This window comes from Pseudomonas sp. 10B238 (assembly GCF_000970615.1).
GTDB lineage: Bacteria > Pseudomonadota > Gammaproteobacteria > Pseudomonadales > Pseudomonadaceae > Stutzerimonas.
Genome location: NZ_KQ033930.1, coordinates 114383 through 169962 on the forward strand (window position 1 = coordinate 114383; position 55580 = coordinate 169962).

General features: G+C 58.7%; 58 protein-coding genes and 4 tRNA genes (2 of these 62 running past the window's edge). 15 read left to right on the forward strand and 47 right to left on the reverse strand.

The window, feature by feature from the left end; genetic code table 11:
• On the forward strand, positions 1 to 2439 hold the 3' portion of the coding sequence (locus RT21_RS07240) for an EAL domain-containing protein (RefSeq protein WP_046162202.1). 453 nt of this gene lie to the left of the window's left edge; only the last 2439 of its 2892 coding nucleotides appear in the window; its start codon lies beyond the left edge, outside the window; the stop codon is at positions 2437 to 2439.
• A gap of 82 nt (positions 2440 to 2521) precedes the next feature.
• On the opposite strand, the gene RT21_RS07245 is transcribed toward RT21_RS07240, so the two are convergent.
• Complete coding sequence (locus RT21_RS07245; protein WP_046162203.1) at positions 2522 to 2965, reverse strand: Hsp20 family protein; 444 nt, start codon at positions 2963 to 2965, stop codon at positions 2522 to 2524.
• Positions 2966 to 3081: 116 nt separating this feature from the next.
• Here RT21_RS07245 and RT21_RS07250 point away from each other — a divergent pair, with 116 nt between their 5' ends.
• On the forward strand, positions 3082 to 3828 hold the full coding sequence (locus RT21_RS07250; protein ID WP_046162204.1) for an SDR family oxidoreductase: 747 nt from the start codon (positions 3082 to 3084) through the stop codon (positions 3826 to 3828).
• On the opposite strand, the gene RT21_RS07255 is transcribed toward RT21_RS07250, so the two are convergent.
• The 19 genes from RT21_RS07255 to RT21_RS07345 form a co-directional block, all read right to left on the reverse strand.
• Positions 3825 to 4799, reverse strand: coding sequence for a tRNA dihydrouridine synthase (locus RT21_RS07255; protein ID WP_046162205.1), 975 nt, complete (start codon positions 4797 to 4799; stop codon positions 3825 to 3827). The genes RT21_RS07250 and RT21_RS07255 overlap by 4 nt on opposite strands.
• A gap of 165 nt (positions 4800 to 4964) precedes the next feature.
• Positions 4965 to 5432, reverse strand: coding sequence for a tetratricopeptide repeat protein (locus RT21_RS07260; RefSeq protein WP_046162206.1), 468 nt, complete (start codon positions 5430 to 5432; stop codon positions 4965 to 4967).
• Positions 5432 to 5827 carry a hypothetical protein gene (locus tag RT21_RS24100; RefSeq protein WP_046162207.1) on the reverse strand — a complete coding sequence of 132 codons (396 nt, stop codon included), beginning with the start codon at positions 5825 to 5827 and terminating at the stop codon, positions 5432 to 5434. Before RT21_RS24100 ends, RT21_RS07260 begins: the two co-directional genes overlap by 1 nt.
• Positions 5809 to 6141, reverse strand: coding sequence for a helix-turn-helix domain-containing protein (locus RT21_RS07270; RefSeq protein WP_045426060.1), 333 nt, complete (start codon positions 6139 to 6141; stop codon positions 5809 to 5811). The genes RT21_RS24100 and RT21_RS07270 overlap by 19 nt, the downstream gene beginning before the upstream one ends.
• Positions 6142 to 6283: 142 nt before the next feature.
• Entirely contained in the window at positions 6284 to 6751 is a 468-nt protein-coding gene (locus RT21_RS07275; protein WP_046162208.1) for a YkvA family protein, read from the reverse strand.
• A gap of 473 nt (positions 6752 to 7224) precedes the next feature.
• The gene (locus RT21_RS07280) at positions 7225 to 7542 is read right to left on the reverse strand and encodes a ComEA family DNA-binding protein (RefSeq protein ID WP_045426055.1); all 318 of its coding nucleotides are present in this window, start codon (positions 7540 to 7542) and stop codon (positions 7225 to 7227) included.
• 126 nt (positions 7543 to 7668) lie between these two features.
• Complete coding sequence (flgL, locus tag RT21_RS07285) at positions 7669 to 8994, reverse strand: flagellar hook-associated protein FlgL (protein WP_046162209.1); 1326 nt, start codon at positions 8992 to 8994, stop codon at positions 7669 to 7671.
• Positions 8995 to 9005: 11 nt separating this feature from the next.
• Entirely contained in the window at positions 9006 to 11111 is a 2106-nt protein-coding gene (gene flgK, locus RT21_RS07290) for a flagellar hook-associated protein FlgK (RefSeq protein WP_046162210.1), read from the reverse strand.
• A 2-nt stretch (positions 11112 to 11113) separates the two neighbouring features.
• Positions 11114 to 12313 (reverse strand): flagellar assembly peptidoglycan hydrolase FlgJ, encoded by a 1200-nt coding sequence (gene flgJ, locus RT21_RS07295; RefSeq protein WP_046162211.1) that lies wholly within the window; start codon positions 12311 to 12313, stop codon positions 11114 to 11116.
• A 10-nt stretch (positions 12314 to 12323) separates the two neighbouring features.
• Positions 12324 to 13427, reverse strand: a complete 1104-nt coding sequence (locus tag RT21_RS07300; protein WP_046162212.1) for a flagellar basal body P-ring protein FlgI — start codon at positions 13425 to 13427, stop codon at positions 12324 to 12326.
• A gap of 13 nt (positions 13428 to 13440) precedes the next feature.
• Positions 13441 to 14136: a flagellar basal body L-ring protein FlgH gene (gene flgH / locus RT21_RS07305; RefSeq protein ID WP_046162213.1), complete on the reverse strand. Its 696-nt coding sequence runs from the start codon at positions 14134 to 14136 to the stop codon at positions 13441 to 13443.
• A gap of 29 nt (positions 14137 to 14165) precedes the next feature.
• Positions 14166 to 14951, reverse strand: a complete 786-nt coding sequence (gene flgG, locus RT21_RS07310; RefSeq protein ID WP_046162214.1) for a flagellar basal-body rod protein FlgG — start codon at positions 14949 to 14951, stop codon at positions 14166 to 14168.
• 46 nt (positions 14952 to 14997) lie between these two features.
• Entirely contained in the window at positions 14998 to 15738 is a 741-nt protein-coding gene (flgF, locus tag RT21_RS07315; protein ID WP_045426036.1) for a flagellar basal-body rod protein FlgF, read from the reverse strand.
• A 192-nt stretch (positions 15739 to 15930) separates the two neighbouring features.
• Positions 15931 to 17274 carry a flagellar hook protein FlgE gene (gene flgE, locus RT21_RS07320; protein ID WP_046162215.1) on the reverse strand — a complete coding sequence of 448 codons (1344 nt, stop codon included), beginning with the start codon at positions 17272 to 17274 and terminating at the stop codon, positions 15931 to 15933.
• A 31-nt stretch (positions 17275 to 17305) separates the two neighbouring features.
• Positions 17306 to 17986 carry a flagellar hook assembly protein FlgD gene (gene flgD, locus RT21_RS07325; protein ID WP_045426030.1) on the reverse strand — a complete coding sequence of 227 codons (681 nt, stop codon included), beginning with the start codon at positions 17984 to 17986 and terminating at the stop codon, positions 17306 to 17308.
• Positions 17987 to 18004: 18 nt separating this feature from the next.
• Positions 18005 to 18448 carry a flagellar basal body rod protein FlgC gene (gene flgC, locus RT21_RS07330; protein WP_046162216.1) on the reverse strand — a complete coding sequence of 148 codons (444 nt, stop codon included), beginning with the start codon at positions 18446 to 18448 and terminating at the stop codon, positions 18005 to 18007.
• 14 nt (positions 18449 to 18462) lie between these two features.
• Positions 18463 to 18867 (reverse strand): flagellar basal body rod protein FlgB, encoded by a 405-nt coding sequence (gene flgB / locus RT21_RS07335; protein ID WP_045426025.1) that lies wholly within the window; start codon positions 18865 to 18867, stop codon positions 18463 to 18465.
• 199 nt (positions 18868 to 19066) lie between these two features.
• The gene (gene cheR / locus RT21_RS07340) at positions 19067 to 19891 is read right to left on the reverse strand and encodes a protein-glutamate O-methyltransferase CheR (RefSeq protein ID WP_046162217.1); all 825 of its coding nucleotides are present in this window, start codon (positions 19889 to 19891) and stop codon (positions 19067 to 19069) included.
• Positions 19892 to 19928: 37 nt separating this feature from the next.
• The gene (locus RT21_RS07345) at positions 19929 to 20861 is read right to left on the reverse strand and encodes a chemotaxis protein CheV (RefSeq protein WP_046162218.1); all 933 of its coding nucleotides are present in this window, start codon (positions 20859 to 20861) and stop codon (positions 19929 to 19931) included.
• Positions 20862 to 21030: 169 nt separating this feature from the next.
• On the opposite strand from RT21_RS07345, the gene flgA reads away from it, so the two are divergent.
• The 4 genes from flgA to RT21_RS07365 all read left to right on the forward strand — a co-directional run bounded on the left by flgA (position 21031) and on the right by RT21_RS07365 (position 23555).
• The gene (flgA, locus tag RT21_RS07350; RefSeq protein WP_046162219.1) at positions 21031 to 21783 is read left to right on the forward strand and encodes a flagellar basal body P-ring formation chaperone FlgA; all 753 of its coding nucleotides are present in this window, start codon (positions 21031 to 21033) and stop codon (positions 21781 to 21783) included.
• 104 nt (positions 21784 to 21887) lie between these two features.
• Positions 21888 to 22217 carry a flagellar biosynthesis anti-sigma factor FlgM gene (gene flgM / locus RT21_RS07355; protein WP_045426013.1) on the forward strand — a complete coding sequence of 110 codons (330 nt, stop codon included), beginning with the start codon at positions 21888 to 21890 and terminating at the stop codon, positions 22215 to 22217.
• Positions 22218 to 22261: 44 nt separating this feature from the next.
• Positions 22262 to 22732, forward strand: a complete 471-nt coding sequence (locus tag RT21_RS07360; protein ID WP_046162220.1) for a flagella synthesis protein FlgN — start codon at positions 22262 to 22264, stop codon at positions 22730 to 22732.
• A gap of 73 nt (positions 22733 to 22805) precedes the next feature.
• A complete protein-coding gene (locus RT21_RS07365; RefSeq protein ID WP_046162221.1) occupies positions 22806 to 23555 on the forward strand; it encodes a flagellar brake protein in 750 nt (249 codons plus the stop codon).
• Between the two features lie 624 nt (positions 23556 to 24179).
• Here the strand turns inward: RT21_RS07365 and RT21_RS07370 are convergent.
• A tRNA-Arg gene (locus RT21_RS07370) sits at positions 24180 to 24256 on the reverse strand.
• A 502-nt stretch (positions 24257 to 24758) separates the two neighbouring features.
• On the opposite strand from RT21_RS07370, the gene RT21_RS07380 reads away from it, so the two are divergent.
• The gene (locus RT21_RS07380; protein WP_231107993.1) at positions 24759 to 24941 is read left to right on the forward strand and encodes a PA3371 family protein; all 183 of its coding nucleotides are present in this window, start codon (positions 24759 to 24761) and stop codon (positions 24939 to 24941) included.
• A 208-nt stretch (positions 24942 to 25149) separates the two neighbouring features.
• Positions 25150 to 25476: an Arc family DNA-binding protein gene (locus RT21_RS07385; protein ID WP_045425999.1), complete on the forward strand. Its 327-nt coding sequence runs from the start codon at positions 25150 to 25152 to the stop codon at positions 25474 to 25476.
• Between the two features lie 193 nt (positions 25477 to 25669).
• Here RT21_RS07385 and RT21_RS07390 read toward each other — a convergent pair whose 3' ends face one another.
• From RT21_RS07390 to mgtE, 4 genes are all read right to left on the reverse strand, one after another.
• Entirely contained in the window at positions 25670 to 26806 is a 1137-nt protein-coding gene (locus RT21_RS07390) for a sodium ion-translocating decarboxylase subunit beta (RefSeq protein WP_045425996.1), read from the reverse strand.
• Positions 26807 to 26816: 10 nt separating this feature from the next.
• Entirely contained in the window at positions 26817 to 28598 is a 1782-nt protein-coding gene (oadA, locus tag RT21_RS07395) for a sodium-extruding oxaloacetate decarboxylase subunit alpha (RefSeq protein ID WP_046162223.1), read from the reverse strand.
• 22 nt (positions 28599 to 28620) lie between these two features.
• The gene (locus RT21_RS07400; protein WP_045425989.1) at positions 28621 to 28863 is read right to left on the reverse strand and encodes an OadG family protein; all 243 of its coding nucleotides are present in this window, start codon (positions 28861 to 28863) and stop codon (positions 28621 to 28623) included.
• Positions 28864 to 29000: 137 nt separating this feature from the next.
• On the reverse strand, positions 29001 to 30449 hold the full coding sequence (mgtE, locus tag RT21_RS07405) for a magnesium transporter (RefSeq protein ID WP_045425986.1): 1449 nt from the start codon (positions 30447 to 30449) through the stop codon (positions 29001 to 29003).
• A gap of 313 nt (positions 30450 to 30762) precedes the next feature.
• Between mgtE and RT21_RS07410 the strand changes: the two genes are divergently transcribed.
• On the forward strand, positions 30763 to 31254 hold the full coding sequence (locus tag RT21_RS07410) for a DUF4124 domain-containing protein (protein WP_046162224.1): 492 nt from the start codon (positions 30763 to 30765) through the stop codon (positions 31252 to 31254).
• A gap of 49 nt (positions 31255 to 31303) precedes the next feature.
• Here the strand turns inward: RT21_RS07410 and RT21_RS07415 are convergent.
• The 12 genes from RT21_RS07415 to rnd form a co-directional block, all read right to left on the reverse strand.
• Positions 31304 to 31380 (reverse strand) — tRNA-Arg (locus RT21_RS07415).
• Positions 31381 to 31447: 67 nt separating this feature from the next.
• Positions 31448 to 31524: transfer RNA gene (locus RT21_RS07420), tRNA-Arg, on the reverse strand.
• A 109-nt stretch (positions 31525 to 31633) separates the two neighbouring features.
• Positions 31634 to 31724: transfer RNA gene (locus tag RT21_RS07425), tRNA-Ser, on the reverse strand.
• A 62-nt stretch (positions 31725 to 31786) separates the two neighbouring features.
• Complete coding sequence (csrA, locus tag RT21_RS07430; protein WP_003283978.1) at positions 31787 to 31972, reverse strand: carbon storage regulator CsrA; 186 nt, start codon at positions 31970 to 31972, stop codon at positions 31787 to 31789.
• Positions 31973 to 32152: 180 nt separating this feature from the next.
• Positions 32153 to 33388, reverse strand: a complete 1236-nt coding sequence (locus RT21_RS07435) for an aspartate kinase (protein WP_046162225.1) — start codon at positions 33386 to 33388, stop codon at positions 32153 to 32155.
• Positions 33389 to 33538: 150 nt separating this feature from the next.
• Positions 33539 to 36163, reverse strand: coding sequence for an alanine--tRNA ligase (alaS, locus tag RT21_RS07440; protein WP_046162226.1), 2625 nt, complete (start codon positions 36161 to 36163; stop codon positions 33539 to 33541).
• 179 nt (positions 36164 to 36342) lie between these two features.
• Complete coding sequence (gene ltaE / locus RT21_RS07445; protein ID WP_046162227.1) at positions 36343 to 37347, reverse strand: low-specificity L-threonine aldolase; 1005 nt, start codon at positions 37345 to 37347, stop codon at positions 36343 to 36345.
• Between the two features lie 62 nt (positions 37348 to 37409).
• Complete coding sequence (locus tag RT21_RS07450; RefSeq protein WP_046162228.1) at positions 37410 to 38636, reverse strand: hypothetical protein; 1227 nt, start codon at positions 38634 to 38636, stop codon at positions 37410 to 37412.
• 52 nt (positions 38637 to 38688) lie between these two features.
• The gene (locus RT21_RS07455; protein ID WP_045425970.1) at positions 38689 to 39138 is read right to left on the reverse strand and encodes a YcgN family cysteine cluster protein; all 450 of its coding nucleotides are present in this window, start codon (positions 39136 to 39138) and stop codon (positions 38689 to 38691) included.
• 124 nt (positions 39139 to 39262) lie between these two features.
• A complete protein-coding gene (locus RT21_RS07460; protein WP_045425967.1) occupies positions 39263 to 39673 on the reverse strand; it encodes a hypothetical protein in 411 nt (136 codons plus the stop codon).
• An 85-nt stretch (positions 39674 to 39758) separates the two neighbouring features.
• On the reverse strand, positions 39759 to 40052 hold the full coding sequence (locus RT21_RS07465; RefSeq protein WP_045425964.1) for a YcgL domain-containing protein: 294 nt from the start codon (positions 40050 to 40052) through the stop codon (positions 39759 to 39761).
• Complete coding sequence (rnd, locus tag RT21_RS07470; RefSeq protein ID WP_046162229.1) at positions 40049 to 41173, reverse strand: ribonuclease D; 1125 nt, start codon at positions 41171 to 41173, stop codon at positions 40049 to 40051. Before rnd ends, RT21_RS07465 begins: the two co-directional genes overlap by 4 nt.
• 144 nt (positions 41174 to 41317) lie before the next feature.
• Here rnd and RT21_RS07475 point away from each other — a divergent pair, with 144 nt between their 5' ends.
• Positions 41318 to 42163, forward strand: a complete 846-nt coding sequence (locus RT21_RS07475; RefSeq protein WP_046162230.1) for a sulfurtransferase — start codon at positions 41318 to 41320, stop codon at positions 42161 to 42163.
• A gap of 174 nt (positions 42164 to 42337) precedes the next feature.
• Positions 42338 to 43603 (forward strand): OmpP1/FadL family transporter, encoded by a 1266-nt coding sequence (locus RT21_RS07480; RefSeq protein WP_046162231.1) that lies wholly within the window; start codon positions 42338 to 42340, stop codon positions 43601 to 43603.
• Positions 43604 to 43643: 40 nt separating this feature from the next.
• Here RT21_RS07480 and RT21_RS07485 read toward each other — a convergent pair whose 3' ends face one another.
• Positions 43644 to 44192, reverse strand: coding sequence for a glutathione peroxidase (locus RT21_RS07485; RefSeq protein ID WP_046162232.1), 549 nt, complete (start codon positions 44190 to 44192; stop codon positions 43644 to 43646).
• 156 nt (positions 44193 to 44348) lie between these two features.
• On the opposite strand from RT21_RS07485, the gene RT21_RS07490 reads away from it, so the two are divergent.
• Genes RT21_RS07490 through modC form a run of 4 tightly spaced genes read left to right on the forward strand, consistent with a single transcriptional unit; the run spans position 44349 to position 47703 of the window.
• Positions 44349 to 45161, forward strand: coding sequence for a TOBE domain-containing protein (locus RT21_RS07490; protein WP_046162233.1), 813 nt, complete (start codon positions 44349 to 44351; stop codon positions 45159 to 45161).
• A 5-nt stretch (positions 45162 to 45166) separates the two neighbouring features.
• Positions 45167 to 45922: a molybdate ABC transporter substrate-binding protein gene (gene modA, locus RT21_RS07495; RefSeq protein WP_046162390.1), complete on the forward strand. Its 756-nt coding sequence runs from the start codon at positions 45167 to 45169 to the stop codon at positions 45920 to 45922.
• A gap of 3 nt (positions 45923 to 45925) precedes the next feature.
• Complete coding sequence (modB, locus tag RT21_RS07500) at positions 45926 to 46615, forward strand: molybdate ABC transporter permease subunit (protein WP_046162234.1); 690 nt, start codon at positions 45926 to 45928, stop codon at positions 46613 to 46615.
• A complete protein-coding gene (gene modC, locus RT21_RS07505) occupies positions 46612 to 47703 on the forward strand; it encodes a molybdenum ABC transporter ATP-binding protein (protein WP_046162235.1) in 1092 nt (363 codons plus the stop codon). The genes modB and modC overlap by 4 nt, the downstream gene beginning before the upstream one ends.
• 9 nt (positions 47704 to 47712) lie before the next feature.
• Here modC and RT21_RS07510 read toward each other — a convergent pair whose 3' ends face one another.
• The 9 genes in view from RT21_RS07510 to RT21_RS07550 are tightly spaced (each overlapping or abutting the next) and all read right to left on the reverse strand, a layout consistent with a single transcriptional unit that may run on beyond the window.
• The gene (locus RT21_RS07510) at positions 47713 to 48444 is read right to left on the reverse strand and encodes an adenosylcobinamide-GDP ribazoletransferase (RefSeq protein WP_046162236.1); all 732 of its coding nucleotides are present in this window, start codon (positions 48442 to 48444) and stop codon (positions 47713 to 47715) included.
• Positions 48429 to 49022: an alpha-ribazole phosphatase family protein gene (cobC, locus tag RT21_RS07515; protein ID WP_046162237.1), complete on the reverse strand. Its 594-nt coding sequence runs from the start codon at positions 49020 to 49022 to the stop codon at positions 48429 to 48431. Before cobC ends, RT21_RS07510 begins: the two co-directional genes overlap by 16 nt.
• Complete coding sequence (cobT, locus tag RT21_RS07520) at positions 49019 to 50068, reverse strand: nicotinate-nucleotide--dimethylbenzimidazole phosphoribosyltransferase (protein ID WP_046162238.1); 1050 nt, start codon at positions 50066 to 50068, stop codon at positions 49019 to 49021. Before cobT ends, cobC begins: the two co-directional genes overlap by 4 nt.
• A complete protein-coding gene (cobU, locus tag RT21_RS07525; RefSeq protein WP_046162239.1) occupies positions 50065 to 50586 on the reverse strand; it encodes a bifunctional adenosylcobinamide kinase/adenosylcobinamide-phosphate guanylyltransferase in 522 nt (173 codons plus the stop codon). Before cobU ends, cobT begins: the two co-directional genes overlap by 4 nt.
• On the reverse strand, positions 50583 to 52052 hold the full coding sequence (locus RT21_RS07530) for a cobyric acid synthase (RefSeq protein ID WP_046162240.1): 1470 nt from the start codon (positions 52050 to 52052) through the stop codon (positions 50583 to 50585). Before RT21_RS07530 ends, cobU begins: the two co-directional genes overlap by 4 nt.
• Positions 52049 to 53041, reverse strand: coding sequence for a threonine-phosphate decarboxylase CobD (gene cobD, locus RT21_RS07535; protein ID WP_046162241.1), 993 nt, complete (start codon positions 53039 to 53041; stop codon positions 52049 to 52051). The genes RT21_RS07530 and cobD overlap by 4 nt, the downstream gene beginning before the upstream one ends.
• The gene (gene cbiB / locus RT21_RS07540; protein ID WP_046162242.1) at positions 53034 to 53945 is read right to left on the reverse strand and encodes an adenosylcobinamide-phosphate synthase CbiB; all 912 of its coding nucleotides are present in this window, start codon (positions 53943 to 53945) and stop codon (positions 53034 to 53036) included. The genes cobD and cbiB overlap by 8 nt, the downstream gene beginning before the upstream one ends.
• Positions 53942 to 54592, reverse strand: coding sequence for a 5,6-dimethylbenzimidazole synthase (bluB, locus tag RT21_RS07545; RefSeq protein WP_046162243.1), 651 nt, complete (start codon positions 54590 to 54592; stop codon positions 53942 to 53944). Before bluB ends, cbiB begins: the two co-directional genes overlap by 4 nt.
• On the reverse strand, positions 54589 to 55580 hold the 3' portion of the coding sequence (locus RT21_RS07550) for a cobyrinic acid a,c-diamide synthase CobB (protein ID WP_046162244.1). 304 nt of this gene lie beyond the right edge of the window; the window shows 992 of its 1296 coding nt (coding positions 305–1296); its start codon lies beyond the right edge, outside the window; it ends in the stop codon at positions 54589 to 54591. Before RT21_RS07550 ends, bluB begins: the two co-directional genes overlap by 4 nt.

Genomic DNA, 55580 nt, shown 5'->3' on the forward strand with positions numbered 1-55580 from the left:
CTTGAGCTTGCACTCGCCTCCGCAGAGCTGGGCAACTGGGAATGGCACATTCCAAGCGACCGGCTCTATGCCTCGTCCAGGGCCTCCGAGCTGCAAGGTCTGGTAGAAGGCCCATTCGACGGATCGTTTCGTGAGTTTTTCCGCAGCGTCGCTGCGAACGACCGCAAGACCATGCGGGCGGCATACAGCGACCTCCTCGCCGGGCGTCGACAAACCTATCAGGCCACCTACCAGGCCAACCATCCAGACGGCACGATTCGGCACCTCGAAAGCACCGCCAAGCTCTACCGGGACGAGCGTGGCGCGCCCTTGCGCATGGCCGGAATTATCATCGACGCCACCGAACGGGTCCTACGTACACAGCACCTGGCGGCGTCGGAAGCGAAGTTCTCAGCTTTGTTTCAAGGCAGTCCAGACCCGATCTCCCTGTCCCGCATCCGCGACGGGGTTTTCATGGAGATCAACCCGAGCTTTGGCGTGGTGTTCGGTTGGGAGAGCGCCGATATCGTCGGGCGATCTGCTCCGGAAATCGGCATCTGGCAGGACGAACGGCAGCGAAAATCACTGTTCGAGCAACTGATGCGTGATCAACGGCTGGAGAACGCCGAGGCACAGTTCCGCACCAGGACAGGACAGATCGTCACTTGCGTGGTTTCCAGCCGGTTCATCCGCGTCGACCGCCGCCTGTGCATCGTCACCACTTTTCGTGACATTACCAAACGACAACAGGCCGAGGCGGCGCTGAAGGCCAGCGAGGTTAAATTCGCCAAGGCTTTTCATTCGAGCCCTGACGCCATCATCATCAGCGAGCGCGGCACGGGACGATTCATCGAGGTTAACGAAGGCTTCCAACGCCTCTCAGGCTACAGTCCCGAAGAAGCCATCGGCAGAACCTCTTATGAATTGGGCGTCTGGCCCAGCACGCAGCGCCAGGAGATTCTCGAACGGCTCGAACGTGACGGCCGGGTGACGAACTGGGAGATGGTCGGGCAGGATCGTCACGGTCGTTTAAAGCACATTGAAGTGTCGGTAGAACCCATCGTGCTGAACAACACAGATTGTCTGCTGTTATCCGCACGGGACATCAGCCAACTCAAGGCCGCCCACGCGCAAATTCACCACCTGGCCTATCACGACCCGTTGACTAACCTGCCTAACCGAACGCTGTTAATGGATCGCCTGACTCAGCAGACGGCGCTGCATAAACGCCACAAGCTGCGTGGGGCCCTACTGTTTCTCGACCTTGACCACTTCAAACACATCAACGACTCGCTTGGACATCCTGTCGGTGACGCGGTATTGAAAATGATCACTGCCCGCCTCGAGGCCAGCATCCGACAGGAGGACACCGTAGCCCGCTTGGGTGGCGATGAATTCGTTGTGCTACTCACCGGTTTGACGGGCAAGCGCTCGGAGGTGACCCGCCATGTCCGCCAGGTCGCCGAAAAACTTCGCACCCTCCTCGCCGAGCCTATGGTGTTCGAAGGCAACAGGCTGCAGGTAACGCCCAGTATCGGCATCGCCTTGATGCCTGATCACGGCGAGACGCCTGCCGATCTGCTGAAGCGCGCCGACATTGCGCTCTATCGGGCAAAGGACGCCGGACGTAATGCGATTCAGCTGTTCCGCACCACAATGCAACAAGCCGCCAGTGCACGCCTGCAGCTTGAGAGCGAACTGCGTCTTGCCCTGCAGCGCAACGAATTCGAGTTGTACCTTCAACCACAGGTCGACGCGCGCTCCGCCAGGGTGATCGGCGCCGAGGTCCTGTTGCGCTGGCATCACCCGGTGGATGGCGTGCGTTCCCCTGCCCAGTTCATCGACGTGCTCGAAGAAAGCGGCCTGATTGTCGAAGTGGGCAATTGGGTCATCAGGGAGGCCTGTCGCATCGCCGCATCGCTGTTGGCCAATGGCGTCGTTGATTCGGACAGCTTCAGCCTCTGCGTCAACATCAGCCCACGACAGTTCCGCCAAAGTGATTTCGTCGAGCGGGTTCTCGAAGCGCTCAAAGCCGTCAGCCTTCCGCACACGATGATCAAACTGGAAATCACCGAAGGCATCGTTATCCAAAACCTGGACGACACCATCGCCAAGATGCGCCGCCTCTGCCGACAGGGCGTGAGCTTCGCCATGGACGATTTCGGCACCGGCTATTCTTCCCTCACCTACCTGAAGCGGCTACCAGTCGATGTCCTTAAGATCGACCAGTCCTTCGTTCGCGATGCACTGGATGATCCAAACGACGCCGAGATCATTCGCGCCATTGTCGCAATGGCGCGAAGTCTAAGGCTGGAAGTGATTGCCGAAGGGGTCGAACAACAGGCGCAGCTTGACCTGCTCCAAGCGCAAGGCTGCTACCTGTATCAGGGATATCTCTTCAGCCGCCCTCTTCCGCCGGCAGATTTCGGAGAACTGCTCAAAACTCACTCACTCAGCTGAAAGGCGTTGCCAGAAAACGAAAACCCCGCCGTGCGAACTGCGCAGGCGGGGTTACTGTTCAAGCTACGTGCTGGCGGCTCGCTCAGCCCTCCAACGCCAAACGCTCACCGTTAATTGGGATGCGCTTGGGTTTGGCCTCCTCTGGCACGACACGCTCGAGCTCGATGCTGAGAAGCCCATTTCTCAGCTCTGCGCCCTTCACTTCAATATGGTCGGCGAGGCGGAACGAGAGCTTGAAAGCACGCTGGGCGATTCCCTGATGCAGGTAGGTAACGTTTTCGCCACTGTTCTCACGCTTGCCACCGCTCACAGTCAGCACGCCTCGCTCGACCTGCAAATCCAGGTCGGACTCATGGAACCCAGCGGCAGCTACGATGATGCGGTACTGATCATCGCCGTGCTTTTCCACGTTGTAGGGCGGGAACGAGCCGTTTGCATCATTGCGCAGCGCGGACTCGAACAGATCGTTGAAGCGATCGAAACCAATGGACTGACGAAACAGTGGGGCCATCGAAAAACTAGTCATTTTGCTGTCTCCTGATATTCAGCGAGTGGTTCATACAGGACCCGAATTCGGCATCCTGTGATGCCCAAAATAGGAACTGCTCGCCTGTTTTCAAGACCGGTCGTCGAGGATTTTTTATGTCGAAAGTAATGTTGATAACGGGGGCCAGCCATGGCATCGGCGCTGCCACAGCCAGGCTCGCAGCGGCTGAAGGCTACGCGTTGTGCTTGAACTTTCGATCGCGCCAGGACGCAGCCGACGAGCTATTGAACGAGCTGCACAGCCGGGGCGCGCGCGCAATTGCGGTCGAGGCGGACGTAGCGGAGGAGTCGCAAGTCATACGCTTGTTCGAAGCGCTTGATGCCGAATTCGGCAGGCTCGACGTACTCGTCAATAACGCCGGCATGCTCGAACGCCAGACGCGCCTCGAAGACATGGACAAAGCACGCCTGGAACGCGTATTCGCGGTAAATGTATTCGGTAGCTTTCTCTGCGCCCGCGAGGCGGTCAAGCGCATGTCCACTCGCAACGGTGGTACCGGCGGTGCCATCGTCAACGTCTCCTCAATTGCAGCCAAACTCGGCGCGCCCAACGAGTACATCGACTACGCGGCCGCCAAGGGCGCGATAGATAGCATGACCCTCGGGCTGGCCAAGGAAGTCGCTGCAGAGGGCGTCCGGGTCAATGCCGTACGGCCCGGCGTGATCCATACAGAAATTCACGCCAGCGGTGGTGAGCCTGATCGCATCGAGCGTGTAAGGAGCAGCGTGCCCATGGGCCGGGGTGGTGAAGCGAAAGAGGTCGCTGAAGCGATTCTCTGGTTGGCCAGCGACAAGGCCAGCTACACCAGCGGCGCTCTACTCGATGTGAGCGGAGGACGCTAGACAGCCGTCTTGAGCCCCTGCGCGTTTACGTCTAGACCCAGCAGTGCGTCGAGCCGATCGCAGTCGTTTTCCCGCCGAACCTGAGCGAACAGCGTAACGGCTTGCGGATAGTTACGGGTAAGCAGGGATAACCATTGTTTGAAACGACCAGGCGCATAGCGCGGAGACATCTTGCGTCGCGCCTGCATCCAGAAATCGGCCAAAAGCGGTTGCAGATCTTCCCAACTCAGCGGCTCGAGCAGCGCACCGGCCTTTGCCGCCGCGATCTGCCGAGCCAGATCCGGCCGACAAACCAGTCCGCGGCCTAGCATGATGTCCTCAACTCCGCTGACCTCACGGCAACGTCGCCAGTCCTCGACCGACCAAATATCGCCATTGGCAAACACCGGCACATTGACGACGTCCCTAACCTTAGCCACCCACTCCCAATGCGCTGGAGGTTTGTATCCCTCGACCTTGGTCCGCGCATGCACAACCAGCTGCGCAGCACCGCCATCAACCAGTGCACGGGCACAGTCGAGCGCGCCGTCCTTGTGGTCAAAACCCAAACGCATCTTCGCGGTAACCGGTATCTGCGCCGGAACCGCCTTGCGTACTTCGTGAAGGATGGAATGAAGCAGATCCGGCTCCCTGAGCAGAACGGCGCCACCGCGGGATTTGTTGACCGTTTTGGCCGGGCAGCCGAAATTTAGATCGATTGCAGGGGCACCGAGGCTACACGCGAACGCCGCGTTGTCAGCCAGGCAGAGCGGATCCGAGCCCAGCAACTGCACACGCAACGGCGTACCTGCGCGGGTTGCAGCGCCGTGTTCAAGCTCGGAAGCAAGCTTAAGAAAACTAGATGCCGGTAACAGACGATCCGACACACGGATGAATTCGGTCACGCACCAGTCAACAGCGCCAACACGGGTGAGAACGTCGCGGAGAATGTCATCAACGAGCCCTTCCATAGGCGCCAAGGCGATCTGCATTAGAAACGACCCAACCGAGAAAGCGCTGCATTGTACGGACGCCAGCCATGGTAAGAAATGTCCGCGTCACGCCAATCGGCAGACTGCATCCGACACCAGGCACTAAGCCAAAAGGTACTAGGGTTGAGCCTGCAAACGCGGACGCTTTATCTCAGTCACAAGTAATCAAAGTCCGAGTCTGGCTGCACTGGCCTTGTAATGCTCCGCCTGCTGCACGTCTCGTGCGAGGCCATGGCCTCCCGCCGTGTACAGCTGAGCCAACCTGGTTGCCGCTAAGGGGTGCCCTGCCTCGACGGCAAGCTTCCACCAATGCGCGGCCTTGGCGCCGTCTGGGCCGTGAGTAGCGTCTTCGCCCAGGCTGATGACACCCATCTGGTAAGCGGCCTTGGCATCGCCCTTTTCGGCAGCCAGACGCAGCAGACGTATACCCTCTTGCCTAGCACCAAATCCCTGTCCTCGAAACAGCAGGATATGGCCATAAAAGCTTTGCGCCTTCGAATCGCCAATCGCAGCCATGCGCGAAAATTGGCCCTCCATCCAGCGCCACAGTTTCGGTTGCTGAACGGCCCAACGTAAGCTCATCAATTTGCGAGCAAACAGATAACCGACTCGCGCACGGATGTTGTTCAGCATTACGGAATCCCTGGATAATCAAACTCGAACACTCGCGCAACCTCACCTGCGTGCCAGGATGCGGCCGCAGAACCGTCTGCCGGACCAGAAAAGCGCCCTAGGCGAGTAGCACATTCGAAAAAACCGGTTCTTGGCAGACGACTTGCCCCTTGGCTCACCACCAACGCACTACGTAGCGGCCGATCCGCACGGGCATCCAGCGCAGCCAGATGTTCCAGCGCGGCTGTCAAGGTTTGCATGGCAGGCACTGGTAACTGGAGCCGTTCGACCAACGCCCGGTAAGTGACCAGATGGCGCTGTCGCCGCACCTCAGCCAACTCGTCCAACAATGCCTGCCAATGTGGACGGCTGATGCGAATTGACGCTGCGGTGCCTGTCACGCCTCCTGCTGCCATCCTTCGATCTCCAATGCGCGGGCGAGTGCGCGACGTATCGCATTATCGGGATCGCGTTCACCGCTTTCGATGAGGGCGAGATAAGCAGGGCTGATACCCACCGAGCGCGCCAGCGCTTCTTGGCTCAACCCCTTAGCCTCTCGCAACATCGGCAACGTTCCGAAAGTTGGCAATGCGCCTGGAGCAGTATCACTTGCCTCCACTGGCTTTGCGGCGCTTACGTCACGCCCGTTCGTCAGCAGAGCCTGATACTCCTCCCACGGCAGCACGGCATACTCTGGCTTACCGTCCCGCATGATGACCTGAACACTCATCCGCTACCCCGACCGTAGTCTCAAATTGGAAAGTCGGGATCTTACCAGTCCGCGCGTCGATTTTTTCGACACCAGCCGGTCGCACCAAAGAATGAGCAAAGGGGCTGCACGAGCCATTCGAAAGAACTAATCCAGGGCCTTTTTAGCGCCCGACATTCCGCCCGTTGCTAACGTCGCTATCCATTGGCTCGTCCAAGGAGGGTAACCGGTCGATACTTGCTCGTATATCCGCTGACTGGCTGTCTCTCCAGGCCCGAAACGCCTGCAACTCGCCAGACCACTTGCGGATTATCCAACCCAGTACTGCCAGATCATCAACGAAGCCAAGACCTGGAATCCAGTCGGGGATAGCGTCCAAGGGGGACAGGAAATACAACAAACCAGCTACCGCAGCCACCAGCGCTGGTCTGCTGACCTGCCGATATTCGCCTCGCCACCACGCCACACACAGTTGCTGCAGCAAACCAAGATCTTCACGCAGACCTTTCATCAACCCACCCTGAGCCGAGCGTTTGCGCGCGACCGCAAGTAGCACGATGGGCAACCGGCCCCGAGCGAGCACACGTTGCGCCATCGGTAGGTATTTAAAGAGATTCCAAGGTGTTTTCATCAGATACCTCCGACTAGAGCTGCTTTGCTCGTTCTCTGAAAATATCCACAGAACCTGTGGATAAGCTTGTGAACAGCGGCTGGATGACTGGCTGGAACGCCCGAGTGACGTGGCCTCTAAACAGATCGGCAGCTTTTTACTCAGCGCAAATAAATCTTTACAATCAGTAAGTTAGCAAACCCCAGCGATCTGCTGCGCCGCGTACAGGTGTCTTCCCAGACAAGACGGTATCAATGTGAATAACCGTAACATGTCAACGCCTTTTTAAGGCTAATTCGGCCTCAAAGGCGGTAGACAAAGTTAGCTGAGCGTTCTAACAAGGACAGCGCGCGTAGGCCCGCGTTCCTACCTACCGGACCGGGATAGCCAACGCAGCAGAGCCGGCCCGATTTGAGAGCGGGTCTGCGCAGCACCGTTACAGGCATAAAAAAGCCGGTCGAATGACCGGCTTCGTTTATTCAAAAATAGGCTGGTCAGTTAACGCCCAGTTTGGTTCGATTTTTTTCTAAAGTGGCCGCACCGATTCCTTTAACTTCGAGGAGCTCATCGACGGCGGTGAATGGGCCATGCGCTTCGCGATAAGCAACGATCGCCTTGGCCTTTGTTGCGCCAATACCCTTGAGTTCGCGGGTCAGGGTTTCGGCGTCGGCCGAATTGATGTTGATCGGCGCAGCTTGCTGGGCCGTTGCAACCACTACTGGGTCAGCAGACTTGGTCGGGCCAGCGAAACTGCTGAGCGAGACGCCAGCGAGCAGTGCGAATATTGAAGCGGATATAAATGACTTAAGCATTGTTCATGTCCTTATGAGTGTCGGATTAGCGACGCGGTACTCCATGCGCCGCAATGACACTCTAAGTCGCACCAATAGCAAGTCAAATCGGGCTGCTTATTCTGTGAACCGTGCCCTCCGGGCGACTCAACGCATCACGTTGAACAGACTCAATCCCGCGATCTTCACATAACTCTGCTGGGCTGCTTCAAGCACCACCGTCTGCATCGATAGCCGAGACAGCGCTTCAGCGTAGTCGAGCTCACGCAGCTCGGCCTGCACACCTTTGTTGACCAGCGCAACATCTTCGTTATCGGTTTGGCTGGTTTCGATGACGTTCAGACGGGCACCGATATTGCCGCGGGCTTGGTCAACGCTGACCATGCCGTGATCGAGGTTGGTCAGGGCAACGGCAACGGCGTCGCGGACGCCGGTGTTGCCGGTAGACGGATCTTCCAGAGCAGAGCGAAGATTGGCGATGGTGTCGAGGATGCCTTGCTTGTTCTGGACTGACTCGGCAGTAATTGTGCCATCTGACGCCACGTTAGTGATTGTTCCGGGCATCACCACTACTCGTTCACCGCCAACCGCCTCGCCATCGAAATGTAACGTTACTCCCCGGAAAACGAGCTGGTCTGAATTTTTAGCGTCGTCATCTAGCTTTAAGTTGATGCCATCTGGCAACGGATCATCGGTGAAATCTCCGCTCACCGGATCCGTCTGCCGTGGCAAGGCGTATATAGAAAACGCGCCATCCGCCTCAAAACGAATCTCAACTCCGTCGGCCGGAAACGACGGGGCCCCTGTGAGCGCCACTTCATCGCTTACGAGCGGCTTCGACACACTCAGTGTCGTCTCAACACCTGCCGGGATGCTCGAAACATCCAGAGCGCTATCTAGTCGACCCGCGTTCGTCACGCTCTGAAAAATCGACTTGCCGTTATCGCTAATGGGAATATCTAGGGAGCTAGCAATTTGCAGCTTCCGCTGCCCCTCGTCCCCGACATAGCTGTAGCTCCCTTCCGGACCGCGGACGAAGGGCTGAGTCTTGCCTTGGAACCCTGCAAACAAGTATTCGCCACGTGCGTTGCGGGTGTTCATGAGCGACAGAAGCTCGTCCTCGCGCTCACCCAGCTCCGCCGCGATGGACTTGCGATCCTGCGGATCAAGCGCACCATTACCGGCCTGGACAGCCAGCTCGCGAACACGCTGAAGCACCGTGTTGACGGAATTCAGCGTCACCTCTTCTTGGGTAAGGCTGTTCTTGGCCGCCGTCAGATTGGAGTTGTACTGGCTCAGCACATTCTGTTGCTGCTCAAGCTGCAACAAACGCACCGACGCAACCGGATCGTCCGCCGGCGTCAGGATGCGATTACCCGTGCTGATCTGCTCCTGCGTGCGGGTTGCATTGGAGTAGTTGCGCTGAATGCCGGCTACGCCGTTATTGAATGCTTGCAAGGTCGAGATGCGCATGAGCGGGCCTGTTACCTGAAGGTACTGATCAATGTATCGAACATGGAGCGAGCAACTTGAATGATCTGAGCGGACGCATTGTAGTACTGCTCAAATTTGATCAGATTGGCCGCTTCTTCATCGAGGTTCACGGCTGACAGCGAGTCGCGGTTGTCGGTGGCCTGCTTGAGAATCGCCCCTGTCGCTTCGCTATCCATTCGCGCTTGGGCTGTCAGCGTACCGACCCGTTCGACCAATTCGCCGTAGCCATCGGTGAAACTAGCGCCTGATAGGGTTTTTCCATCAGCGTCTACGGATACCCCGACGGTCTGTTTGCTCTGAAGGTCGACCAGCTTCAACGCGTTGCGGTTATCAGAGACGCCGCCTTGGTTGTAGGTCAGCGAAAAACTATCGCTCGTTTGGGGTCTCCCGCTGACATTGAAGTCGAACTGATAAGTGCCTCCTGGCGTAGCCGTATACGCCAAGCGAACAGTGTTGGTCGTACCGGACTGGAGTGTTGGGGCGAGCGGATCTCCACTACCGTCAACCAGAGGATCGCCCTTCGCATCCACGTAGGCCCAACCGCTAGGCAGAGAGTCAGCGTCGGTCAAGGTGAAAGTACCGTCGGAGTTGGCGGTTGCAGTCAGGCTCAGCCCGCTGCCAAATGCCGTTTTGAGGACGTTGAGGTCAATCGGCGATGGTGCCGATGCCATATCCGGTTGACTGATAGCTCCAGTACCGGCGTTTTGAAGTTTACTCTGTCCGCTCGCTACCGCAGCGAAAGCTAACTGATCCGCCTGGTCCAAGGACACCCTGATGTCCGCAGCACCGCGCCGAGTAGGCTGAAGGCTAAACTTGTCGCCTGCTTCCGGGGCAGCACCGAGGACCAGTTCAAATCCTTGGCCCCTTGGAAGCGCCGGTGCGACGTTCGGATCGGTAAAAGTCAGAGTCGCGGGATAGCTCCCTGGAGATGACGGTGACACTGTCATCGCCTTACCGTCGCTCAACCGGCGCGCCGTATAGTCAGCACCATCGAATTCCAGCCGATAGTCACTGTTAGTGAGCAAGTTGGTCTCTGTTATTACCAGTTCCGGCTGAATGTTGCTTTTATTGCCGGAGAAAGCGCTGACACGCAGTTTTGCTAAAGCCTCGGTGTTGTAGTTAGCAAACAATCCCTCGCCGACATTTCCCTTCAGATCCAACCCCTGCCCCAGCTGACTATTGACCTGGTCACTCACCGCCAGCGCCAGCCGTCCCAACGAATTCATCGTCGAATCCAGTACTTCCTCGCGATAGCGGATCAAGCCACCCAGCTCACCGCCGGTGATCTGCGAGGTAATGCCCTGCTCCGAGCCACCGCTGACAAATCGAATCTCATGACGATTGGGGTCGCTCTGGCCCGGCACCACCTTGAGCTGGCTCACCGTCTTGCCTACAACCAGCGGCTGACCACTGCCGACCGAAATGTTGAAGCTATTGTCATCCTGGGGCGTAACGCTGATGCCGATATACGTCGACAATTGCCGCACGGCCTCGTCGCGCGCATCGAGCAAATCATTGGGCTGTTTGCCATTGGCCGAAGCGGTCGCGATGGCGTCGTTCAAGCTGCCAATACTGCCCGCGAGCCGATTGACCTGATCGGTAACTGCAGCCATCTGCTTATTGGTGAAGTTGTTCTGCTCAGTCAGACGGTCAGACACGGTATTGAAACGGCGTGCCAAGCCTTCGGCTTCAGCCAACACCAGCTGACGTGCCGGAATATTGGCTGGGTCTTCCGCCGCCGTTTGCAGCGCTGAAAAGAACTTCTGCAACGATGGGGTGATACCTGTCGTGCTGCCAGCTAGCAACGAATCAAGCTGGTCAATCTGGCTTTTGTACGCTTCAACGTCACTGCTCAGGGACGTGCTGCTGCGCAGCTGACTGGTGAGGAATTCGCTGTAGCTACGGCGGATCTCGACCAGCGTCGTACCTGAACCGACGTACCCAGCACCACTAAACTGCGGCGTGCGGGTCGCTTGGGAGGCATCCTGCCGGCTGAAGCCTGGCGTGTTGACGTTGCTGATGTTGTGGCCAGTAATGGACAACTGGCTCTTGCTGGCACTCAGGCCAGACAGGCCAATATTCAGTAAGTCAGCCATGTTTAACCCCTAGTCCGCATCGCGGGCGACGTGCTGGCGTCGGCAATTGTCTGATAGGTCTGCACTTTACGAGCGATCTGATTGATCTTATTCGCGTACTGCGGATCGGTGGCGTAACCGGCCCGCTGCAATTCGTTGACGAAACGCTCGGAATCACCAGAGACGCTGGCGACCTGGATCGCGGGCTTATAGCGCTCGTTGTTCTCCAACAGCCGGACATAATCGTTGAAGCTCTGCTCGAACGAGTCGTAAGCCCGGAACCCGGCTACCTGCTTGGTCGCTTTGCCGTTTACGTATTCGGTCGTGGTGACTTTCGCCGACTCCCCGCTCCAGCCGTTAGCCTTGATACCAAACAGGTTGTGGCTGTTGCTGCCGTCTTTCTGCTTGATCATCGACTTGCCCCAACCTGTCTCGAGCGCAGCCTGGGCCACGAGGAAACGCGGTTCTACGCCGAGACGCTTGGCTGCTTTTTCTGCCATGGGCAACATGGTCGCAATGAATTCAGCCGGAGAGCTGAAGCGCGTCTTGCTCGGGGCGCTCGGGGCGCTCGCTTCGACGCCATTGATGGTCAAAGCTGCTTCTTTGGGCGCCGCGAAAGCGGTGGCTGGCTTCCAGTCAAGGTTGACCAACGGCTGAGTCACTCCCGCTTGGTTTGCTTGCTCGGCCTGGGGAATCGCGGCAGCGACATCCGCCTGCGCCCGCTCGGCCAGACGGCCCGGCAGGGCCAGACGACGCTGGTTGAGCATCTGGGTATCGTTACGGGCCGGGTCAACCTTAGCGAGCGTCGTGTTGGCGTTAGGGTTGCTCGACCATTTGGCACCTTCAGTCTGTGCAACCTGCGCGAACGGATTAGGCTTCTCGACAGGTTTCTGATCCTTGCTCAACTGGCGAATCAGTACATCGGCCAGCCCTATGCCACCGCCTTCCTTGGACAGCGTGACTGAGAGCTGCTGGTCATGCATATCTTGGTACTGCTTGCTGGCCTGGCTGTTGAACGGATTGTCCTTCGCCATGACCTCGGTGGCCGAACGCATCGACTTGAGCATCTCGTTCATGAACAAGGACTCGAACTCCTGAGCGACCTTGCGCACGTTCTCGGCACCGTCGCGGTCCTTGCCAACCTTGAGCTGATTCAGCCGGTTGAGGTCGGAGTAACTACCGCTATCAGGGGTACGACGACCCAGTCCCAGACGATTTTCCATGTCCCGTTCCTCAGATAACGATCAGGTCGGCTTGCAGCGCACCGGCTTGTTTGAGCGCTTCGAGGATCGCCATCAGGTCGCTGGGGGCAGCACCTACCTGATTCACGGCGCGGACGATTTCATCGAGCGTGGTGCCAGGGCCGAACTTGAACATCGGTTTGGCCTCCTGCTCAGCCTTCACTTTGGAGTTAGGGACGACGACTGTCTGGCCGTCCGAAAGCGGGTTCGGTTGGCTCACCTGCGGATCTTCCGAAATGGTCACAGTCAGGCTGCCGTGGGTAACAGCTGCAGGTTGAACCCGGACGTTCTGACCGATCACGATGGTGCCGGTGCGCGAATTGATGATGACCTTTGCGACGGCCTGGCCCACGTCCACTTCCAGATTTTCCAGGATGGACAGGTAATCCACACGTTGGCTTGGATCCAGCGGTGCCGTGATGCTGATCGAGCCACCATCGAGTGCCTGAGCCACGCCTGGGCCGAGCAGCTCATTGATATGATCGACAACGTTCTTGGCGGTAGTGAAGTCGGGGCGATTGAGATTCATCGTCAGGGTCGTACCCTGGTTAAATGCGCTCGGCACTGGCCGCTCCACAGTCGCCCCTCCAGGGATCCGACCGGCCGACGGGATGTTGACGGTGATCCGCGAACCATCCGCGCCGCCCGCATCGAAACCACCAACGACCAGGTTGCCCTGGGCAATGGCGTAGACGTTTCCGTCAATCCCTTTAAGCGGTGCCATCAACAGACTGCCGCCGCGCAGGCTTTTGGCGTTACCGATCGACGAAACGGTGATATCGATCGTCTGGCCCGGCTTGGCGAACGGCGGAAGCTCAGCGTGTATCGACACAGCCGCCACGTTTTTCAGCTGAACGTTGCCGCCCGCGGGCACCTTGATACCAAACTGCGCCATCATGTTATTGAAGGTCTGCACCGTGAAAGGCGTTTGGGTCGTCTGGTCGCCGCTGCCGTTCAAACCAACCACAAGACCGTAACCGATCAGCTGGTTGCTACGTACGCCTTGAATGGTGGCGATGTCCTTCAACCGCTCGGCATGGGCAGGAAGCACTGCAACGCAAAGCAAGGCAATCAGAATCGAGCTGAACAGTTTCATTGCCTGCACCTGCTTAGAACGGCCACAACGGGCTGATGAAGAAACGGTCCAGCCAACCTGGCTGGCTGGCATCAGCGAAAGCGCCGGTGCCAGAGTAGGTAATACGGGCATCAGCGATACGGGTCGACGGGACGGTGTTGTCGGTGGCGATATCGTCCGAACGTACCAAACCGGCAATTCGCACCAGCTCATCGCCCGTATTGAGCGTCATCCATTTTTCTCCACGGATCGCTAGGATGCCGTTAGGCAACACGTCCGACACGGTCACTGTGATCGAACCGGAGAGACTGTTGCTCTGCCCGGCCTGACCAGAACCAGAGGTATCACGCGCCGCTTCATACTCAGCGCCCAACGTCATCTTGTTGTCGGTCAGCGGATTGGCCATCGAAACAGCGCCGCCGAACAGCGATCCAAGGCCGATGTTGGCACTGCTGTCCTTGGAAATTTTCGAGTTTGAATTTTTGCTGGCCTGTGTCTTCTCGTTGAGCGTGACGGTGATGATGTCGCCAACCCGGTAGGCCTTCCGATCGTCGTAGAGATTAGTCTCGAAGCCCGCCTGGTAGATCGCCCCGTTGTTCTGCGCAGCAGGCAGCGGTGTGCGCGGCAGAACTGGAGAGTAGTAAGGATCGTTAGGCTTCGGAGCTGGCGCCATGCAACCAGACACAATCACGGCGGACACCAGCGGAAGGACAATCAACAAGCGGCGCATATTCACCTCAATCCAGCGGCTGACAGCGGTTAAAGCTGCTGGGTAACAAAGGACAGCATCTGGTCGGCCGTGGAGATGACTTTCGAGTTCATCTCATAGGCGCGCTGAGTGGTGATCATGTTCACCAGCTCCTCGACCACACTGACGTTGGAGTTTTCCAAGGTGTTTTGCAGCACGGTACCCAGGCCATTGAGACCAGGTGTACTGACTTGTGGCGCACCGCTTGCGGCGGTTTCCAGAAACAGGTTGCTGCCCATCGCCTGCAGACCAGCCGGGTTTACGAAGTCAGCGGTCTGGATGTTGCCAATGATTTGTGGTGCCGGGTTACCCAGCGTTGTGACGGAAACAGTGCCGTCCTCGCCCACGGTGAATGTCTGCGTTTCCGGCGGCACGACAATCGCCGGCTCCAGTGAGTAACCGTTCGAGGTCACGATCTGGCCTTCAGCGTTCAGATGGAAACTGCCGTCACGCGAGTAGGAAACTGTGCCGTCGGGCAGCAGCACCTGAAAGAAGCCACGGCCGTTGATGGCCATGTCGAGCGGCTGTTCGGTGGTCTGCAGACTGCCGGCGGTGAACTGCTTCTGCGTACCGACGATCCGCACACCGGTACCCAATTGCAGACCCGATGGCAGCTCACTGTCCTGGCTGGACTGGCCACCAGGCTGGCGGCGGATCTGATAGAGCAAGTCCTGAAACTCAGCCCGATCTTTCTTGAAGCCGGTGGTCGAGACGTTGGCCAGGTTGTTGGAAATGGTGGTCAGGTTCATATCCTGCGCAGACAGACCGGTCTTACTCACCCACAGTGCTGGAAGCATGTCGTTCTCCAATGGCGCCGGAATCTGGTCGCGCCGACTAGTTTGATTAGCTGATCTGCAAGACTCGGGCCGCAGCGGCACCATCTTCTTCGGCAGTACGCATCATTTTCACGTGCAGCTCGAACTGCCGGGACAGAGCCAGCATCGATGTCATCTCGGCAACAGCGTTGACGTTACTTGCCTCAAGGAAGCCTGAGGTCACACGAACCGCGGCGTCAGCCTCGACAGGCTGTCCATCCTTCATACGTATAAGGCCGTCGGTGCCCTTCTCCAGCTGCTTGAGATCAGGGTTGACCAACTTGAGACGATCGACGGTTACCACGACGTTCGGATCTTCACCCAGCGCACGGATGCTGATTGAGCCGTCAGCGCCGATCTCCACTTTCTCTTCCGGCGGCACGGCAATCGGCCCGGCGTTGCCGAGCACCGGCAAACCATCGCCGGTCCGGAGCATGCCGAGTGTGTCGATGTTCAGGCTGCCAGTACGGGCATAGGCTTCGCTGCCGTCAGGCGCCTGCACGGCAATCCAGCCATCCCCTTCGATCGCAACGTCCAGATCCCGACCTGTCTCTTGCAAGGTGCCGGAGCTGAAGTCCGTACCCGGCCGCTCGGTCATGGCATACACACGTGCTGGAAACGTATCGCCAAAGACCTGCATGGAGCGCGCCTGCTCGAAGTCACGCCGGAAGCCCGTGGTCGAGATGTTTGCCAGGTTGTTGGCATGCGCCTGCTGGGCTTGAGCGTTCTGGCTCGCTCCCGTCATCGCCACATAAAGCATCTTGTCCATGGAACCTCCGCTGCACCCGAATTGACACTAATCAGACCTATGCTGCAAAACAAAGCAAGCCATGTGCCAACCAATTAAACTATTCTTAAGCCTTTGAAACACAAGGCCTTTTATAACAAAAAAAAGGCCCCGAAGGGCCTTCTAAAAACGAAGCGGCAGTTTCCCGCCACCCCGCGCAGTGCTAGGTAGCAATTACCGCAGATTGATGATCGTCTGGGTAATCGCGCTTTCTGTTTCGATGGTCTTGGCGTTCGCCTGGTAGTTGCGCTGCGCCACGATCAGGTTGACGAGCTGATCTGAAAGCTCGACGTTGGAATCTTCCAGTGCGCCGGCTTGAAGGGAACCGAGGGTGCCGCTACCAGGCGGGTTGCGCACGGGCTCGCCCGACTCGAAGGACTGCACCCACTGCGTCTTACCGACCGGAGTGAGCCCCTGAACGTTGGCGAAGTTGGCGAGAATGATCTGGCCCTGTACTTTGGACTGGCCGTTCGTGTAGCGAGCAAAGATGGCGCCGGTTTCGCTAATTTCGAGACCGGCCAGTTCACCAGTCGTATAACCGTCCTGACTGACGCTGTTGACGGCGAACGCACTGGCGTATTGGGTGGAGCCACGCATGTCTAACGATACGTCTAAGCTTCCCCCAGTAGCTGCACCGTTTAGACTCCAATTTCCGGTACTATCTTGCATCGCTGGCTGCCAGTCGTCGAGCGAGACCAAACCGGTAGCAGGGTAATAAGTAAGTCCTGAGGCAGCATCCGCGCTCATGCTGGCCAAGCTACCGTCCGGTTTGAACTTGAGCTGCATTTCGGCTGCTTTAGTCCCGTTCAATGCATCGGTCGGATTTTGAGGGTTTCTCCCGTCGACAAGAACATGCATCGTCCAGCTGTTCGCACTATCAGGATCCGCTGGGTCAACCGCACCTTTGACGAAATACTGCGTCATGACGTGTGCGTTACCCTGCTCATCATAAATATTAGTAGAGGTGGAAGCGTTGTATGTCCGCGGGTCATTTTGATCAAATACATCGGTCGGAGCGATATCCGTTGAGTTCAAGTTGAACCCTTGCGTGACCTTGGCGGTAGCTTTTGGCTCCTGACTTGCCGTCTGGATTTTCAGATCACTGACCTGCCCGGTCTGGATATTACCGGCCTCATTAACGGAATACCCCTGAAGGTTGTAGCCGAAGTTGTCGACCAGATTGCCTTCCTTGTCCGTTCCGAAATAGCCGGCGCGGGTGTAACTCAACGCGCCGTTGTTGCTTACCTGGAAAAAGCCGTTGCCGTTGATAGCGAGGTCCAGCGCGTTTTGGGTGTAGTTAATGTTGCCCTGATTGAACTGCTGCGACACGTTTGCAAGAAGCACCCCGCTCCCCTGAGGATTCTTGCCAGTGCCTAGCACTGAAGACGCGTAAACATCCGCGAACTCAGCACGGGACTGCTTGAAGCCAGCCGTGCCAGCGTTGGCAATGTTGTTACCCGTGACATTGAGGTCTTTGCTGGCGGCACGCATGCCGCTAAGGCCGATATTGAACGACATGAATTGCTCCTGTTACCGGGCGCGCCGGTAGTTACTGACCGATAACCTGGACTTGAGATAGCCCGATGCTGCCGACACCGGCCAGATTGAGCTGAAGCTCACCGCCGTTTTGTCCGAGAGTGACGCTGTCTACGTTGGCAGGAAGCAAGGTGTACAACCCCTTCGTCTCGCCTTGATAAGTGGCTTGTGCTTCGAATCGATAGGTGCCCGGCGGCAAGGTTTTGCCGCTCGAGTCTTTGCCATCCCACATAAACGAAACATTGCCAGCTTCCTGCTGACCCATGTTGATCCGATTCACTACCGTACCGGCGCTGTCATAGACGTTGACCGCCACGTTGCTGCTGGTTGTCGGGAGAACGATGCTGGCCTTGAAGGTTTCGCTGGTATCCACAACGGCTTTATCGGTTGGCACGATTACTTTGCGGCCAACGAGTGACGATGCTTGCAGCGCCTGGGATGACTGATACCCGGACAGCATGGTTTCCATACTCGAATTCAGTTTTTCCACACCTTCAACGGTGCTGAACTGTGCCAGCTGAGCGATGAACTCACCGTTCTCTTGCGGCTCCAGCGGGTTCTGGTTGTTCAGCTGCGTAACCAGCAACTCGAGAAACTCGTTTTTGCCGAGGTCGTTGCTTTTAACCTCGCGATCTTTGATCTGGTATTGGTCAAGTACCGAGCCGGTACCGCTGACGCCGCCTGTCGTGCTCATGGCTATATCTCGTAGTGGTTACTGGCCCAGGGTCAGTACTTTCTGCAACATGGTTTTGGCTGTATTCATCAGCTCAGCATTGGTTTGAAACGACCGGCTGGCAGAAATCATGTCGGCCATTTCTTCAACGACATTGACGTTCGGGTAATACACGTAGCCTTCGGCATTCGCCGCCGGATGGTTGGGCTCGTACCGGGCTTGCAGTTCGCTCTGGTCTTCCACCACTCCCAGCACCTGCACCCCTGCCCCTGCCTGGTCCTGCTCAGCGAACAACGACTCGTTCGGCGACCCGTTGGCCTGCTGCAGCACGGTTGCGAACACGGGGTGACGCGCGCGATAAGTCTGATCGACGCTAGACGACACCGTTTCGGCGTTAGCAATGTTGCTGGAAATGGTGTTGAGACGAGTGCTCTGGGCACTCATGCCGCTGCCGGCGATGCTGAATACACTGCTGAGGGACATGGTTTTTGCTCCTTTTATTCGCCGCGCAGGGCGCTCATGAGCCCCCGGAATTTACTGTTGAGCAAGGTGAAACTTGCCTGAAAGTCGATAGCATTCTCGGCATAGGCCGCTTGCTCAACCTGGGCATCAACAGTGTTTTGATCGAGCGAAGCGTGCGCCGGCGTGCGGAAACGCAAGCCGGGATCGGCAATCTCCATGCCTTCGGCGGCAATATGCTTGCTGCTGGTCACGGCCACGCCGAATCCGCCCTGGTTCTTGCTGTTTTGCGCAGCAAGCACCGAGCTGAAATCCAAATCACGCGCTTTGTAGTTAGGGGTGTCAGCGTTGGCAATGTTGTTGGCAAGCACCTCGGCACGCTGAGCGCGAAAACCGAGCGCCTTCTCATGGATGCCGAGTGCCTTGTCGAAACTGATGCTCATGATCTAGCCCTTTGCCGGGTACAAGTCTGCTTAGCAAACTCACAGCAAAGCCCATGCCATTTCGGCAACTGACTGATTTATAAGATTTTTACGAAGAGTGGATCGGACTAGGCGTCAAAAGCGGCAAAGCGTGACCTATGTTTTTGCCGCTCATCCAGCCCATAGCGACAGATTCCTGCCGCCTTTTGCTATGAAACCATCACTTTGCTTTGTAGATGATGCCCGGGCTGCATTGCACCATCTGATACAGCTCAGGAAGACCGTTCAGCGCTTCTGATGCTCCCAGAAAGAGGTATCCGCCTGGCTTCAACGTCGCGTGGATTCGTTTGAGGATGTCTTTCTTTACATCAGCAGAAAAATAAATCAGCACGTTGCGGCAGAACACCACATCGAACTTGCCGAGCACTGCATAGCTGTCGAGAAGGTTCTGCACCCGAAACTCAACACGACTACGAATTGCCGGCTTAACCACCCAACGACCCGGGCTTTTCACCTCGAAATGACGCTGCAGCCGCTCACTGGATAAACCTCGAGCGATAGCGAGACTGTCATATTCGGCTGCCTTCGATGCAGCAAGCATGGCGCCTGACAATTCAGTAGCCACGATCTGAACTGCCGTTTTCGGCTGGCTAGGACTACTGCGCTCGTACTCGTCGATGGTCATCGACAGCGAGTAAGGCTCTTGCCCTGATGAACAAGCCGCCGACCAGATACGCAAGCGCTGTCCCGGCGCGTTTTTCAGCAGCTCAGGCAGCACGCGGTTTTTCATCACCTCAAAAGGATAGGTGTCACGAAACCAGAGCGTCTCGTTGGTTGTCATGGCGTCCACGACCTGCTCGCGCAGGCCGCTACGTGGCTGGGCCTGAATCTTCCTGACCAAATCGCCAAGCGTTTTGAGCCCTTGCTGCTCCATAAGCTTGTTCAACCTGCTGGACACCAGGTACTGCTTGTTGCTGCCCAGCAGAATGCCGCACGTCTTCTCGAGGAATATTCGGAACTGATCGAAATCCGGATCACCTGACACTAATAATGCCCACCAGTCATATTAAGAGGACGAAGCCTCAATTCTTATCCGTAGTCCGGATCCGCTCTATCACTCGATTGGCCAGATCATCTGCCTGAAACTTGGCGAGAAAATCGTCCGCTCCGACCCGCTTGACCATGCTCTGGTTGAACACACCGGAAAGCGAAGTATGCAGCAGAATATGCATATCACGCATAGCCGGATCCTGACGAACCTCCGTCGTCAGGGTGTAACCATCCATTTCTGGCATTTCGATATCGGAAATCATCATTATGAATTCGTCAGACGGCTTCTTGCCCTCTGCTACAAGCTTCCGCAGATAGGTGAGCGCCTGCCGCCCATCATTGTGCGCAACGACCTCGATTCCCAGATTTTGTAGACAACGCATGATCTGCTTTCGCGCCACAGACGAGTCATCGACAATCAATACCCGGCTGGTTGAGGCCTTGTTACTGGTTGCCTCGTCCGCAATGCTGACCGAGAGCACTTCGGACACCGGCGCCACTTCGGCGAGTATCTTTTCAACGTCGATGATTTCCACCATCTGTTGATCTACATGAGTCACGGCCGTCAAATAATGGTCGTGCCCAACACCCTTAGGCGGCGGAAGAATGTCTTCCCAGTTCATGTTGACTATCCGCTCCACCGAGCGGACGAGAAAACCAAGCACCTTGGTGTTGTATTCGACAATGATGGCAAAGCTATTCGGCAAATCCTGTAGCACTGGCTTTCCTGTAGCAGCGGACAGATCGAGGATAGAAAGCGTGCTTCCCCGAATGTTTGCCACCCCCCTCACCACCGGGCTCGACCGAGGCATGACCGTGAGCCGAGGGCACTGCAGCACCTCTTTGACCTTGAACACGTTGATGCCATAAAGCTGCTTGCCGTCCAGTCTGAACAGCAGCAGCTCCAAACGGTTCTGTCCCACCAGCTGCGTACGCTGGTTAACCGAATCCAATACACCGGCCATGCCAGTTTCCTCTTGCGTGTGAGATGGGCGGGCAGACATCTGTAGCTCAGACTATCTGGCGCTGAAGTGGCATGCATTACCAACACGGATTTGCAAAATTACCTGTCTCGCCTGCCCAGTCAGCTTCTGAACGGCCAACAAACGGCACGTCCCTTGCTTCAACCAAGACATGAGCAGACAGACGACTTTTTTCCGGCATCCGTGCAAGACGCTTTTCCAAACGTTTCTATTGGCAACTCTGTGCGGGCTGAGCCAGCTGGCTGACTCAGCAAGCTTTACGCGACCTGAACAGCTTATCGACGCGACCCGCGCTTTTCTTGAGCAGGAAGTAACTGACTATTTACAGCGTAGTCAAATTCAGGCGCGCTACGAGATCGACTTGAACAGGCTGGACCCGCGCCTACGGCTAGCGGCCTGCGATCAAGAATTGACGACCAGACTCGAAAGCCCGGCACAACCCGTTGGTCGCATTACCGTGCGAGTTAGCTGTGAAGCTGCTTCGCCCTGGTCCGTTTTCGTCCCTGCACAGGTCCATTTGTTCCGCGAGGTAATCGTAGCCAAACGACCCCTGGCCCGAGAGAGTGTCGTAGAGCTAGCCGATGTCACCCTTGCCGAGCGCGACGTCAGCTTGCTCAATCAAGGCTATCTGACCTCGTTCGACCAAGTGCTGGGCAATAAGATTACCCGCAGCGCCCTCCCCGACCAGGTGCTACCTCCAACCTACTTATCCGCAGCTGAAATAGTCCGAAAAGGCGACCAGGTGGTAATCAGCGCGAAAAACTCTACGATAAATGTAAGAATGCCTGGTGAGGCGCTGTCCGACGGCGCGCTTGGCTCTCAGATCAGAGTCAAAAACCAGCGCTCCGGACGAACCATCAAAGCCCGCGTCGTTGGTCCCGGGCAGGTAGAAGTCGCAATGTGAAGTCGGGCGCCGCTACGCCAGCCGCCCATATGAAAAAAGACTAAAGTTTTATTTGGATTTGCCGAAAAGCAGGCAAGCGTCCTGACTTATTCGAGGTTTCGATCATGGTTATCGATTTCAATCGGCCCAACAGCGCCGTCAATTCAACCAGCAATGGGCGTAGCAGCAACGTCCAGAACACTGAGCGACCAACGGCTCAGCAGCCCTCCACTGACGAAGCAAAGACCACCGGCAACAGCCCGGTATCGGGGGAGAGCGTTCAGCTGAGCCCCGAAGCCCAGCGCCTGCAGCAGACCACCGAGAAGTTGAACCAGCAGCCCGCCGTTGATCAAGAGCGTGTTGCTCAGATCAAGCAGGCAATTGCCGATGGTAGCTATCAGGTGGACAGCCAGCGAGTGGCGTCGAAGCTACTGTCGTTCGAAAGCCAGCGCTGAGCCTGACACCAATGCGAGCGGGCGTGAGTGCAACAGAGGCCACTATGCTAGATTCCGAATTGCTCCAGCAGCTGACCAACGATATCGACACCGCCAGAACGCTACGCGAGCTCACCAACGCGGAATATCTGGCGCTCTCTGAGCGTAATCTCGGTGGACTGGAGCAGCTGCTCACGCAAAAGCAGGCACTGCTGGCACTTTTGGGCCAACACGGCACACTACGCAGCCAGGCATTAGCTAGGGCACAGCTGAGCGCCGACCGGAACGGCTTGGCACAGTTTGCCGCAGCTTCGGAGATAGGCGGCGAGATCCTTGCCCAGGCAGAACAGCTGGAGATCATCCTTGAGGACTGCCGCAAAGCCAATGAACGCAATGGCAAGCTTATCCGGGCCAACCAGAGCGCCGTAGGCACCATGCTGCAAATACTGCAAGGCACCTCCCAGACCCCGGACGTTTACGACCGCCGGGGAGCTGCCGCCAAAAGCACTCATCATCGCCCGCTCAGCCAGGCCTGAACCATCCACAGCCGTATAGCATCAAAGTGCTATCATTGGACTGTCGTCGTTACATGCCGGAGAGCAACGCCAAGTGTCTAGTCCTTTCGCCGAGGGAGAAGGCCCTCAGCCCCCTCAGATACTCAAGACTCCAGTCGAAATTCAGGCAAATTTACGCCCCCTGCTGGATAACCATATCCCGCTGCAGGTCCGTTTTGCCGAGCGCGCTCAGCGGTACCAGACTTACCTGGTAGAGATAAACCGCGAAAAGGGCTGGCTTGCGTTAGACGAGCTGATACCTAGCGATGGTGAGCGACTAATGGCGTCAGGAGAAGCTTTCCAAATAGAAGGCTTTTACGAGGGCGTGCGAATTGCCTGGAATAATCCACATCCGGTTCATCTTGGCGAATTGGACGATGCGCGCTGCTATTGGGCTCACCTGCCAGACGAAATTCTCTATCACCAGCGGCGAAACGCCTATCGCGCCACACTGAGCGGGCAGCCAATCGCAGCGCAACTGAACGGAAGGACGATCAGGAAACCGCTGGTGGGCAAAGTCCTGGACATGTCTGCAACAGGTTGCAAGCTGAGCTTCCCAGGGAATCTACAAGCTGGCCTACAGTCCGGCCAAGTCTATGATCAACTTTCCGTAGACTTGCCTTTCGGCGCCATAACAACCGCAGCTGAGCTGCGCCACGTTATCTACGATGAGAAACTTGATCTGACGTTCTGCGGGATACGCTTCCACCGAATCAGCGGTTTAACGCAGAGACAGGTTGAACGGTTCGTCTATCAGCTACAACGCGAAGCCCGACGCGATCAGGTGACCGACCGGTTTAGTTGATACAGCAACACGCACGCTACTGATCGGCGTTCATCAAACGCCACCCTCTCTACCCGGCACCTACTCGTCAGCTCGCGACCAAAGCAAACGGCGAGTCAGCCTGCGCATAGAAAACGACAGCGCAAAACACCGGCTCGTATTGATAGCTGACCCTATACACGGTGTGATTAGCTAGAGGCTCGAATGTTGAGCCAGTGTGATGCCTGGCGCCCTTCTTCAAATGCCCCCCCCGCAAACGCGTCCCCGCGCGTCCAGACCACCTTGGAAGGCCTGAACTATCGTGCACTCGGTACGTGTCGATGGCGCCTGCAGTCGGCTGAGACAGAGATCGACCCGATCGGTGGAAGCAGCGACGATGGCAATGGCACGCCTTCTCCGAAACATGCCAGCAGCATGAAAGGACCCGCTGGTTCGCGGTCCGTTATGGAGCCGCCGAGCGTCGGTGCAGCTGTGACAATGCAGTAGGTACGTAGGTCCAGCACTAAGCGCCGGTTGTGAGGATAGGCCGGAACGGAGGGGCCGAAGCCGGCTTCAATCAGCACGGAGATGCGCCATCGAAGCAGACCTAAAGGCAATGACTTGCAGGAGCTGTCCATCTAGGCCAGGGGGATAAATGCTCCTATGTGGCGTCCCAGGCGAGGTTCGAACTCACAACCTTCCCCTTAGGAGGGGGATGCTCTATCCAATTGAGCTACTGGGACACGCGGGCGGCAGCATGTTAGCGACCATTGGCTCGTTTGTCATGCCCGCCCCACTTATAAAGCAGCAACGCCCAATGGCTGACCATGACAGCACACACCACCCATTGCATTTTGCATGAACGAGAAGCGAAAATCTTGCAAAGCGCATTGGCCAAATCTGAAAATAACTGATAAATCATTGATATATAACAGTTATTTACCAACAACCTGTTGGCACGAGAGGTGCTTAATTACCTGACCGTAACGCGAAGGAGACGCCGATGCCACGCCCAGCCTACCTACTCAGCACCGCCCTTTTGGCCGCTGTCGCAATTCCGCTGCTTGAGACCATGCCAACAACGGACCTTATGAAGACAGCATCGACCCCCTCCCAGGTGACCACACCTAGGCTTTCTGTGCCGGCAAGCACCATTAGCAGCAGCGCGCAAAGCAAGCCCGTTCAGGCACAGCGCTGGATTTTCTAAACCAAGATGGCTGCATGCAGGCTTTATCGGAGATGAAAATGTCTATTTACGGATATCTATTCCTTGCGCTTGGCATGCTGTGCGGCGCCCTGAGTATCGGCTCAACCCTTCCTGAGTTCTGGGATACGCTTGTCACAGGCGGCACAGTGCTATTCGCGGTGCTGTTTACGATTACGCTGCTGCTAGGTCGGCGAATCAAATTCGACCCAGTGCTGCGCTAGCGACGCAGACGAGATAAGCGCTGGATCACAATAAAGGCTATTGGCCACCACAGAGCCTTTACTCCTACTTTTGTCGCCGTATAATTGGCGTCATTAAGTTGTCCAGCATCTTTTTCGCAGGTCGTGGAACAGCATGTGCTGTTTGGTGTCAGACCGGTGACTAGAACGGCAATAAGCCACCATCGCCCACCTGACTAACCGGTTTAATATGCGCCCAATGAAGCAGGCAGTTTACTCCAGCCGCACGGCTGACAAATTCGTGGTTCGGCTCCCAGACGGAATGCGAGAGCGCATTGCAGAGGTTGCGCGGAACCACCATCGAAGCATGAACTCCGAGATCATTGCTCGCCTAGAGCAAAGCCTTCTTCAAGAAGGTGCGCTTGATGACGATTCCGCAATGCGCCTGGACAGCCCGGAACTGTCGCTGCATGAGCGCGAACTGCTGCAACGCTTTCGCCAGCTGGCCCACCGCCAGCAAAACGCACTGATCGCCCTTATCGCGCAGGATGCCGAAGCTGCGAAAGAAGAAGATTGAATCCGTTCAGTACTGACGACTAGCGCAAACCGCCCTGACAGCACGACAGGGCAGTTTGCATTTGGTAAGACGCATTGTTAGCCACCTTGGCGATAGGGTGGATTTAATAGCAACATGAAACGAAAATGCCTACGCCTTATCAGCGTAGGCATTTCCTCGTGCCTCTTTCCCACGCCACGCATCAGCAGTGGCGCTAGCCTACAAAGCTAAGCAGAACGCCCGCCGCAACAGCCGAGCCAATCACCCCTGCTACGTTCGGGCCCATGGCATGCATGAGTAGGAAGTTCTGAGGATTCGCCTCAAGCCCGACCTTGTTCGATACTCTCGCCGCCATTGGCACTGCCGAAACGCCGGCCGACCCAATCAGCGGGTTGATCTTGTTCGCGCTGAACATGTTCATGACCTTGGCCATCAGCACGCCCGCCGCCGTACCGCCACAGAAGGCAACCATTCCGAGCAGCAAGATCCCAAGGGTTTTCATCTGCAGGAAGGCTTCGGCGGACAGCTTAGAGCCAACAGTCAGCCCCAACGCGATGGTCACGATGTTTATCAGCGCGTTACGTGAGGTGTCGGCCAGACGATCCACGACCCCGCACTCGCGCAACAGGTTACCAAAGGCGAACATGCCTACTAGCGGCGCAGCATCCGGCAGCAGCAATCCCACCAGCAGCGCAAGCATGAGCGGAAAGACGATCTTTTCTGCCTGACCTACATGGCGCAGCTGCGTCATGACAATGGCGCGTTCTTCCTTGGTCGTCAGCGCTCGCATGATGGGTGGCTGAATCAACGGAACCAGCGCCATGTAAGAGTAGGCCGCGACAGCGATCGGCCCCAGCAGATGCGGCGCGAGCTTTGCCGTAACGAAGATTGAAGTGGGGCCGTCTGCACCGCCAATGATCGCAATCGAAGCAGCCTCACGCAGTGTGAATTCCATCCCCGGAACCCCCATTGCAGCCAGCGACAAGGCACCAAGCAAGGTGGCGAAGATACCGAATTGCGCCGCCGCACCGAGCAGCAGAGTCTTGGGGTTAGCCAGCATTGGACCGAAGTCTGTCATGGCGCCGACGCCCATGAATATCAACAACGGGAACACACTGGTCGGCAGACCCACTTCATAGAACAGGTGGAGGATGCCCGCACCCTCGGCCATGTTGGCAACGGGAATATTGGCAAGCACGCCGCCAAATCCGATTGGGATCAGCAGCAAGGGTTCGAACCCCTTGCGAATCGCCAGATAGATCAGCCCCAGACACACCACGATCATCAGCAGCTGACCGGGCTCTATATGATAAAGACCAGTGCTGTGCCACAGCTTGAGCAACTTATCCATGCAGCGCTCCTTAAGCGATGGTCAGCAGGCTATCGCCCACCGACACCGCGTCGCCGACCTTGACGTTCACACCTGAAACGGTGCCGGCTTTGAACGCACGGATTTCAGTTTCCATCTTCATGGCTTCGAGGATGATCACCAGATCTCCTTCCTGAACCAGCTGACCGGGCTGCACGAGAACCTTGAAGATATTGCCAGCTAACGGAGCCGGTTGAGGTTCGCCTGTACCAGACGCCGGCGCGCTAGCGACTGTCGACGGGGCGGCGGAGCCACTGCCAACAGCCTTGATGCCCTCTATGTCGCCGCCTTCATTGACCTGAACGACGAAGGACTTGCCGTTGACTTCGACGGTGTAGACCTCGGGTACGCCCGCCTCCCGTGGCGCTTGCTCCTTGCCGGTCGGCACCGGTTCGAAAGCAGAGGCATTGCATCGGTTTTCAAGGAACTTAAGGCCGATCTGAGGAAACAACGCATAGGTGAGGACGTCATCAATCTCGTTCTCGGCCAGCTTGATGCCTTTTTCCTGCGCCAACCCCTTCAGCTCGGCCGTTAGCTTCTCCATTTCCGGCTGCAGCAGGTCGGCCGGGCGGCAGGTGATGACATCTGCACCGTCGAGGACGCGCTGCTGCAGTTCGACATTGAACGGGGCTGGTGCCGCTCCGTACTCGCCCTTGAGGATGCCTGCGGTTTCCTTGGTAATAGACTTGAAGCGCTCACCGGTGAGCACGTTGATGACGGCCTGGGTACCGACGATTTGCGAGGTCGGCGTTACCAATGGAATGAACCCGAGATCTTCACGCACGCGAGGAATCTCGGCGAGCACCTCATCGAACTTGTCGAGTGCGCCCTGCTCCTTCAATTGGCCTTCCATATTGGTCAGCATGCCACCCGGCACTTGAGCCACAAGGATGCGCGAGTCAACACCCTTGAGCGAGCCTTCGAACTTTGCGTACTTCTTGCGCACCTCGCGGAAGTACGCAGCGATCTCTTCCAGCAGCAGCAGATCGAGCCCGGTATCACGCTCGGTGCCCTGGAAAATCGCCACCACCGACTCGGTTGGCGAATGCCCATAGGTCATTGAGAGGGAGGAAATGGCTGTATCGACATTATCGATGCCCGCCTCGACCGCTTTGAGAATGGAAGCTGTGGAAAGGCCCGCCGTGGCGTGACACTGCATATGGATCGGAATTGACAGGCTTGCCTTCAAGCGCGAGACCAGCTCATAGGCCATATACGGCGTGAGAATGCCGGCCATGTCCTTGATCGCTACCGAGTCGGCACCCATGTCCTCGATCTGCTTGGCCAGGTCGACCCACATCTCCAGGGTGTGCACCGGGCTGGTGGTGTAGGAAATGGTACCTTGCGCATGCTTGCCCTGCAGCTTGACCGCGCGCAGAGCGGTTTCCAGGTTGCGTGGATCGTTCATCGCATCGAACACACGGAACACATCGACGCCGTTAGCCGCAGCACGCTCGACAAACTTTTCAACCACATCATCGGCGTAATGCCGATAGCCCAGCAGGTTCTGGCCACGCAGCAGCATTTGCTGCCGAGTGTTGGGCATCGCCTTCTTCAGTTCGCGGATGCGCTCCCAGGGATCTTCGCCCAGATAACGAATGCAAGAATCAAAGGTTGCCCCGCCCCAGGACTCGACCGACCAGAAGCCAACCTGATCGAGCTTGCCGGCAATCGGTAGCATGTCTTCAAGGCGAACGCGGGTAGCCAGAATGGATTGATGCGCATCACGAAGCACCACATCGGTAATGCCGAGCGGCTGTTTGACAGATGTCATGAAGGGAACTCCCTGTTCTGAATCAACCACGACGAGCGCGGTGCTGATGGATAGCGGTCTGGATTGCCGTAATGAGATCGGCATCCACTTCAGCCACAGCGGGTTCGCTGGAAGCCAACTGAGCGGTGGGCGCACTGTCGAAGCGACCGATCACAAAAGACATCAGGCGAATGCAAGCAATCAACAACACGAGGAAGACAAAAACGGAACCTAAGCCGAACAGCATAAGTTCGACGCCTTCTAGGAGGAGTTCGCTGGGGGTCATCGGGATTCCCTTTCTATCAGCAGCTCAAGCCGCCTGTTATTCGCTTCGAGTTAGGGCGTTCGCTAGCGCGAAACCTCAGAACAGTAGCCCGAACAACAGGCGCAAGGCAAACGCCAAGTCGACGCAGGCGGAACGAGTCAGAGGAGAAAAATTGTTGCGAGCCCGAGAAAAATAAAGAAACCGCCACTGTCGGTAACGGCAGTGATCATGACACTGGCACCCAGCGCCGGGTCTCGCCCCATTCGCGCCAAAGTCACCGGAATCAGCACGCCCATCAAGGCCGCCAGCAAAAGATTGAGCGTCATCGCCGCAGTCATCACCACACCCAACGACCAGCTGCCGTAAAGCCAGTAGACCACGACACCGATAACCCCACCCCATATCAAGCCATTCAGCATCCCAACACCGGCCTCCTTGCGCAGCAAGCGAGCACTGTTGCCTGTACCCATCTGGTCCAGGGCCATTGCTCGGACAATCATGGTGATGGTCTGATTGCCCGAATTACCGCCAATGCCAGCGACTATCGGCATCAGCGCAGCCAATGCAACTAGCTTCTCGATCGAGCCATCGAATAGGCCGATCACACGCGAGGCAACAAAGGCAGTGATGAGATTGACTGCAAGCCAGGCCCAACGGTTACGCAGCGATTTCCAGACCGAGGCGAAGATGTCTTCTTCTTCGCGCAGACCCGCCATGTTGAGCACTTCGCTTTCGCTCTCCTCACGGATCAGGTCAACCATCTCGTCGATGGTCAAGCGCCCGATAAGCTTGCCGCTTTTGTCTACTACCGGTGTGGAAACCAGGTCGTAGCGCTCGAATGCCTGGGCCGCCTCATACGCATCCTCATCCGGATGGAATGTCACTGGATCACTGGCCATCACCTCGGCCACATGCCGCTCCGGATCATTAACCAGCAATCGCTTGATGGGTAGAACGCCCTTGAGCACGCCGTCGTAATCGACTACGAATAACTTGTCAGTATGACCGGGCAGCTCCTTCAGCCGTCGCAGGTAGCGCAGCACCACTTCAAGGCTTACGTCCTCGCGGATCGTGACCATCTCGAAGTCCATCAGAGCGCCAACCTGATCTTCCTCGTAAGACAAGGCCGAGCGGACACGCTCACGCTGTTGCGCATCCAGCGTTTCCATTAGCTCGTGAACGACGTCTCGCGGCAACTCGGCCGCCAGGTCCGCCAGTTCGTCGGCGTCCATTTCCTTGGCAGCAGCGAGGAGCTCGTGATCGTCCATGTCGGCGATCAGCGTCTCGCGGACCGCGTCGGAAACCTCGAGCAAGATATCGCCATCGCGATCGGACTTGACCAGCTGCCAGACCGTCAGGCGGTCATCAAGGGGCAAAGCTTCGAGGATATGCGCGATGTCAGCGGGGTGAAGCGCCTCCAGCTTGCGCTGCAGTTCGACGAGGTTCTGGCGATGCACCAGGTTTTCGACAAGATCCTGATGCTGCCCTTCCTGACTCTGACGATGCGCAAGATCCTCGACGATCCTGTGCCGGTGGAGCAACTCGACGACCTGCGCCAGACGATCCTGGAGACTTTCCTGCGGCTTTTTTGCTTCAACTTCAGTCATGGCGCACTCCACCCCCAGCGGTTGGAGCGCGCCAGGGGATCAATCATTCAAAACGTGATTGGCAAGCGAGGGTTTTATACGACTACTGGGCAAATCCATGAGGCGGATCCAGAAGCCCAAACGGGCGGACTGCGCAATAATACCACCGCAACTGCGATGCACGACCGCGAAATACAGGCAATACAATCGCTTGCGCGTCGCCACCGAAGGATCGCGCTATCAATGTGGACGCATTCACGTTGCGGAAAGGCACCGCTGCGAGCCAAGCGGTATTTGGCTAGGCTGGTTCGACCCATCGTCAAGGAGGACGACTATGAACAAACTGATCGCAGTAAGCTGCTGTGCCCTTCTCCTCTCCACCGCCCCAACGTTTGCTGCAAGCATCTATCGCTGCAGTGATGCCGCAGGGAACCTCACGTTTACTCGACAGGGATGCCCGATCGATCAGACCGCTCAGATTCAGGAGGCAGCGAATCCCACACCCAGTTCCGGCAAAGCCGTACCTCTGGCCAAATCTAAAGGACGACGTAAGACGTCAAAGAAAGAGTCGGCGCGAAGCCTTACCGTTGTAGGCGCACAGGATGATGGATGCGGAAACCGCATAACCGGGAGCGCAAGGCGAGATGCGCTGATCAAAAAGCAGATTCATCCCGGCATGACCCGCACCGATATCGAGAGCACCTTCGGCACACCCGACACAGTGGCCACTCGCAATGGCCAGATGCAGTACCGCTACAGCAACGATAAGGGCAGGACACGCACCGTCACCTTCGATGAAAACGGCTGCGTTCGAGGGAAACGCTAACTCCACATACGAAAAAAGGGTCTGCATCGCTGCAGACCCTTTTCCGATTTGGTGCACTCAGGAGGATTCGAACCTCCGACCGCTCGGTTCGTAGCCGAGTACTCTATCCAGCTGAGCTATGAGTGCAAAGGCGATTGATAAACCAGGTCACCGCTGGCTACAACACGAACCACATTTCTGAGATCCGAAAATATGGTGCACTCAGGAGGATTCGAACCTCCGACCGCTCGGTTCGTAGCCGAGTACTCTATCCAGCTGAGCTATGAGTGCACTAAGGGTGCGCATTATAAGTTTGTGAATTCGGTGGTCAAGCTTTTTGGTTCAATGTTTTTTATCAAACCGAACCGCTAAAACCGACCCACAAACCAATCATGCAAAATGGCGGAGAGGGGGGGATTCGAACCCCCGACACCCTTTTGAGATGTACTCCCTTAGCAGGGGAGCGCCTTCGGCCACTCGGCCACCTCTCCGCAACACGGGGCGCATGATACCCATCTTCGCCCCGCTTGCAAAGCCAAAAATCACATAAATATTAATGGCTTGGTTCTTGATCTTTTTCTTTCTGGATCCGTTGATAAATCTCCTCGCGATGCACCGCTACCTCTTTGGGTGCATTCACTCCTATACGCACTTGATTTCCTTTGACACCCAGTACAGTGACAGTCACATCGTCACCCACCATCAGGGTCTCTCCGACCCGGCGAGTCAGAATCAGCATTCCTTTCTCCTTAAAACGGATTCAATTCAGTAAACAGTCTGCAAAGATAAAGACGGATAATGTTCCGTGAAACATCGACCTAGAGCCTTTCACCAGCTATTGACCAGTAACAACGACTCTAAAGTTCCTTTGCCCCCGGCGAAAACGACGGAAGGCTCGAATCAGTTCGCAGTCAGCGCGTCATTCCCCCTTGCTAGCGGGAGCATCCAGCTCGAATGCGGTGTGCAATGCCCGTACCGCCAATTCCAGGTATTTTTCCTCAATCACTACCGAGACCTTGATTTCAGAGGTAGAGATCATCTGTATGTTGATGTTCTCCTTCGCCAGTGCCTCAAACATCCGACTCGCGACGCCCGCATGAGAACGCATACCTACGCCGACAATCGATACCTTGGCGATGTCGATATCACCAATGACTTCGCGGGCGCCCATGTCACGGGCGATACCTTCCAGCACTTGCAGCGCGTTATGGTAATCGTTCCGGTGGACAGTGAAGGTGAAATCCGTAGTGTTATCGTGCGCGACGTTCTGCACGATCATGTCCACCTCGACGTTGGCCGCACTGACCGGGCCAAGGATCTTGAAGGCCACCCCGGGGGTATCCGGCACACCACGAATGGTCAGCTTGGCTTCATCACGATTGAAAGCGATGCCGGAAATGATGGGCTGTTCCATGGATTCCTCTTCATCAAGGGTAATGAGGGTTCCTGGACCCTCTTGAAAACTATGCAACACGCGCAACGGAACGCTGTATTTACCTGCGAATTCCACGGCGCGAATCTGTAACACTTTCGACCCGAGACTTGCCATCTCAAGCATTTCTTCAAAGGTAATCTTGTCCAGGCGCTGCGCCTTGGCAACGACGCGAGGATCGGTCGTGTAAACCCCATCGACATCGGTATAGATCTGGCACTCGTCTGCCTTCAACGCTGCAGCGAGAGCCACACCGGTAGTGTCTGAACCGCCACGGCCAAGCGTGGTGATATTGCCGGCTTCATCCACGCCCTGGAATCCGGCCACAACAACGACTCGCCCGGCCTTGAGCTCCTTCTGAATCTGCTGCGAATCAATCTGCAGGATGCGCGCTTTGGTATGGGCACTGTCGGTCAGGATGCGGACTTGGGCACCCGTATAGGACACCGCTGGAACGCCAATCTTCATCAGCGCCATCGCGAGCAGAGCGATAGTGACCTGCTCGCCCGTCGACACCATCACGTCCAACTCGCGGGCGACCGGCTGTTCGGTGATCTGTTTGGCAAGATCGATCAGCCGGTTGGTTTCACCGCTCATGGCCGAGACCACCACGACAATGTCGTCTCCGTTATCACGGAATTTTTTGACCTTCGCCGCCACTTGCTCGATGCGCTCGACGGAGCCCACCGAGGTACCTCCAAACTTCTGTACGATCAAAGCCATCTCATCGCCGCCTAAGCCCGTCAAGGGCGCTTATTAAACAATCAACCCAGCACCGCAAAGTGCCTACGGACAGCGACCGGACCAGCCGCTGACCGAGGTGGTCACCAGACAAACAGCCCATCGCGACCAACCCAACCTGACACGCTCCTGCTACACGCCCTGCTCGACGAACGCCGCGGCAATGGCTAATGCTTCGTCGAGGCGATTCGCGTCGCTCCCACCGCCTTGCGCCATATCCGGGCGACCACCACCTTTGCCACCAACAACCGCAGCAGCCTGTCTCATCAGATCGCCGGCCTTCAGACGGCCGGTGAGATCCTGCGTGACGCCAGCGACCAGTACGACTTTTTCATCCTGCACGCCACCGAGCAGAATGACGCCGCTGCCAAGCTTGTTCTTCAGTTGATCGACCAATGCCAGAAGCGCCTTGCCATCCAGGCCATCCACGCGCGCGGCCAGGATTTTGACGCCCTTCACCTCGACAGCGGAACTGGCTAGGTCATTGCCGGTGGCACTGGCCGCTTTGGCCTTGAGCTGCTCGAGTTCCTTTTCCAACTGCCGATTGCGCTCGAGGACGGCGCCCAGCTTGTCCAGCACATTGTCACGAGTGCCTTTGACCAGCGATGCTGCTTCTTTCAGCTGCTCTTCCGCAGTGTTCAGATAGGCCAGCGCCTGCTCACCAGTAACTGCCTCGATACGTCGCACACCCGCAGCCACACCACCTTCGCTGATGATCTTGAACAGACCGATGTCTCCAGTACGCTTGACGTGAGTTCCGCCGCACAGCTCGACTGAGAAGCCGCCCCCCATGGTCAATACGCGCACCTGGTTCCCATACTTTTCGCCAAACAGGGCCATAGCGCCTTTGCTCTTAGCAGTTTCGATGTCGGTTTCCTCGATCTCTACTGCCGTGTTGCCGCGAATTTCGGCATTGACCTTTTCTTCCAGGGCCTTCAACTGTTCAGGCTTAATCGCCTCGAAATGGCTGAAGTCGAAGCGTAGCCGCTGACTGTCGACCAATGACCCTTTCTGACCGACATGCTCACCGAGAATCTGGCGCAGTGCCGCGTGCAGAAGATGAGTCGCAGAGTGGTTCAGTGCAGTGGACTGACGTACTGATGCGTCGACCGTAGCCTCGACGGTCGCGCCGACCTGCAGGCTGCCGCTGTCCAGAATGCCGTGGTGCAGGAACGCACCGCCGGCCTTGCTGGTGTCACGCACATCGAAGCGCAGACCGTCCGCCGAGAGGTATCCGCAATCGCCCACCTGCCCACCTGACTCGGCGTAGAACGGCGTCTGGTCGAGCACGACCACGCCCTCCTCGCCCGCCGACAGGCTCTGCACCGCCATGCCTTCTTTGAACAGCGCCAGCACCTTACCGCTGCCGGATGTGCCGAGGTAACCCGTGAAACGCGTTTCGCCCTCGACCTTGACCAAGCTGTTGTAGTCCAGGCCAAAGGCACTGGCCGAACGCGCCCGCTCACGCTGCGCCTGCATCTCGCGTTCGAACCCTTCTTCGTCTAGCGTCAGTTCACGCTCACGGGCGATGTCGCCAGTCAGGTCCATCGGAAAACCGTAGGTGTCATACAGCTTGAATATCACTTCGCCAGGAATCACGCTTCCCTGAAGATCAGCCAGATCCTGCTCGAGGATCCTGAGACCTTGCTCCAGCGTCTTGGCGAACTGCTCCTCTTCGGTTTTCAGCACGCGCTCAATGTGCGCCTGCTGGGTTTTCAGCTCGGAGAAAGCGTCACCCATCTCAGCCACCAGCGCGGCGACGATCTTGTGAAAGAAGCTGCCCTTGGCGCCGAGTTTGTTGCCATGGCGGCAGGCGCGACGAACGATGCGGCGAAGCACATAACCGCGTCCTTCATTGGATGGCGTCACGCCGTCGGCAATCAGGAAGCCACAAGAGCGGATGTGGTCAGCAACCACCTTGAGCGAAGCCTGACCCTCATTACCGCAACCGATGGCCTGAGCGGCGGCATTCAGCAAGCTCTGGAAGAGGTCGATCTCGTAGTTCGAGTTGACGTGTTGCAGCACCGCACTGATGCGCTCCAGGCCCATACCGGTGTCGACACTCGGCGCCGGCAGCGGATGCATCACGCCATCTGCGGTGCGATTGAATTGCATGAAGACGTTATTCCAGATCTCGATGTAACGATCGCCATCTTCTTCTGGCGAACCCGGCGGGCCACCCCAGATATGTTCGCCATGGTCGAAGAAAATTTCGGTGCAGGGACCGCAGGGCCCGGTGTCACCCATTGCCCAGAAGTTGTCAGACGCGTACGGCGCCCCCTTGTTATCACCGATGCGAACCATGCGCTCGGCCGGCACGCCCACCTCTTTTGTCCAGATGTCATAGGCTTCGTCATCGCTGGCGTAGACGGTGACCCAGAGCTTTTCTTTCGGCAGGCTCAGCCATTTATCGGACGTCAAAAACTCCCAGGCGAAGGTGATCGCGTCGCGCTTGAAATAGTCGCCAAAACTGAAGTTGCCGAGCATCTCGAAGAAGGTGTGATGGCGTGCGGTATAGCCGACGTTCTCCAGGTCGTTGTGCTTGCCGCCGGCGCGTACGCATTTCTGGCTGGTGGTGGCGCGGGTATAGGCGCGCTTTTCCAGCCCGAGGAAGCAGTCTTTAAACTGATTCATGCCGGCGTTGGTAAACAGCAGTGTCGGATCGTTCGCGGGAATCAGCGAACTGGAGGCCACGCGAGTGTGGCCCTTCTCTTCGAAGAAGCGGAGGAAGGCTTCACGGATTTCTGCGCTTTTCATAGATCTCTTCCAGAGGACTGCGGCCGAACGGCTGCAAAACGACGCGGCGAGGCGGCACCGGGAGCCGGTTCACAGCTACCCAAACGGATAGCCGGCAAAGGGCCGCATTATATCGGCCCTGTGCCGCACGCATAGAGGATAAATAAGATTGAATCAAGCTATTCGACAGCGATTCGAACCTATGCTTTGAGGAATGCTGCAAAGCTCTCGAGAATCGGATCGACATGCTCTGGCAGCACGTCCAAATGCGTCACCAACCGCAGCCGAGGCGCAGCAGTGATGACGATGCCGCGCTCGGCACAGAACGCTTTCAGCGACGTTGCGCGGTCACCCATATCAACGTAGACCATATTGGTCTGGACTGGCTCGACGCGATAGCCCAGCGCTTGCAGCCCCTCGGCGATGTCGTTGGCGCGCTGGTGGTCTTCTGCCAAACGTTGGACCTGATGATCCAAAGCGTAGAGGCCTGCCGCGGCCAGCACTCCGGCCTGGCGCATGCCCCCGCCGACCATCTTGCGCAATCGCCGTGCCTTGGCAACAAAGGACTCATCACCACAGAGCACCGAACCGACAGGCGCCCCCAGGCCTTTTGACAGACACACCGACACCGAATCGAAGTGGCGCCCTATCTCACCAGCCGTGCAACCCAGCTTGACCACCGCGTTGAACAAGCGAGCCCCGTCTAGATGAAGCGCAAGCCCACGTTCATGCGTGAACGCTCTTGCCTCAGCCAGGTAGGCGAGCGGCAGGACCTTGCCGTGCATCGTGTTTTCAAGCGCCAGCAAACGCGTACGGGCGAAATGAAAGTCGTCCGGCTTGATCGCCGCCGCGACGCGCGCCAGATCCAACGAGCCATCCGGCTCCATCTCGATCGGCTGCGGCTGGATCGAGCCAAGCACTGCAGCACCGCCGGCTTCGTACTTGTAGGCGTGCGCCAACTGCCCAGCGATGTACTCATCGCCCCGCTCACAATGCGCCATCAGCGCCAACAAATTGCTCATGGTTCCGCTGGGCAAAAACAATCCAGCCTGTAAACCCAGCTGCGCCGCCAACGTCTGTTCCAGCTGGCGGACCGTCGGATCCTCGCCATACACATCATCGCCAGTGGTTGCATCCAGCATGGCGTCGCGCATGCCCAAGGTCGGCTGGGTGACCGTATCGCTCCTGAGATCAATCAGACTCATCACAAGGTCCTTTGGTCGAATGGATTCATCACCACAGGCACCGCCTACGCACCACGCCGACCCTAGCGCAACAACCGGCTATCAAGAACCTTCGATCCGCCACCCAGCATGGTTTCAGTGATGTTGATGAAGTCGTCGGTGGTTACCCGATCCAGTCGCATCAAACCCCGCGCAACATCATCAAGCGAGTGGCGTCCTTTGCTGCGCTGGCGGATCTCCCGATCAAGTTCCTGCAGCAGAAGCACGGCTCTGGCTGTGACCGGACCACTGGATCGCTCGGTTCGCAGGCTATCGACCTTGCGGCTCCATTCAGTCAGATGCTCTCGAACCGCCTGGTAGCGATCTTCGCTCATGCCGCCGGCGCGGCGCATCAGCTCGATCGCGTAGTACTCGGCCAGCCCCTCGCTTATCCAGTCGCTGCGATCAGCATCCGAGATTCGACTGAACACATGAACCAGCTCATGCACCAGCGAACTGGTCCCGTTCTCGCTGACCAGTGGACGGTCAGCGTGCATGAATAGCGAATTGGGGCCAGACAAACCGCCTCTCCACATCGGGTCGCCGGCCCCCACAACCAGCAGCTTCTCAGGATCCCGGGGGAACACGTTCTGCATTTCGGGCCAGACGAAGGTCAGCAGCGTAAGGATATCCATCCTGCGCATCCCTTCGCCCACCGGGGCAGAAACCGCCACGTCGGTTTCACCGAGTCGGGCCCGGCGACTGCCGAGCTTGCCGGCGAGGATCCACCCGGTCGGGCGATCGAACAGGCGCTCAGGATTGTCGATGCGAAAGCGATTCTTCCCGATACGTGGCCAACCGGTCTCGACGCTCTTCCAGCCGCTGGGTAGTTCGAACCGCAGCCGAGAAACCAGTCTGACTCCGTCCTGCTGATCAAGGCGACCGGCGGGCACCAGATCGTCTCCGCGCAGCAACGTCCAGTCATCCGTCATCCGCGCATCGAAGCGGCCACTTTTGCGCTGATGACTGACCTTAACCTGATAACTCAAATGTGCTTTGCCAGGCCCTGGCCGCCAGACTCCGCGCCCACCATCTTCCTCCCAGCTGCTTTCGCTGTTTGTCTGGAAATCGCCATAGGCCTGTTCCTTGCCAAGATTCAGATCTAGAAATTTAACCGCGCCGCCGTCTTCGAGGGCGAGCTCCACTTCCGCAATACCCTGCTCGGGAACGAACTTGACGGTGTAGTCCAGGTCGACCCGCTTGGCCGCCTGAAGTGGCGCAACGAATGAAAGCAACAGAACGGCAAGCAGCGGTAACTGACGGCGGGACATCGAGCGGCTCCAGATTGGGTTCAGTGCTATGACGACGCGGACTGAGGTAGATTCAACCGGCCCGGAATATCAGATGATCTTCCCAGTCCTCATCAGCCACAGAGCCCTCGGTAATCATGCGGCCCGATTGAGAAATCCGCTCGGCATGCACGGCATCTGGATCGCCACACACCAGATGATGCCAAAGCGGTAGATCCTTACCTTCGGCTACGAGGCGGTAGCCACAGGTAGGCGGCAGCCATTTGAATTGCGCAGCGTCCACCGCTGTCAGTTGGACGCAGTCAGGGACACTGGCGCGGCGGTTGGGATAGTCGGTGCAACGGCAGCTTTTCAGATCGAGCAGTTTGCAGGCGATACGGGTGTAGTAAACGCTTCCATCCTCTTCATCCTCAAGCTTTTGCAGACAGCAAAGACCACAGCCATCGCAAAGCGACTCCCACTCGGCTGAGTCCAGCTCGGCCAGAGTCTTGCGCATCCAGAAGGGTTCGACTTTTGCTGCCATGAATAGCCATCTCGGAAACTTGCGAGTCTAGCCGGCAGCAGACGGCCGGCCAATAGCAAAGGGCCTGCCGGTAGACCAACGACATGCAAGGCCGCCTTTGACTCCTAAGACGGCCCTCGCACCGTCAGCTTTTGTCCAGCAAATCCCGGTGACTCCGCATTTGCTCGAGCATCCGCTCCATCTGCTGGATGCGCAGGTCCAGCATTTCTTTGGAAGGCTGCATGCCCATCATACGGCCTCCGCTCATCCCGCCCTGCATGGCCTTACCACCAGACTTGCCCATGCCGGCACCCGCCCCACCCATCGGGCAGCCATCCATCATGCCGAACCCAGACTGCATGCTCTGCCAGTGCTGATCGCGAAGCTTTTGCTTCTCATCAGGTGTCTTTGCATTCTCCCAAGCCTGACGGTACTCCTGCATCTTCTGCCAGTGTTGCTGCCAAGCTTGCTCATCATAGTCCGGCGCAGGCTGAGCCTGAGCTGTCATTACCAGACCAGTCAGAACAGGAACAATAATCCAAGAGCGAATGTTCATGAGCCATCTCCGTTTTGTTGATGTCATCTGAGCATAGGCCCGCCCCTGCTATTGTTTCTTGTCGCTCGTCAGTAACGCGTACGGTTTACATCGGGTCGTTTCTGCGCAAAAGCTCTTCAGGCAGGTGCTCGATATAGTCATCCTCTGGCGGTGGCATTTGCAGGTGATAACCCTGTTTCTCGAGGTTATCGAGCACCGTCGCGATGTCCTCCTGCGCCAGCTTGCGTTCAGGCGTAAGGACGATATCGAAGGCAAGCTGCGGCGGACCGAAAGCGGCAAGCAAAGCTTCCGGCACCCGGGCGAGCGCTTCGCTGCGCTCGACGTACAGGTACATTCCTTTCTTACGCGGGCTTCTATAGATGGAGCAGATGCGTTTCATGATTTCTCTTCCAGCACGTCAAGAAGGGCTTGCCCCATTCGTTCGCGGCGCCAACCGCGCAGCGACTCAGGCAACTGATAAGGACCGTCGGGATATCCGGATTTCAACAAGGCTTCCAGCACCTTCTTGCGCAGCATCAATTCCGGCGCGATGTTCATGGCTTGGGCTTCGCGCTGACCGACAGTACGCAATTTTTTCAGCAGCGCCGACGCGTCGAGTGGCAATGGCTCCGGTAAAGATTCAGGCCAGTCCTGCTCGGGCGTCGCAGCGGCAGTACGGATCAGCTCGAGTAACGTCTCGCCATCCTGGCGTACCGTTCGCGGGTGCATGTCATCGATACGCGCCAGGCTTACCAGATCGGTTGGCTGGGTGCGGGCCAGTGGCCACAAGCTGTGTTCACGCAATACGCGATTACGGGGTTGGTTACGTGCACGCGCCTGCCGCTCACGCCACCCCGTCAGGACTCGCAACACCGCCAGCTGACGCGGCTTCAATCGCCAGGCCTGCTTGACGTCACGATAGGCTTCATCCGGATCGGTCTCGCGCTGGAGATTGGCGACCAACTCGGCGCCGTCTTCTATGACCCAGGCGCGCTTCTCGTCGGACAGCTTCGGCAGCAGGGCCTCGTACAGCTCAGCCAGATGCTGGGCGTCTTCGGCTGCATAGCGCACCTGCATCTCGCTCAAGGGCCGCTGAAGCCAATCGGAGCGCGTCTCACCTTTGGGCAGCTCAATGTTCAGCACGCTCTGCACCAACCGCGAGTAGCCCATGGAAAAGCCGATATTCAGATAGCCAGCAGCCAGCTGCGTATCGAACAACGGCACCGGAAGGCTACCGGTCAACCGCCAGAGCACTTCCAGATCTTCACTGCACGCATGCAAGACTTTCACGACCGCCGGATCCGTCAGCAGACCGGCAAAAGCAGCCCAATCGGTAATCAGCAATGGATCGATCAGATAGGCACAACGTCCATCACCCACCTGCAGCAGCGCGGCGATCGGGTAGAAGGTATCGACCCGCATAAACTCCGTATCCACTGCTATATAAGGCAGCTGGCGCCATTCGGCACACAGGCGGGTCAGTTGCGCATCATCCAGCACCCATTGAGTTTCGATGGCCACTAGGCCCTCCTTGTTGTCCGATGTTACGACCGACGAGCGGGCGAAAAGGCACGCAGTATATATCGCGCCCCCCAACTCCAGCGCTTTGATCGCCGTGTCCGCCTGCGTGATAACGTTTCCCCCGAATTCGAACGGAGCCCTTCCATGCCGCTTGCTCAACTGATCGACACTGCGGAACTGACCGCACGCCTTTCGCAGCCGAATCTGTGCATTTTCGATTGCCGATTCGCCCTTGAAGACCCTGAATATGGGAGGCGTAGCTACGAACAGGCGCATATTCCCGGTGCGCGCTTTCTCGATCTGGAAAACGACCTGTCAGGCCCGGTTGTCCGCGGCCAGACCGGTCGACACCCGTTGCCGCAGCCGGGGCAGTTGGTTGCGCGACTCCGCGCGGCAGGCCTGAATGATGACAGCGAAGTCGTGATCTACGACGACGGCCCCGGCGCATTTGCCGCAAGGGCATGGTGGCTGCTGGCATGGCTGGGCAAACGCAGCGGTGTGTATTTGCTGGATGGTGGGTTCAAAGCCTGGCGTGATGCCAGCGGGCCAGTAACTGGAGAACCGGCCAACGCTCAGCCCGGCCAGTTCCACGGGGCTCCCGACGACCTTTTGCTAGTTTCCACGCAACAGCTGGCAAAACGCCTCGGGCAGCCTGGTCTGACCTTATTCGACGCGCGTGCCCTGCCTCGCTTTCTCGGCGAACAGGAGCCTATCGATCCTGTGGCAGGGCATATTCCTGGTGCTCGCTGTGTGCCGTTTACCGAAAACCTTGATGCGACAGGATGTTTTCTCTCTCCCGAACAGCTGCGTTCACGATTCGACCGGCACCTGGTCGACCAGCCAGCAGATGATCTGGTGGCCTATTGCGGATCTGGCGTGACGGCCTGCCATAACCTGTTTGCCCTCTGCCTGGCCGGCTACCCGCTGGCCAAACTGTACCCAGGCTCCTGGAGCGAATGGATCACCGACCCACAACGACCTATCGCCTGATCCAGGCGATCAAATGCGACCGGCCGGTCAGATTCAGCCCAGCGGGTTTTATCGGCAATTCGACCTTTTATCGGCGCCGATCGTCGTTCTTTACGAAAAATTGCACTCTTTCGTTTGCGACAGATCAGAGAAGCTTGGTAGGGTCCGAGCCGCTTTTTCCCCTGGAGTACAACAATGAAAAAAACATGGTTGAAGACCGCGATTGCAGTAGCCGTAGGTGCCCTTTCCACTCAGGTCATGGCTGCCGGCTTCGCGCTTAACGAACAAAGCATCAGCGGCATGGGCACCTCATTTGCCGGTCGCTCTTCTTCTGCCGATGACGCCACTACCCTGTTCGGCAACCCAGCCGGCATGTCGCGCCTCCAGCGCGAGCAGGTCAGCTTCGGCATGGCGGCGATCAATGCGAAGACGGATATCAACGACACCAGCGGACTCCCTGGCAACGGCTCCAACGACGGCGACATGGTTCCTTTCACCGCGGTCCCGATGGGCTATTACGTTAAGCCGCTGGATGACAAATGGGCCGTTGGCGTCGGTATCTATGTACCGTTCGGCCTGATCACTGACTACGAAAGCGGATTCCAGGGTCGTTACTTTGGCGATTACAGCGAAGTCCGCGTTATCACCGTCCAGCCTACGGTCAGCTACCGGTTCAACGAGAAGCTATCGATCGGCTTCGGTCCGACCATCAACCGGATCGACGGCGAGCTTCAGAGCGCTGTTCTGAACGCTGCGTCCCCTGGCGCCAATGACGGCCGAATTAAAGTAACTGGCGACGATACCGCCATCGGTTTCAACGCAGGCTTGTTGTATGAGTTCACGCCTCAAACCCGCCTGGGAATAACGTACCACTCGAAAGTCGACTACACGCTGGAAGGCGAAACACGTGTCTCCGGAATCGGTTTCGGTCCGTTCGCAGGTACTTACGACGCATCGCTCGATCTGGAAACGCCTGAGTCGATCGACGTATCCATGACGCACGAGCTGAACGACCAGTGGACGCTTTACGGCGGTGCGATGCTGACGCGCTGGAGCCGCCTCGAGGCGATCATCATCGAAAACGACGGGATGCCAGGTCCGATCGCGCCGCGCGTTGGCACCATCACCGAAGAGCAGGACTGGCATGACACCTGGTCCTATGCACTCGGTGCAGCCTACAAACTGAACAAGCAGTGGACGCTTCGTACCGGCATGGCCTTCGACCAGAGTCCGACCAACAACACCCACCGCTCACCACGCATCCCGACTGGCGACCGCACTGCGGTGAGCTTCGGTCTGGCCTGGAACCCTACCGACGACATGACGGTTGATCTGGCCTATTCCTACCTGTGGGAAGAGGACACCAAGATCCAGCAGACCAGCGCAACTCGTGGCGTCTACAACGCCACATACGAAAACAGCGCTCACGGTTTCGGCGCTGCGATGACCTACCGCTTCTGATGCACCCCGCCCCGACCGACCGGTCGGGGCATCCCTCCCGCTACTCGGCTAACGCCTTTTCCACCGCAGCAGTAAGCTCAGGATCGTCCGGTTCGACTTTGCTCGAGAAATAGTCGACCACTTTGCCGTTGCGATCGACCACATATTTATAAAAATTCCAGCGCGGCGCCCCACCGGCCTGCTCGGCCAACTGCCGAAACAGTGGTATCGCATCGCTGCCGCGCACTGGCTGAGTCTCAGCCATGGGGAAGGTCACCCCGTAATTTACATAGCAGACCTCTGCCGTTTCGGCCGCATCGTCAGACTCCTGAAAGAAGTCATCGGACGGCACGCCGAGAATCACAAGCCCATCGCCCTTGTAGCGCTGATACAGCGCCTCCAGCCCCTTGAACTGCGGTGCGAAGCCACAAAAGCTGGCGGTGTTGACCACAACCAACGCCTTACCCTGAAACTGCTCGCACAGATCGATGGTTTCCTTTGATCGCAGCTTCGGAAGTTCATGTTGCAGCAACGCCGGGCACTGTTCGGCCGCTGCGGGACCAGCCAACAGGAGCAGCGCAAGTGAGGCGGCAACCCATTCAATTCTCATGACGAAGCTCCAGAAAGCGGTATCGAGGCCACGCTACTCCCGAGTCGCGCCCGGAGCAACGGTAGCTCAATCTCAATATATGAGGCCCACGCGATAACGCTATATACAATTCTATATAGCGCTTGCCAAAATGGCCGCTCCTTATGGGGGGCAGACATGAGCGATCCGAGACCATTCGAACCGTTGCGCATAGACGGGCAGCTCTGGTTCAACCGTGGCGAGAAGGGCTATCTCGGTGGCAAGCGCATCGAGCTGCTCGAACAGATCGAAGCGACGGGCTCGATCAGTCGCGCGGCCAAGGCCATCAAGCTCAGCTACAAGGCGGCCTGGGATGCGGTGGATGCCATGAACAATCTGTCCGAGCGCCCGCTGGTCATACGCTCAGCGGGCGGCACCAAGGGCGGCGGGACGCAACTGACAGAATTCGGTCGGGAAATGCTGCATATCTGGCAGCGCATGCAACACGAGTACGAACGCTTCCTGGCGCAGGTCGCCCAGGGTATCGATGGGTTCGAAGATTTCGACAAACTGCTTCGGGCGATCGCCATGAAAACCAGCGCACGCAACCAGTTTCGGGGCCGCATTACCCAGGTCGAACGAGGCGCGGTGAACGGCAGCGTCAGCATGGATATCGGCGACGGACAAACGATGACCGCGACGCTGACCAACGACAGTATCGACGAGCTTCAGCTGGCACCCGGCAAGATCGCCATGGCGCTGGTCAAAGCCAGCTTTGTCCTGCTGTCACCTGATCCCGACGTGAAGATCAGCGCCCGCAACCGTCTGAGCGGAACCATCGGCGCCATCACGCCTGGTGCGGTCAGCTGCGAGGTCAAGCTGCTACTTCCCGGCAACCGAACGCTGGGGGCAGTCATCACCAATGAAAGCACCGAAGCGCTCGGATTGGCCGTCGGTCAGCCCTGTACGGCGCTGATCAAAGCCTCTCACGTAATCATCGCGGTAGATTGATGAGCATGATGTATCGTATTCGTATGACCCTGGTCGCAGCGCTGGCTGCACTTACGCCTTTGATCGGCCATGCCGATGAAATCCAGGTTGCGGTGGCGTCGAACTTTACCGCGCCCATGCGCGTCATCATTGATCAGTTCGAACGCGATACCGGCCATAAGGTACTGCTGTCCTTCGGCTCGACTGGAAAGCTCTTCGCGCAGATTCGCAACGGGGCGCCTTTCTCAGTACTGCTGGCAGCGGATGAACAGATTCCAGCCAAGCTGGAAGACGAAGGGTTGGGTGTTGCTGGAAGCCGCTTCACCTACGCCATCGGTACATTGGTGTTGTGGTCAGCCAATGAAGGTTATGTCGACGATCAGGGCAAGGTGCTTACCCATCAGGCATATCGTCACCTCGCGATCGCCAACCCGAAAACCGCACCCTACGGCGCCGCAGCGATGGCGACGCTGACAAAGCTGGGTCTTGCCGACTCGGTCAGAGGCAAGCTGGTGCAAGGCGAAAACATTGCACAAACCCATCAATTCGTCGCCAGCGGCAACGCCGAACTCGGCTTCGTCGCGCTCTCTCAGGTAATCGAAAGCGGTGAAATTCGGCAGGGGTCCGGCTGGGTAGTACCCGCCACCTATCATCCACCGATTCGCCAGGACGCTCTGCTGCTGACAAAAGGTCGCGACAACCCGGCGGCGCACGCACTGCTCGATTACCTGCGAAGCGCAAAGGCAACTGAGGTGATCAACGCCTACGGTTATGGTCGGTAGGTGATGGAAATACCCGCCCTGGATGACGCCAGTCTTTCGGCGATCTGGCTGACACTCAAACTCGCCAGCATCACCACCGTTCTGCTGTTACTACTCGGAACCCCCATCGCATGGTGGCTGGCACGGACCCGCTCACGCCTGAAAGGCCCCATTGGCGCCGTGGTGGCGCTCCCCCTCGTACTTCCACCCAGTGTGCTCGGCTTCTATCTACTGGTAGCGATGGGCCCCAATGGCCCCGTTGGGCAACTGACCCAAACGCTCGGTCTGGGTGTCCTGCCGTTCACCTTTGCCGGTCTGGTCGTGGGCTCGGTGTTCTACTCAATGCCCTTCGTGGTGCAACCGCTGCAGAACGCCTTCGAAGCGATTGGCGAACGTCCATTGGAAGCCGCAGCAACCTTGCGTGCGGGCCCGCTGGACACCTTCTTCACCGTCGTATTGCCACTGGCACGGCCAGGTTTCGTAACGGCCAGCATTCTCGGCTTCGCCCATACGGTGGGCGAGTTTGGTGTGGTGCTGATGATCGGCGGGAACATCCCCGAGAAAACCCGCGTGTTGTCCGTACAGATCTACGATCACGTCGAAGCCCTGGAATACGCCCAGGCGCACTGGCTGGCCGGCGGGATGCTGCTGTTTTCCTTTCTGGTGCTACTCGTTCTCTATGCAAGCCCGCTGCGGCAGGGGTGGCGCGGATGAACAACAACCTGAGCGGAATACATGCACAGCTGCGTCTGGCCCATCCAGGCTTCGCGCTCGACGTGGACGTCAAACTACCGGGCCGTGGTGTCAGCGCCCTGTTCGGCCCCTCGGGCTCGGGCAAGACCAGTTGCTTGCGCTGCATCGCCGGGCTCGAGCGCAGCAGCACCGGAACACTGGTGGTCAATGGCGACTGCTGGCAAGACTCGAGCCGCCAGTGGTTCGTGCCACCGCACCAGCGCCCGATTGGTTACGTGTTTCAGGATGCCAATCTATTCGCCCATCTGTCCGTCAAAGGCAATCTCGAATTCGGCATGAAGCGCGTCCCAGCACAGGACCGGCGTGTCGTCTGGAATCAGGCTGTCGAACTGCTGGGCATCGAGCATCTTCTGGATCGCATGCCAGAGCGACTTTCCGGTGGCGAGCGACAACGGGTCGGCATCGCACGTGCACTGCTGACCAGCCCCCGTCTGCTGCTGATGGACGAGCCTCTGGCTGCCCTCGACGTGAAGCGCAAACAGGAAATCCTGCCGTACCTCGAACGTCTGCACGACGAGTTGGATATACCACTGCTTTATGTCAGCCACGCACCAGACGAAGTGGCGCGACTGGCTGATCACCTGGTTCTGCTCGATGAGGGCCAGGTCGTTGCGCAGGGGCCGCTGCACGAAACCCTTGCACGCCTCGATCTACCGACTGCGTTCGGTGAGGATGCAGGCGTCGTCATCGAATCGGAAATTGCCGGGCACGACACCGATTACCATCTCACTCGTCTGACGTTTCAGGGCGGTGACGTCCTGGTGGCGCAACGGAGCGAATCGGTCGGTCATCGGCTGCGCTTTCGCGTCCATGCGCGGGACGTCAGCTTGACGCTGGAACGTGCGGAAGGCACCAGCATCAGCAACCTGCTACCGGTGCGGGTTGCTGAAGTGGTCACCGCCGATACGCCAGCCCATGTTCTGGTTCGCCTGGACGCGCAAGGCACACCACTGCTGGCGCGCATTACGCGGCGTTCGGCCGATCAGCTCGGGGTTACCGAGGGCAAGGCGCTCTGGGCGCAGATCAAGACAGTCGCATTGCTGGGTTGAGGGCTCGCCCTAGCCCAGCAGCGCCAAGCCGACCAGCACCGCACACTCCACCAGCTCCAACAACGCACCGGCAGTGTCACCCGTGGTACCGCCCAACCGCTGAACCAGGGCGCGGCGCACCAGCACTCCCACACAAGCGGCAACGGCCAGCGCAACCCAACCACCAGCACCCATCAGGACGCCACCGAGCACGATCAGCCCCAACACCACCCGCGCTTCTGATCGCGGCATGTGCTCGGCCAGGGACTGGCCCAAACCGCCGGGCCGCACGTAGGGCGTAGTCAGAAACAACCCCAACATGACGCTTCGCCCTACCAGCGGCACCGCCAAAAGCACCCATTGATTGCCTTGCGCAAGCAGGGTCCATAACGCGACGAACTTCAGCAGCAGGACTAACACCAGCACGGCGACCGCAACCGGGCCGCTGCAGGGGTCTTTCATGATCGCCAGGGTTCGCTCCCGGTCGCCGAAGCCACCCAGCCAGGCATCCGCACTGTCGGCCAGGCCGTCGAGGTGCAGCGCACCGGTGAGCCAAACCCACGCGGCCAACAGCAAAGCGGCCTTCAAGGGTGGCGCCGCATTGCCGAGAGCCACGCCGAGCAAACAGAGCATGCCGCCCAGCAGCAACCCCACCAGCGGGTAATACAGCAGCGACCTGCCGATTTGCTGCGGCTCGGGCATTCCGCGCAGCCGTACCGGGAGGCAGGTGAGAAACTGCAGCGCGATCAAAAAGGGCTGCATCGTTCTTCCAGCCAGAGCGTGGCGTCGGCGAAACCGGTTCTCAGCCCGAACAACGCCCCATGACTGACCTCAACCTGCAGCAGACCTTCGCGCGGCAACCCACGCGCCTGCGCCAGCAGCAGCCGCATCACGCCCGCGTGCGTGACCAGCAGTACGCGTTCGCCTGCACATCGATCGGTCAGCCGCTCGATTGCTGCAAGCACGCGCGCCTCGAAGTCAGCGACGGGCTCCGCGCCGGGAGGAGTGAAGCCGTACGGGTCGCTCCAGAAGCGGCCCAGGGCTTCGCTCTGATCCACCATCAGATCCGCAGCGGTGCGCCCTTCCCAATCGCCGAAGTCCAGTTCACGAAGGTCGGGTTCAAGTTCGAACTCAAGTGACCGTTGCTCGGCGAGCTCAGCTGCGAAATCCGCGCAGCGGCGCAGGGGTGAACTGATGATGCGGTCCCAGGGCCCGGCGGCGACAACGGCTGCTCGCAACTGCTGCCAACCTGTTGCGGTGAGGGCATCATCCAGCCGCCCGCGAAAACCGCCGCCGGCTTCGGTTTCACCGTGACGCAGCAACTCCAGCTGCACGCTCATGAGTGTTTCACCGCAACGGCGGCTTCTTCGAATGTGGCCATACCGTCGTGCAGCGCACAGGCCATCCGGAGCAGCGGAACCGCCAACGCCGCGCCGCTGCCCTCGCCCAGACGCAGGCCAAGGTCGAGCAACGGCTGAGCATCCAATGCGCTGAGCACAGCGGCATGGCCCGGCTCAGCCGAGCGGTGGGCGAACAGCAGCCAGTCACGACAGGCTGGGTTCAGACGCACCGCACACAGCGCCGCCACACTGCAGATAAAGCCGTCGACCAGCACAACGATGCCTTGCTGCGCGCACGCTAAATAGGCCCCAGTGAGCGCAGCGAGTTCGAAACCACCGAGCCGCTGCATCCAGCCGAGGGTGTCGTGCGATCCCGCGTGCAGCGCCAGTGCCCGCTCGATGACTACACGCTTACGCGCCACTCCAGCCTCGTCCAAGCCGGTGCCTGGCCCCGCCAATTCGTGCGGCGCGCAACCCAGCAAAGCGCAGGCCAGCGCGGCCGCAGTAGTGGTATTGCCGATGCCCATCTCGCCACCAATGAACAGCTCGCTCCGCTGCTGTTGCGCCCGCAGCACGCTGTCGCGCCCGGCCTGCATGGCGAGCTGACAGGTCTCGGCACTCATCGCGGACTCCTTGGCGAAGTTGCGGGTGCCCGGCCCCAGCGAAAGATGGCGCACCCGAGGCAACGACAACGGTGCCGCTGTCCCCAAATCAACCACTTCCAGGGTCGCCTCGAGCTGCTTCGCCAGCACACTGATCGCTGCTCCACCGTTGACGAAGTTGGCAAGCATCTGGCCAGTCACCGATTGCGGGAACGCCGAGACGCCTTCTTCGGCAACGCCATGATCGCCCGCAAAAATGGCGATGAAAACGTGCTCCGCTGATGGACGAGCGCGACCCTGCAAAGCCGCCAACTGCGGCACTACCGCTTCGATACGTCCCAGCGAACCCGCAGGCTTGGTCAACAGGGCATCGCGCTGGCGTGCCGCCTGGCGTGCCGCTTCATCCGGTACCCGGCAGGGTTCCAGCCACCATTGCTTGTTCAAAGCGCCGCTCCTTTCAGGGTCATTGGCAAACCCGCCACGGTGAACACCACGCGCTGACAACGCTCGGCGAGGGCCTGGTGCAGCAGGCCTGCCTCATCGACATATCGGCGAGTCAACTCCCCCAGCGGCACCACGCCCAGCCCTGTTTCGTTACTGACCAATAGCACCCGCCCCGGTAGGTCAGCGAGGCACTCAAGCAAGGCCTCACGTTCTTCCGTCAGGCGAACCAGGTCGTCCAGCATCAGCAGATTGGTCAGCCAAAGCGTCAGGCAATCCACCAGCAGGCAGCGATCCTCACGGGCATGTTCACGCAGGACAGACGCCAGCGTCAGCGGTTCTTCAATCAAGGCCCAGCTGGCGGGGCGCCGGGCACGGTGATGAGCGATTCGTTCGTTCATCTCGCCATCCAATGGCTGGCTCGTGGCGATATAGGTAACCGCCAGGCCACTTTCAACCGCAAGCCGCTCGGCCAAACGACTCTTGCCGGACCGCGCGCCACCGAGGATAAGCTCGATCATGCATCCGTCTCCGTTGGTAGGCCGCAAAGCGTCAGCAGTCGCCCGACATCCAAGTGCTTCTCGACCAGATCCGCCAGACGTTCGATGTCGCGGTCTCGCAATGCCTGGTAGTCGACCCGCTGCGCCCTCTCCAGCCCCGCCCAGCGCAACAGCGCCTCGCAGGCAGCTGGCGACTCGAACAGGCCGTGGAGGTAGGTGCCGAGCACCTGACCGTCCTCGCTGATCGCACCATCTAGGCGGCCATCGTCGAGTCGTACGGCGGCACGCTCCAGTGCGGGTCCGTCACTGATACCTGCGTGAATCTCGTAGCCGCTGATCTCGACGTTATCGATCCCCAGTCGTCCATGCACGTTCCGCAGCTGCTTGTGGGCAGCCAGCGTTGTAGAGAACCGAAGCAATCCCAACCCGTCGCTCTGCCCTGCCGGCCCTTCCAGGCCAAGCGGATCGGCAATGCATTCGCCGAGCATTTGCAGCCCGCCACAGATTCCGAGCAGCTTGCCGCCGTAACGCAGATGCCGCTGTATCGCCGATTCCCAACCTTGCTCGCGCAGCCAGGCAAGATCCGCCCGCACGCTTTTAGAGCCCGGCAGGATAATCAGATCGGCAGGCGGCACTGCTTGTCCGGGCCCAACAAAGCGGAGATCAACCTGAGGATGCAAACGCAGCGGATCGAAGTCGGTGTGATTGCTGATTCGCGGCAGGACCGGCACCACAACCTTCAAGGTCTGCTCGCTCTTCGCGGACTGACGCACGTCGACGGCGTCCTCTGCTTCGAGGTGGAAATCCATAAGGTACGGGAGCACCCCGATAACGGGCTTGCCTGTACGCTGTTCGAGCCAGTCGAGGCCCGGCTGCAGCAGGGCAATATCGCCGCGAAAACGGTTGATCACGAAGCCTTTGACCCGCGCCTGCTCACTGGGGCTAAGCAATTCCAGCGTGCCGACCAGGTGTGCGAACACGCCGCCCTTGTCGATATCGGCGATCAGGATCACCGGGCAGTCGACCGCTTCGGCGAAGCCCATGTTGGCGATATCGTTGGCGCGCAGATTGATCTCGGCCGGCGAACCCGCGCCTTCGACCATTACCACCTGATAGGCATCGCGCAGGCGCCGGTGCGAAGCCAGCACCGCCTCCATCGCCACGCGCTTATAGTCGTGGTAGGCCACGGCATCCATGTTGCTGACGGCGCGACCGTGGATGATCACCTGCGCACCGACATCGCTGTTGGGCTTGAGCAGGATGGGATTCATGTCGGTATGCGGCGGCAATCCTGCGGCCTGGGCCTGCACCGCTTGTGCGCGGCCGATCTCGCCGCCGTCAGCGGTTACCGCACTGTTCAGTGCCATGTTCTGCGGCTTGAACGGCACGACGGCGACACCTTGGCGCTTGAGCCAGCGACACAGCGCGGTCACCAAGGTGCTCTTGCCGGCATCGGAGGTTGTGCCCTGAACCATCAAGGTGCTCATGCGCTCAACGCCTGATAATTGCTCAGCGCCCGCGTCAGCCTCGCCCATCCCGCTTCGTCTGCCGGCAGCCCGAAGCGCACACTCGGCGGATGTAGAAAGCGGCGCACCAGAATGCCCTGGCAGGCCAGAAACTCACGGAGCATCATCGCCTCCTCCGTCACAACCCAATGGAAAAGCCCGCATCCGCCGGCAGGTGGCAACCCGCGCTCTGAGAGCAGCTGCGCCAGACGCGCGCTGTCGCCGAGCAGGCGCTCGCGCTGACGACGCTGCCCGTCGAGATCGGCAAGCAATACGGTGCCAATGAAGCGTGACGGGCCGGCAATCGGCCATGGCCCGAGTGCATCGCTCAGCACAGACAGCAAACTCTGTTCCGCCAGCACGAACCCCAGCCGCGCACCGGCCATACCGAAGAACTTGCCGAACGAGCGCAGCACAATCAGCCCCGGCAGATGGCTATGGGGCGCCAGGCTGTGAGACGGGGTCGGATCCATGAACGCTTCGTCAACGATCAACCAACCGCCACGCTCGGCGAGACGGCCGTGCCAGGCGAGCAGTTGCTCCGGCGGTAAAAGGCGGCCGGTGGGGTTGTTGGGATTGACCACGACCAGCACGTCAAGCCCGTCGAGGGCCCGCGGCACACTGCCCTCGCTGAATTCGCTGAGACGATGCCCTTCGCGGCGCCAGGCTTCGGCATGTTCCGCATAACAGGGCGAAACGATTCCGACCTGCAATGGCCTGCGCAAGCGCGGCAACATCTGGATCGCAGCCTGAGAGCCAGCCACTGGCAACAGCGACGCGGCACCAAAATAGCCCTGCGCAGCTGTCTCCAATTCGTCTTCGGTTTCCGGCAGGCGCAGCCAGGCTTCGCTAGGAATGGCTGGCAGATCGAAACCGTATGGCGCAATGCCGGTAGATAGATCCAGCCAGTCGTGCAGCGGTATATCAAAGTGCTCGGCCGCCCTACGCAGTTTTCCGCCGTGCTCAAGCATCCAGCCAGCCTCCCAGCAGCAATGCCAGCAACCAAAGACCGACGCCGGCCCAGACCATGTCCAGTGCGCGCTCGATATCTCGAGCCTGAGGCGGTTCGCCTTCTCCGAGCACGGGTCTGTGATGCAGCTCGCCGTGGTAGATAGCCGGACCGCCCAGCGCCACGCCTAGCGCACCGGCCCCGGCAGCCATCACGGGGCCGGCGTTGGGGCTGTCCCACAGCGGCGCTTGCGTGCGCCAGCAACGCCAGGCTCGCCGCGTCTGGCCCAACAGCGCATATGTGAGCGCAACCAGCCTCGCTGGAATGAAATTCAACACATCATCGATACGCGCCGCGGCCCAGCCGAATCGCTCGAAGCGCTCGTTGCGGTAGCCCCACATAGCATCGAGCGTATTGCTCAGCCGGTACAGCACCACACCGGGTGCGCCTGCCAGCACGAACCAGAACAGCGCGGCAAATACCGCATCGCTACCATTCTCCAATGCCGACTCGGTCGCGGCTCGGGCGACGCCCTGCTCGTCGAGTTCGCGTGTATCGCGGCTGACAATGAAACCGACGCGCTGGCGTGCTTCAGCCAAATCACCCTGACGCAGCGCCTGTGCTACCGGCAGCAGATGGTCGCCAAGGCTGCGCAGTCCCAAAGCCATGTAGAGCAAGCAGATCTCAACCAGCCAGCCAACAGTCGGCAACGAACCGAGCAGCCACGCCGCTGCCGTCAGCGGCAGCACGGCGAGGCACCAGGCGGTAACGCCATGGCTGCGCCAGCCGCGACCGCCGGGGCCGTTGAAGTGATGCTCGAGCCGATCGGCCAGCTTGCCGAACGCAACCAGGGGATGACCGCGACGGGGTTCGCCGAGCAGTACATCGAGTGCAACGCCGCCCAAGCAGCTCAGGGCAACGCTCACGACTGCTGGCCCCAAATGTTGTCGAACAGCAACTCACAGAGCGGTCGCGGCTTGGTCCAGCCTTCGAGCGCGAGCATTGGCGCGGGATAAAACTCAGCCACCGGACCCAAGCAGATCACCGCAACGGGTTTAGCCCCAGCGGGCATCTGCAGCAGATCAGCCAGTGCCTGCGGATCGAACAGCGATACCCAACCCATACCCAGCCCCTCGGCCCGCGAGGCGAGCCAGAGATTCTGGATCGCGCAGGCGGCCGAAGCGAGGTCCATTTCCGGCAGTGTGCGACGACCAAACACGTGTGTCTCGCGGCCATCCATCAGCGCGACGACCAGTAGTTCGGCGCAATCGTGAATGCCCTCGACCTTGAGCTTCATGAATGCCTCGCCCCGCTCGCCCAGCGCAGCGGCAGTGAGCAAACGCTCCTCCTCGACTAGCCTGGCAATGGCGCTGCGCAATTCGGGACGGCTGATACGAAGAAACCGCCAGGGCTGCATCAAGCCCACGCTGGGCGCCTGATGCGCGGCCTCGAGCAGGCGCGCCAGCAACTCGGGTGCAACCTCGCCTCCGCTGAAATGCCGCATGTCGCGACGCTCGCCAATCGCCCGGTAAACGCCGGCGCGCTGCGCCGCGGTAAAGGCAAACTCGCTCATGGACTAAGCATCGCCGCAGCCGCGAACGGATCGGACGGCATGTAGAAATGGATGTAGGAAGCCGTCAGCCGGTCCTGCCGGTAAACCGCCTCGGCCGTGCGCTTGTAATTCGGACATTCACCCCGCGCCAGCGGCTGCATCGGCGACTCAAGGGAGGAATGGTGAAAGGTGTGGCCGCGCAGGCGCCCTTCCGGCAGCTGTACTTCCTGCAGCGCCATCGCGGTATAACGCTTCTGCATCGTCGCTTCGCCGGGCATCAGGCCAAGCATGCTTTCACGCACCCCATCCTGGCCGGTCAAGCCGTCGAGCAGATAGAGCATGCCCCCGCACTCGGCAAGGGTCGGTTTGCCCGCCTCGTGATGGGCGCGTATCGCCTCAGCCATCGTGCGGTTTCGGCTCAATGCCCGCATGTGCAGCTCCGGGTAGCCGCCCGGAAGATACAGACTGTCGACTGCGGGCAGGCGGGCGAATCGCAGTGGCGAGAAGAACAACAGTTCTGCACCGAGCGCTTGCAGCAGGTCGAGGTTTGCCTGATAGACGAAGGAGAAGGCAGCGTCACGTGCCACACCGATACGCACACCGCTCAACAGTTTCGGCAGCGTCTCGGGTGCCGGTGGTGGAAAGCTGATCGCCGTCGGCAGTCTGCAATCCGCGCTCGCTGCCAGAGCGTCGGCAGCCGCGTCGAGCCGGGCGTCCAGATCTGCCAGTTCCTGCGCCTGTACAAGCCCCAAATGGCGGCTGGGCAGGCCTACCGAATCGCCGCGCGGCAGGGCTCCGAACCAGCCAATCTGCTTTGGCAAACAGTCGCGCAGGATCTCGCCATGGCGGCTGCTGCCGACCCGGTTGGCCAATACGCCGGCAAACGGAAGATCCGGCTGATAGCTGGCCAAACCATGAGCCAGCGCCCCGAAGGTTTGCGCCATGGACGATCCATCGACCACCGCCAATACCGGCACGCCAAACTGCCGCGCCAGATCGGCAGCCGACG

Bases quoted from the DNA above. Each gene is read 5' to 3' on its own strand.
- mgtE (WP_045425986.1), bottom strand. From the start codon at position 30,449: ATGACTGAAGTTGAAGCAAAAAAGCCGCAGGAAAGTCTCCAGGATCGT.
- bluB (WP_046162243.1), bottom strand. From the start codon at position 54,592: ATGAGCGAGTTTGCCTTTACCGCGGCGCAGCGCGCCGGCGTTTACCGG.
- RT21_RS07400 (WP_045425989.1), bottom strand. From the start codon at position 28,863: ATGACCCCCAGCGAACTCCTCCTAGAAGGCGTCGAACTTATGCTGTTC.
- RT21_RS07475 (WP_046162230.1), top strand. From the start codon at position 41,318: ATGCCGCTTGCTCAACTGATCGACACTGCGGAACTGACCGCACGCCTT.
- RT21_RS07275 (WP_046162208.1), bottom strand. From the start codon at position 6,751: ATGAAAACACCTTGGAATCTCTTTAAATACCTACCGATGGCGCAACGT.
- flgK (WP_046162210.1), bottom strand. From the start codon at position 11,111: ATGGCTGACTTACTGAATATTGGCCTGTCTGGCCTGAGTGCCAGCAAG.
- RT21_RS07450 (WP_046162228.1), bottom strand. From the start codon at position 38,636: ATGTCCCGCCGTCAGTTACCGCTGCTTGCCGTTCTGTTGCTTTCATTC.
- alaS (WP_046162226.1), bottom strand. From the start codon at position 36,163: ATGAAAAGCGCAGAAATCCGTGAAGCCTTCCTCCGCTTCTTCGAAGAG.
- RT21_RS07510 (WP_046162236.1), bottom strand. From the start codon at position 48,444: ATGCAGCCCTTTTTGATCGCGCTGCAGTTTCTCACCTGCCTCCCGGTA.
- modA (WP_046162390.1), top strand. From the start codon at position 45,167: ATGATGTATCGTATTCGTATGACCCTGGTCGCAGCGCTGGCTGCACTT.
- flgC (WP_046162216.1), bottom strand. From the start codon at position 18,448: ATGTCCCTCAGCAGTGTATTCAGCATCGCCGGCAGCGGCATGAGTGCC.
- csrA (WP_003283978.1), bottom strand. From the start codon at position 31,972: ATGCTGATTCTGACTCGCCGGGTCGGAGAGACCCTGATGGTGGGTGAC.
- RT21_RS07280 (WP_045426055.1), bottom strand. From the start codon at position 7,542: ATGCTTAAGTCATTTATATCCGCTTCAATATTCGCACTGCTCGCTGGC.
- cobC (WP_046162237.1), bottom strand. From the start codon at position 49,022: ATGAGCGTGCAGCTGGAGTTGCTGCGTCACGGTGAAACCGAAGCCGGC.
- flgE (WP_046162215.1), bottom strand. From the start codon at position 17,274: ATGTCGTTCAATATCGGCCTTAGCGGCATGCGTGCCGCCAGCAAAGAC.
- RT21_RS07385 (WP_045425999.1), top strand. From the start codon at position 25,150: ATGCGCCCAATGAAGCAGGCAGTTTACTCCAGCCGCACGGCTGACAAA.
- RT21_RS07270 (WP_045426060.1), bottom strand. From the start codon at position 6,141: ATGAGTGTTCAGGTCATCATGCGGGACGGTAAGCCAGAGTATGCCGTG.
- RT21_RS07460 (WP_045425967.1), bottom strand. From the start codon at position 39,673: ATGAACATTCGCTCTTGGATTATTGTTCCTGTTCTGACTGGTCTGGTA.
- RT21_RS07345 (WP_046162218.1), bottom strand. From the start codon at position 20,861: ATGGCCGGTGTATTGGATTCGGTTAACCAGCGTACGCAGCTGGTGGGA.
- RT21_RS07380 (WP_231107993.1), top strand. From the start codon at position 24,759: ATGTCTATTTACGGATATCTATTCCTTGCGCTTGGCATGCTGTGCGGC.
- flgH (WP_046162213.1), bottom strand. From the start codon at position 14,136: ATGCGCCGCTTGTTGATTGTCCTTCCGCTGGTGTCCGCCGTGATTGTG.
- flgM (WP_045426013.1), top strand. From the start codon at position 21,888: ATGGTTATCGATTTCAATCGGCCCAACAGCGCCGTCAATTCAACCAGC.
- RT21_RS07250 (WP_046162204.1), top strand. From the start codon at position 3,082: ATGTCGAAAGTAATGTTGATAACGGGGGCCAGCCATGGCATCGGCGCT.
- RT21_RS07255 (WP_046162205.1), bottom strand. From the start codon at position 4,799: ATGCAGATCGCCTTGGCGCCTATGGAAGGGCTCGTTGATGACATTCTC.
- flgF (WP_045426036.1), bottom strand. From the start codon at position 15,738: ATGGACAAGATGCTTTATGTGGCGATGACGGGAGCGAGCCAGAACGCT.
- modC (WP_046162235.1), top strand. From the start codon at position 46,612: ATGAACAACAACCTGAGCGGAATACATGCACAGCTGCGTCTGGCCCAT.
- ltaE (WP_046162227.1), bottom strand. From the start codon at position 37,347: ATGAGTCTGATTGATCTCAGGAGCGATACGGTCACCCAGCCGACCTTG.
- RT21_RS24100 (WP_046162207.1), bottom strand. From the start codon at position 5,827: ATGGCAGCAGGAGGCGTGACAGGCACCGCAGCGTCAATTCGCATCAGC.
- flgL (WP_046162209.1), bottom strand. From the start codon at position 8,994: ATGCGCATCTCGACCTTGCAAGCATTCAATAACGGCGTAGCCGGCATT.
- RT21_RS07455 (WP_045425970.1), bottom strand. From the start codon at position 39,138: ATGGCAGCAAAAGTCGAACCCTTCTGGATGCGCAAGACTCTGGCCGAG.
- RT21_RS07260 (WP_046162206.1), bottom strand. From the start codon at position 5,432: ATGCTGAACAACATCCGTGCGCGAGTCGGTTATCTGTTTGCTCGCAAA.
- cobU (WP_046162239.1), bottom strand. From the start codon at position 50,586: ATGATCGAGCTTATCCTCGGTGGCGCGCGGTCCGGCAAGAGTCGTTTG.
- RT21_RS07410 (WP_046162224.1), top strand. From the start codon at position 30,763: ATGAACAAACTGATCGCAGTAAGCTGCTGTGCCCTTCTCCTCTCCACC.
- RT21_RS07245 (WP_046162203.1), bottom strand. From the start codon at position 2,965: ATGACTAGTTTTTCGATGGCCCCACTGTTTCGTCAGTCCATTGGTTTC.
- flgD (WP_045426030.1), bottom strand. From the start codon at position 17,986: ATGAGCACGACAGGCGGCGTCAGCGGTACCGGCTCGGTACTTGACCAA.
- RT21_RS07390 (WP_045425996.1), bottom strand. From the start codon at position 26,806: ATGGATAAGTTGCTCAAGCTGTGGCACAGCACTGGTCTTTATCATATA.
- RT21_RS07300 (WP_046162212.1), bottom strand. From the start codon at position 13,427: ATGAAACTGTTCAGCTCGATTCTGATTGCCTTGCTTTGCGTTGCAGTG.
- RT21_RS07530 (WP_046162240.1), bottom strand. From the start codon at position 52,052: ATGAGCACCTTGATGGTTCAGGGCACAACCTCCGATGCCGGCAAGAGC.
- RT21_RS07360 (WP_046162220.1), top strand. From the start codon at position 22,262: ATGCTAGATTCCGAATTGCTCCAGCAGCTGACCAACGATATCGACACC.
- RT21_RS07485 (WP_046162232.1), bottom strand. From the start codon at position 44,192: ATGAGAATTGAATGGGTTGCCGCCTCACTTGCGCTGCTCCTGTTGGCT.
- RT21_RS07465 (WP_045425964.1), bottom strand. From the start codon at position 40,052: ATGAAACGCATCTGCTCCATCTATAGAAGCCCGCGTAAGAAAGGAATG.
- RT21_RS07435 (WP_046162225.1), bottom strand. From the start codon at position 33,388: ATGGCTTTGATCGTACAGAAGTTTGGAGGTACCTCGGTGGGCTCCGTC.
- oadA (WP_046162223.1), bottom strand. From the start codon at position 28,598: ATGACATCTGTCAAACAGCCGCTCGGCATTACCGATGTGGTGCTTCGT.
- flgG (WP_046162214.1), bottom strand. From the start codon at position 14,951: ATGCTTCCAGCACTGTGGGTGAGTAAGACCGGTCTGTCTGCGCAGGAT.
- RT21_RS07480 (WP_046162231.1), top strand. From the start codon at position 42,338: ATGAAAAAAACATGGTTGAAGACCGCGATTGCAGTAGCCGTAGGTGCC.
- flgB (WP_045426025.1), bottom strand. From the start codon at position 18,867: ATGAGCATCAGTTTCGACAAGGCACTCGGCATCCATGAGAAGGCGCTC.
- RT21_RS07490 (WP_046162233.1), top strand. From the start codon at position 44,349: ATGAGCGATCCGAGACCATTCGAACCGTTGCGCATAGACGGGCAGCTC.
- flgA (WP_046162219.1), top strand. From the start codon at position 21,031: ATGAGCAGACAGACGACTTTTTTCCGGCATCCGTGCAAGACGCTTTTC.
- flgJ (WP_046162211.1), bottom strand. From the start codon at position 12,313: ATGGAAAATCGTCTGGGACTGGGTCGTCGTACCCCTGATAGCGGTAGT.
- modB (WP_046162234.1), top strand. From the start codon at position 45,926: ATGGAAATACCCGCCCTGGATGACGCCAGTCTTTCGGCGATCTGGCTG.
- cobD (WP_046162241.1), bottom strand. From the start codon at position 53,041: ATGCTTGAGCACGGCGGAAAACTGCGTAGGGCGGCCGAGCACTTTGAT.